General features: G+C 62.0%; 48 protein-coding genes and 1 tRNA gene (1 of these 49 only partly in view). 25 read left to right on the forward strand and 24 right to left on the reverse strand.

Translation table 11 applies throughout. From position 1 onward, the window contains the following. The 4 genes from DRB19_RS14685 to hslV all read right to left on the reverse strand — a co-directional run. A protein-coding gene (locus DRB19_RS14685; RefSeq protein WP_114186776.1) for an endonuclease III domain-containing protein crosses the window boundary here: on the reverse strand, positions 1 to 653 show its 5' portion. Its footprint begins 82 nt before the window's first position; 653 of the gene's 735 nt are visible here — the first part of the coding sequence; it begins with the start codon at positions 651 to 653; the stop codon falls past the left edge of the window. 181 nt (positions 654 to 834) lie between these two features. Next, the gene (gene hslU, locus DRB19_RS14690; protein ID WP_114186777.1) at positions 835 to 2,145 is read right to left on the reverse strand and encodes an ATP-dependent protease ATPase subunit HslU; all 1,311 of its coding nucleotides are present in this window, start codon (positions 2,143 to 2,145) and stop codon (positions 835 to 837) included. Between the two features lie 6 nt (positions 2,146 to 2,151). After that, positions 2,152 to 3,219: a hypothetical protein gene (locus DRB19_RS14695; protein ID WP_114186778.1), complete on the reverse strand. Its 1,068-nt coding sequence runs from the start codon at positions 3,217 to 3,219 to the stop codon at positions 2,152 to 2,154. Then, positions 3,219 to 3,743 carry an ATP-dependent protease subunit HslV gene (gene hslV / locus DRB19_RS14700; protein ID WP_114186779.1) on the reverse strand — a complete coding sequence of 175 codons (525 nt, stop codon included), beginning with the start codon at positions 3,741 to 3,743 and terminating at the stop codon, positions 3,219 to 3,221. The genes DRB19_RS14695 and hslV overlap by 1 nt, the downstream gene beginning before the upstream one ends. Before the next feature lie 205 nt (positions 3,744 to 3,948). On the opposite strand from hslV, the gene hisB reads away from it, so the two are divergent. The 8 genes from hisB to DRB19_RS14740 are packed head-to-tail and all read left to right on the forward strand — an operon-like array spanning position 3,949 to position 9,187. Next, positions 3,949 to 4,536 carry an imidazoleglycerol-phosphate dehydratase HisB gene (gene hisB, locus DRB19_RS14705; RefSeq protein ID WP_114186832.1) on the forward strand — a complete coding sequence of 196 codons (588 nt, stop codon included), beginning with the start codon at positions 3,949 to 3,951 and terminating at the stop codon, positions 4,534 to 4,536. Positions 4,537 to 4,549: 13 nt separating this feature from the next. Continuing rightward, positions 4,550 to 5,053: a DUF2628 domain-containing protein gene (locus DRB19_RS14710; RefSeq protein ID WP_114186780.1), complete on the forward strand. Its 504-nt coding sequence runs from the start codon at positions 4,550 to 4,552 to the stop codon at positions 5,051 to 5,053. Continuing rightward, a complete protein-coding gene (gene hisH, locus DRB19_RS14715) occupies positions 5,050 to 5,700 on the forward strand; it encodes an imidazole glycerol phosphate synthase subunit HisH (RefSeq protein WP_114186781.1) in 651 nt (216 codons plus the stop codon). The genes DRB19_RS14710 and hisH overlap by 4 nt, the downstream gene beginning before the upstream one ends. Then, entirely contained in the window at positions 5,688 to 6,440 is a 753-nt protein-coding gene (gene hisA, locus DRB19_RS14720) for a 1-(5-phosphoribosyl)-5-[(5-phosphoribosylamino)methylideneamino]imidazole-4-carboxamide isomerase (RefSeq protein ID WP_170148924.1), read from the forward strand. Before hisH ends, hisA begins: the two co-directional genes overlap by 13 nt. Then, positions 6,440 to 7,261, forward strand: coding sequence for an imidazole glycerol phosphate synthase subunit HisF (gene hisF, locus DRB19_RS14725; protein WP_114186783.1), 822 nt, complete (start codon positions 6,440 to 6,442; stop codon positions 7,259 to 7,261). Before hisA ends, hisF begins: the two co-directional genes overlap by 1 nt. Positions 7,262 to 7,288: 27 nt before the next feature. Continuing rightward, positions 7,289 to 7,609: a phosphoribosyl-ATP diphosphatase gene (locus tag DRB19_RS14730; protein ID WP_114186784.1), complete on the forward strand. Its 321-nt coding sequence runs from the start codon at positions 7,289 to 7,291 to the stop codon at positions 7,607 to 7,609. A gap of 20 nt (positions 7,610 to 7,629) precedes the next feature. Next, entirely contained in the window at positions 7,630 to 8,613 is a 984-nt protein-coding gene (gene coaA / locus DRB19_RS14735; RefSeq protein WP_114186785.1) for a type I pantothenate kinase, read from the forward strand. Between the two features lie 52 nt (positions 8,614 to 8,665). After that, a complete protein-coding gene (locus DRB19_RS14740; RefSeq protein ID WP_114186786.1) occupies positions 8,666 to 9,187 on the forward strand; it encodes a YidH family protein in 522 nt (173 codons plus the stop codon). Between the two features lie 107 nt (positions 9,188 to 9,294). On the opposite strand, the gene DRB19_RS14745 is transcribed toward DRB19_RS14740, so the two are convergent. The 6 genes from DRB19_RS14745 to DRB19_RS14770 form a co-directional block, all read right to left on the reverse strand. Then, the gene (locus DRB19_RS14745) at positions 9,295 to 10,296 is read right to left on the reverse strand and encodes an adenosine kinase (protein WP_114186787.1); all 1,002 of its coding nucleotides are present in this window, start codon (positions 10,294 to 10,296) and stop codon (positions 9,295 to 9,297) included. A 190-nt stretch (positions 10,297 to 10,486) separates the two neighbouring features. Continuing rightward, complete coding sequence (locus tag DRB19_RS14750) at positions 10,487 to 11,047, reverse strand: NifU family protein (protein WP_114186788.1); 561 nt, start codon at positions 11,045 to 11,047, stop codon at positions 10,487 to 10,489. 187 nt (positions 11,048 to 11,234) lie between these two features. Continuing rightward, positions 11,235 to 11,732, reverse strand: coding sequence for a universal stress protein (locus tag DRB19_RS14755; protein ID WP_174799934.1), 498 nt, complete (start codon positions 11,730 to 11,732; stop codon positions 11,235 to 11,237). 102 nt (positions 11,733 to 11,834) lie between these two features. After that, positions 11,835 to 12,875: a tryptophan--tRNA ligase gene (gene trpS, locus DRB19_RS14760; protein ID WP_114186790.1), complete on the reverse strand. Its 1,041-nt coding sequence runs from the start codon at positions 12,873 to 12,875 to the stop codon at positions 11,835 to 11,837. Between the two features lie 69 nt (positions 12,876 to 12,944). Then, positions 12,945 to 14,468 carry a murein biosynthesis integral membrane protein MurJ gene (gene murJ, locus DRB19_RS14765; protein ID WP_114186791.1) on the reverse strand — a complete coding sequence of 508 codons (1,524 nt, stop codon included), beginning with the start codon at positions 14,466 to 14,468 and terminating at the stop codon, positions 12,945 to 12,947. A gap of 128 nt (positions 14,469 to 14,596) precedes the next feature. Next, the gene (locus DRB19_RS14770) at positions 14,597 to 15,223 is read right to left on the reverse strand and encodes a DsbA family protein (RefSeq protein ID WP_162815697.1); all 627 of its coding nucleotides are present in this window, start codon (positions 15,221 to 15,223) and stop codon (positions 14,597 to 14,599) included. A gap of 196 nt (positions 15,224 to 15,419) precedes the next feature. On the opposite strand from DRB19_RS14770, the gene DRB19_RS14775 reads away from it, so the two are divergent. Both DRB19_RS14775 and DRB19_RS14780 read left to right on the forward strand, forming a co-directional pair. Then, positions 15,420 to 16,262 (forward strand): TIGR02587 family membrane protein, encoded by an 843-nt coding sequence (locus DRB19_RS14775; RefSeq protein WP_114186793.1) that lies wholly within the window; start codon positions 15,420 to 15,422, stop codon positions 16,260 to 16,262. A 7-nt stretch (positions 16,263 to 16,269) separates the two neighbouring features. Continuing rightward, positions 16,270 to 16,692, forward strand: a complete 423-nt coding sequence (locus DRB19_RS14780; protein WP_114186794.1) for a hypothetical protein — start codon at positions 16,270 to 16,272, stop codon at positions 16,690 to 16,692. Positions 16,693 to 16,830: 138 nt separating this feature from the next. Here DRB19_RS14780 and fabI read toward each other — a convergent pair whose 3' ends face one another. The 3 genes from fabI to fabA form a co-directional block, all read right to left on the reverse strand. Next, complete coding sequence (gene fabI / locus DRB19_RS14785; protein ID WP_114186833.1) at positions 16,831 to 17,661, reverse strand: enoyl-ACP reductase FabI; 831 nt, start codon at positions 17,659 to 17,661, stop codon at positions 16,831 to 16,833. 159 nt (positions 17,662 to 17,820) lie between these two features. Beyond that, positions 17,821 to 19,044: a beta-ketoacyl-ACP synthase I gene (fabB, locus tag DRB19_RS14790; RefSeq protein ID WP_114186795.1), complete on the reverse strand. Its 1,224-nt coding sequence runs from the start codon at positions 19,042 to 19,044 to the stop codon at positions 17,821 to 17,823. 89 nt (positions 19,045 to 19,133) lie between these two features. Further along, positions 19,134 to 19,658, reverse strand: coding sequence for a 3-hydroxyacyl-[acyl-carrier-protein] dehydratase FabA (gene fabA, locus DRB19_RS14795; RefSeq protein WP_114186796.1), 525 nt, complete (start codon positions 19,656 to 19,658; stop codon positions 19,134 to 19,136). Positions 19,659 to 19,937: 279 nt separating this feature from the next. Between fabA and irr the strand changes: the two genes are divergently transcribed. Continuing rightward, positions 19,938 to 20,408: a Fur family transcriptional regulator Irr gene (gene irr, locus DRB19_RS14800; RefSeq protein ID WP_114186797.1), complete on the forward strand. Its 471-nt coding sequence runs from the start codon at positions 19,938 to 19,940 to the stop codon at positions 20,406 to 20,408. 52 nt (positions 20,409 to 20,460) lie between these two features. After that, positions 20,461 to 21,336, forward strand: coding sequence for an EamA family transporter (locus DRB19_RS14805; RefSeq protein ID WP_114186798.1), 876 nt, complete (start codon positions 20,461 to 20,463; stop codon positions 21,334 to 21,336). 8 nt (positions 21,337 to 21,344) lie between these two features. Here the strand turns inward: DRB19_RS14805 and DRB19_RS14810 are convergent, their stop codons facing one another. Together DRB19_RS14810 and DRB19_RS14815 are read right to left on the reverse strand one after the other, a co-directional pair. Further along, the gene (locus DRB19_RS14810) at positions 21,345 to 21,494 is read right to left on the reverse strand and encodes a DUF3096 domain-containing protein (protein ID WP_114186799.1); all 150 of its coding nucleotides are present in this window, start codon (positions 21,492 to 21,494) and stop codon (positions 21,345 to 21,347) included. A gap of 87 nt (positions 21,495 to 21,581) precedes the next feature. Further along, complete coding sequence (locus DRB19_RS14815; RefSeq protein ID WP_114186800.1) at positions 21,582 to 22,115, reverse strand: SH3 domain-containing protein; 534 nt, start codon at positions 22,113 to 22,115, stop codon at positions 21,582 to 21,584. Between the two features lie 170 nt (positions 22,116 to 22,285). Here DRB19_RS14815 and DRB19_RS14820 point away from each other — a divergent pair, with 170 nt between their 5' ends. Both DRB19_RS14820 and DRB19_RS14825 read left to right on the forward strand, forming a co-directional pair. Further along, entirely contained in the window at positions 22,286 to 23,278 is a 993-nt protein-coding gene (locus tag DRB19_RS14820) for a 2-hydroxyacid dehydrogenase (RefSeq protein ID WP_114186834.1), read from the forward strand. Between the two features lie 123 nt (positions 23,279 to 23,401). Then, a complete protein-coding gene (locus DRB19_RS14825; RefSeq protein WP_114186801.1) occupies positions 23,402 to 23,962 on the forward strand; it encodes a hypothetical protein in 561 nt (186 codons plus the stop codon). A 216-nt stretch (positions 23,963 to 24,178) separates the two neighbouring features. On the opposite strand, the gene DRB19_RS14830 is transcribed toward DRB19_RS14825, so the two are convergent. Continuing rightward, positions 24,179 to 24,415: a DUF1127 domain-containing protein gene (locus DRB19_RS14830; protein ID WP_114186802.1), complete on the reverse strand. Its 237-nt coding sequence runs from the start codon at positions 24,413 to 24,415 to the stop codon at positions 24,179 to 24,181. 107 nt (positions 24,416 to 24,522) lie between these two features. Between DRB19_RS14830 and gcvA the strand changes: the two genes are divergently transcribed. Continuing rightward, the gene (gene gcvA / locus DRB19_RS14835; RefSeq protein WP_114186803.1) at positions 24,523 to 25,467 is read left to right on the forward strand and encodes a transcriptional regulator GcvA; all 945 of its coding nucleotides are present in this window, start codon (positions 24,523 to 24,525) and stop codon (positions 25,465 to 25,467) included. Here the strand turns inward: gcvA and DRB19_RS14840 are convergent. Next, on the reverse strand, positions 25,464 to 26,750 hold the full coding sequence (locus DRB19_RS14840; protein WP_245439516.1) for a flavin monoamine oxidase family protein: 1,287 nt from the start codon (positions 26,748 to 26,750) through the stop codon (positions 25,464 to 25,466). The genes gcvA and DRB19_RS14840 overlap by 4 nt on opposite strands. A 77-nt stretch (positions 26,751 to 26,827) precedes the next feature. Between DRB19_RS14840 and DRB19_RS14845 the strand changes: the two genes are divergently transcribed. Continuing rightward, the gene (locus DRB19_RS14845; protein WP_114186805.1) at positions 26,828 to 27,556 is read left to right on the forward strand and encodes a sulfate transporter family protein; all 729 of its coding nucleotides are present in this window, start codon (positions 26,828 to 26,830) and stop codon (positions 27,554 to 27,556) included. Between the two features lie 45 nt (positions 27,557 to 27,601). Here the strand turns inward: DRB19_RS14845 and DRB19_RS14850 are convergent, their stop codons facing one another. After that, positions 27,602 to 28,705, reverse strand: coding sequence for a complex I NDUFA9 subunit family protein (locus DRB19_RS14850; RefSeq protein ID WP_114186806.1), 1,104 nt, complete (start codon positions 28,703 to 28,705; stop codon positions 27,602 to 27,604). Positions 28,706 to 29,012: 307 nt separating this feature from the next. Between DRB19_RS14850 and DRB19_RS14855 the strand changes: the two genes are divergently transcribed. After that, positions 29,013 to 29,097: transfer RNA gene (locus tag DRB19_RS14855), tRNA-Leu, on the forward strand. A gap of 254 nt (positions 29,098 to 29,351) precedes the next feature. On the opposite strand, the gene DRB19_RS14860 is transcribed toward DRB19_RS14855, so the two are convergent. Together DRB19_RS14860 and DRB19_RS14865 are read right to left on the reverse strand one after the other, a co-directional pair. Further along, positions 29,352 to 30,710 carry a tyrosine-type recombinase/integrase gene (locus tag DRB19_RS14860; protein ID WP_114186807.1) on the reverse strand — a complete coding sequence of 453 codons (1,359 nt, stop codon included), beginning with the start codon at positions 30,708 to 30,710 and terminating at the stop codon, positions 29,352 to 29,354. Then, a complete protein-coding gene (locus DRB19_RS14865) occupies positions 30,707 to 30,961 on the reverse strand; it encodes an NUDIX hydrolase (RefSeq protein WP_147021728.1) in 255 nt (84 codons plus the stop codon). The genes DRB19_RS14860 and DRB19_RS14865 overlap by 4 nt, the downstream gene beginning before the upstream one ends. A 565-nt stretch (positions 30,962 to 31,526) precedes the next feature. On the opposite strand from DRB19_RS14865, the gene DRB19_RS14870 reads away from it, so the two are divergent. The 6 genes from DRB19_RS14870 (at position 31,527) to DRB19_RS14895 (ending at position 36,761) form a co-directional block, all read left to right on the forward strand. Next, a complete protein-coding gene (locus tag DRB19_RS14870; RefSeq protein WP_114186809.1) occupies positions 31,527 to 32,249 on the forward strand; it encodes a J domain-containing protein in 723 nt (240 codons plus the stop codon). A 3-nt stretch (positions 32,250 to 32,252) separates the two neighbouring features. Then, entirely contained in the window at positions 32,253 to 32,984 is a 732-nt protein-coding gene (locus DRB19_RS14875) for a VapE domain-containing protein (RefSeq protein ID WP_276330611.1), read from the forward strand. Between the two features lie 653 nt (positions 32,985 to 33,637). Further along, positions 33,638 to 34,279, forward strand: a complete 642-nt coding sequence (locus tag DRB19_RS14880; protein ID WP_114186811.1) for a hypothetical protein — start codon at positions 33,638 to 33,640, stop codon at positions 34,277 to 34,279. Continuing rightward, positions 34,276 to 34,665, forward strand: coding sequence for a hypothetical protein (locus DRB19_RS14885; protein ID WP_114186812.1), 390 nt, complete (start codon positions 34,276 to 34,278; stop codon positions 34,663 to 34,665). Before DRB19_RS14880 ends, DRB19_RS14885 begins: the two co-directional genes overlap by 4 nt. A 539-nt stretch (positions 34,666 to 35,204) precedes the next feature. Beyond that, complete coding sequence (locus DRB19_RS14890; protein WP_114186813.1) at positions 35,205 to 35,861, forward strand: recombinase family protein; 657 nt, start codon at positions 35,205 to 35,207, stop codon at positions 35,859 to 35,861. 264 nt (positions 35,862 to 36,125) lie between these two features. Continuing rightward, positions 36,126 to 36,761 (forward strand): hypothetical protein, encoded by a 636-nt coding sequence (locus DRB19_RS14895; protein ID WP_147021727.1) that lies wholly within the window; start codon positions 36,126 to 36,128, stop codon positions 36,759 to 36,761. Positions 36,762 to 37,098: 337 nt separating this feature from the next. On the opposite strand, the gene DRB19_RS14900 is transcribed toward DRB19_RS14895, so the two are convergent. The 4 genes from DRB19_RS14900 to DRB19_RS14915 form a co-directional block, all read right to left on the reverse strand. Further along, a complete protein-coding gene (locus DRB19_RS14900) occupies positions 37,099 to 37,374 on the reverse strand; it encodes a hypothetical protein (RefSeq protein WP_114186815.1) in 276 nt (91 codons plus the stop codon). Between the two features lie 103 nt (positions 37,375 to 37,477). After that, a complete protein-coding gene (locus DRB19_RS14905) occupies positions 37,478 to 38,356 on the reverse strand; it encodes a hypothetical protein (protein WP_114186816.1) in 879 nt (292 codons plus the stop codon). Between the two features lie 92 nt (positions 38,357 to 38,448). After that, a complete protein-coding gene (locus DRB19_RS14910) occupies positions 38,449 to 38,670 on the reverse strand; it encodes a hypothetical protein (RefSeq protein WP_162815698.1) in 222 nt (73 codons plus the stop codon). 1,135 nt (positions 38,671 to 39,805) lie between these two features. Beyond that, on the reverse strand, positions 39,806 to 40,210 hold the full coding sequence (locus DRB19_RS14915) for a DoxX family protein (protein ID WP_162815699.1): 405 nt from the start codon (positions 40,208 to 40,210) through the stop codon (positions 39,806 to 39,808). 260 nt (positions 40,211 to 40,470) lie between these two features. On the opposite strand from DRB19_RS14915, the gene DRB19_RS14920 reads away from it, so the two are divergent. Further along, positions 40,471 to 43,029, forward strand: a complete 2,559-nt coding sequence (locus tag DRB19_RS14920; protein ID WP_162815700.1) for a sensor domain-containing phosphodiesterase — start codon at positions 40,471 to 40,473, stop codon at positions 43,027 to 43,029. Positions 43,030 to 44,063: 1,034 nt separating this feature from the next. After that, positions 44,064 to 44,252 (forward strand): hypothetical protein (locus DRB19_RS30780; RefSeq protein ID WP_210207480.1); only part of this gene is annotated, 189 nt, incomplete at its 3' end.

Consider the following 44,252-nt stretch of genomic DNA (forward strand, 5'->3'; position numbering starts at 1 on the left):
CAGCGTCCGCAGGCCGGGCTCTTGAAGAAGCAGCAGCGCTGGCCGTGCAGCATCATGACCTCGTGATTGTCGTAGACCTGCTGCGCATCCCAATTGGGCGGAAGAAGCGCCGCGAGAGCCTGATGCGACGGTCCCACATCCATGGAGGCGGGAATCAATGCGGTGCGCTGCGCCACGCGATGATGATGGGAATCCACCGGCAAGGCGGCCTTCCTCAAGGTCGAGAACGACAGCACCGCCGCACTGGTCTTCGGCCCTATCCCCGGAATGCTTTGCAGCCAAGCGCGCGCTTCCGCAATCGGCATCTCGCTGAGGAAGTCGAGGGACAGCGCCCCATGACGTTCCTCGACGGCTCGCAGCACCGCTTGAATGCGCGGAGCCTTCTGTTCCGGCCAGGTGACGCCCTGGATCGTCTGTTCCACCTCGTGCGGATCGGCGTTCATGAGGGCGCGCCAGTCCGGATAACGCGCCCTGAGGGCCTTGAAGGCGCGGCCCGATTCCGCGTTCCGCGTGCGGTGGGACAGGAGCGATGAAATCAGCTCGCTCAAGGGATCAAGGGAATGAAAATAGGGGATCGGACAGCCATAGACCGCGCAGAGCTTCTCGTGAATCACGAGAGCCTTCGCTTTCAGATCCTGCGGGTCCGGAGCCATAGGGCGGGAATCCACGAATCGGTGCTGCGGTTCCAAGCCTGGAACCGGCATCCTTTAACGCAGAAAGGATGCCGCCATCTTCGCGAACCGCGGTTGTCCTGCTGGTCCCGTGACGGCGGCATCCCTCACGTGCCCCGAAAGGTCTATGCGCGGGAGCCGGAAAGGGTTCCTATCGCCGAGCTTACAGAATGAAGCGGCTGAGGTCCGTGTTCCTGGCCAGGCTTTCCACCTCGCCGCGTACGTAGACCGCGTCGATGGTCACCGCTTGGCCGGAGCGGTCGGGCGCCGTGAACGAGATGTCGTCGAGCACGCGCTCGAGCACTGTTTGCAGACGGCGCGCGCCGATGTTCTCGACGGAGTTGTTCACGTCGACGGCCACTTGCGCAAGCGCATCGATGGCGTCGTCCGTGAAGGTGAGCTCCACGCCCTCCGTGCGCATCAGCGCAACGGTCTGCTTGATCAGGCTTGCCTCGGTTTCCGTGAGGATGCGCTTGAAATCCTCTACTGTGAGCGGCGCAAGCTCCACACGGATCGGCAGACGTCCTTGCAGCTCCGGCAGAAGATCGGACGGCTTCGACACATGAAACGCGCCGGACGCGATGAACAGGATGTGATCCGTCTTCACCGATCCATATTTGGTCGAGACCGTGGTGCCTTCGATCAACGGCAGGAGGTCGCGCTGCACGCCCTCGCGCGAGACGTCGCCGCCCTGGCGGCCGTCACGCACGCAGATCTTGTCGATCTCGTCGAGGAACACGATGCCGTTATCCTCCACCTGCCGGATCGCCTCCTGAACGATGGCGTCTTGGTCGATGAGCTTGTCGGCTTCCTCCGTGACGAGGGGATCATAGGCCTCGCGCACGGTGGTGCGCCGCGTCTTGCGCTGGCCTCCGAACGCTTTGCCGAACATATCCGACAGATTGATCGCGCCCACCGACGCCCCTGGCATGCCGGGGATTTCGAACATAGGCATGCCGCCCTGGCCGCCGGATTGCAGCTCGACCTCGATCTCCTTGTCGTCGAGTTCGTTGGCGCGCAGCTTGCGCCGGAAGGAATCGCGCGTCACGGCGCTCGCGGTCGAGCCCACAAGCGCATCGAGCACGCGTTCCTCGGCTGCAATGTGAGCCTTGGCCTGCACCTGCTTGCGGCGGTCTTCCTTCACCAGGCCGATGCCGACTTCGAGCAGGTCGCGCACGATCTGCTCCACGTCGCGGCCTACATAGCCCACTTCGGTGAATTTCGTCGCCTCGACCTTGAGGAACGGCGCATTGGCGAGCCGCGCGAGGCGGCGGGAGATCTCAGTCTTGCCGCAGCCCGTGGGGCCGATCATCAGGATGTTCTTCGGCGCGACTTCCTCGCGCAGGGAACCTTCCAGCTGCTGGCGGCGCCAGCGGTTGCGCAGCGCGATGGCGACCGCGCGCTTGGCGTCGTTCTGGCCAACGATGTAGCGGTCGAGTTCGGAGACGATTTCACGGGGGGAAAATGTAGTCATGATGCTTCAAAGAATGGGGTGTGGCAGCCGTCGTGCAAGGTGAGAGGGTATCAGTTTAAGAAGCATTGCCCTTGCGGGCCGCCATCCGGCGCTGAGGAGCAGGATGAAAGCGCCCAGCGTGAGCAAGGTCGCCGGCATGACTGTCTGGTCACCCAAGCCAACCTGCTGGATGAGCGCCGCAGACGCATATCCCACATAGATCAGGCTGGAGACCAGCATGGCGCGGCGGTCGATGATGACGGCCACAAGGCTCAGCACGGCGAAAATGGCCAGGATCGCTCCAGCCGTTCCAAGCGTGAGAGTGGCGTCTCCGAGAGAGCTTTCCTGCGTGATGAGCGGCGCGATGACCGGATGCACGATCAACGGCGCCGCCAGCATGTGGAGCCAGAATGCGATATCCGTCCGGCGCGTCACCCGTTCCGGGTCGGACAAATCGAAGCGCATGGCCAATGCGAAAAACGAGAGGCCCACGATCATCACGATGATGTGGACATTCTGCTCCGAGAAGCGTGGCGAAATGCCGAACAAAGCCGCCACGAGACAGGCCGCTATTGCGGCTGCGCCGACCGCAACCGTGATCGGAACGCGAAAGCGATAATAATGAATTCCCGTCAGGATGGCCGTGATGATCGCCGATATGGTTACGACGATCATCTGTTGCTCGTTGGATGGATCCAGGTTCGGCCCAGAGAGCCAATCTCCGAGGTAGAATGCTCCCGCCAAAAATACCGCTCCCGAAAACACGCAAAGGAGAACGATGCTCGGAAGCGCCATGCGTCGGCGTCGCGTAAAGAGTTCGGCAAGAAGCCAGGAAATCGCCGCAAGCGCGATGACGCTAACGCCAAGGCCAGCGAAACTTTGGACAAGATAGTACACGGCCGATGCGAAAAGCCCGATGCCGATGGTCACGAAGATATCGCTGAAGCCTGCAATGAAGCGAAGCTTCTCGTCATCCTGCGGCTCGGAAGCCGCGGGGGCAGAAATCTCCCGCGCAAGCATCCGCAATTCGCTCGCCTGCTGGTCAGTCACAATTCCCCGAACAACACCCTGTTCGAGGACGGTATCGCTGATCATCAATCGAGGCTTTCTATAACAATATTGCTATTGGTATAGACACATATCTCGGCCGCGATGGAAAGCGAGCGGCGCACGATGGCTTCCGGGTCCGTCTCGTAATCGGACAGCGCCCGGGCCGCGGCCAGGGCGAAGTTGCCCCCGGACCCGATGGCCATGATGCCGCCTTCCGGCTCCAGCACGTCGCCCGACCCGGAGAGCAGCAACCCGACCTCCTTGTCGGCCACCAGCATCATGGCCTCCAGGCGGCGAAGATAGCGGTCGGTGCGCCAGTCCTTGGTGAGCTCGACGCAGGCGCGGGTGAGCTGACCCGGATACTGTTCCAGCTTGGCTTCCAGGCGCTCGAACAGCGTGAAGGCATCGGCGGTCGATCCGGCGAAGCCGCCGATCACGCCTCCCTTGGCGAGGCGGCGGACCTTTTTGGCGTTGCCCTTCACGACGGTCTGGCCGAGGCTGACCTGGCCATCGCCGCCGATGACGACGCGGCCCTCTTTCCGGACCATGAGGATCGTCGTGGCGTGCATGCGGGGAGGGGCGTCTTCTGACACGAGGGGAGAACTCCGGCGGGTGGAACGAGGTGGCTGGCCCGCCGCGGGGCAGGGGCCGGCCAAGCTCTGACTTCTGGATGGACCTGACTTAAGCATTCATGGTGCAAAAGCAACGCGGGTGGCGTTTCTTGACGCGGCTTGATAGAAGGCGGCGTCTCTTATTCCGCAAAGGATCCCCATGATGCGCTCCGCGAGCGTCAGCCGTCGCACCGCCGAGACCGATGTGTCCGTGTCGATCGCCCTCGATGGCACCGGCAAGGCCGAAATCTCCACCGGAGTCGGCTTCCTCGACCATATGCTCGAACTCTTCGCCCGCCACGGTCTCTTCGACCTGACCGTGAAGGTGACGGGCGACCTGCACGTGGACCAGCATCATACGACCGAGGATACGGGCATCGCCCTCGGGCAGGCGATCCTTGAGGCACTTGGCGACAAGAAGGGCATCACCCGCTATGCGGATATCCATATGCCCATGGACGAGACCCTGACCCGCATCGCCCTGGACATTTCCGGCCGCCCATTCCTGGTGTTCAACACCACGTTCCCGACCGAGAAGATCGGCGTGTTCGACACGGAGCTGGTGCGCGAGTTCTTCCAGGCGTTTGCCGTCAATGCGGGCCTGACCCTGCATGTGGAGACCCTCTACGGGGTGAACAGTCACCACATCGCCGAGAGCTGCTTCAAGGGCTTGGCACGGACCTTGCGTCGTGCGGTTGCCGTGGACCCAAGAGAAGAGGGGCGCGTTCCCTCCACCAAGGGCACTTTATAAGAACGGAAACGCCATGACGACCTTTACCCTGCACCTTCCGCGCGACGCGCGGCCGGGTGACCCGGAGGCATTGGACAAGGCGGAACTCGTGAGAGACGCTTTCTCCTGGGGAGCCTTCTTCTTCACGTTCCTCTGGTTCTTCGTGCACAGGCTCTGGATCGCCGGACTGGCCGTCCTCGTCGTGCTCATCGCCTTTAATCTCGGCCTCAACCTCCTGGGCGTGCATCCTGCGGCCGCGTTCGCGGCTCAGGTCCTGCTGTCGGGCCTGATCGGCCTCGAGGCGAACAGCCTCAGGCGCTGGACCCTGGCGCGCCACGGGCGCCCAACCGTGGACGTGGTATCGGCGGCCGACCGCGACGAGGCGGAAACCAGAGCCTTCGCGCGCTGGCTCGAGCGCACCGCGCCGGCGATCGTACCGGCCAGGAGCCCGGCCGCTCCGGCGGTTTCACCCACCTTTGCGGCCCGCCGGTCTGAGCCGGTGATCGGCCTTTTCCCTGATGCGGAGCGGACCCGGTGAGCGTCGTCATCGTCGACTACGGATCGGGCAATCTGCACTCCGCCGCGAAGGCTTTCGAGCGCGCGGCCCGGGAGGCAGGCCTCGACACCGCCATTTCCGTCACGTCGGACCCGGACCTGGTGCGCGATGCGGAGCGCATCGTGCTGCCGGGCGTGGGCGCCTTCGCGGATTGCCGGCGCGGGCTCGACGCGGTGCCGGGCCTCGTGGAGGCTTTAAATGAGAGCGTGCACGAGAAGGGGCATCCCTTCTTGGGCATCTGCGTCGGCATGCAGCTCATGGCGACCCGCGGGCTCGAGCACACCACGAGCCTGGGACTCGACTGGATCCAGGGCGACGTGAAGGCCATCGAGACCAAGGATCCAAGCTTGAAGATCCCGCATATGGGCTGGAACACCCTTGAGCGCACCAAGGATCATCCGCTCCTCGACGGCATCCCCACGGGGCCGGACGGCCTGCACGCCTATTTCGTGCATTCGTACGCGCTCCAGCCGAACGATCCCGCCGACGTGGCCGCGACCTCCGATTACGGCGGGCCGGTCACCGCCGTGGTCGGCCGCGACAACATCGCCGGCACCCAATTTCACCCCGAAAAAAGCCAGGCCCTCGGCCTCAAGCTCATTGCCAACTTCCTGAGGTGGCGTCCGTGATCCTTTTCCCCGCCATCGATCTCAAAGAAGGCCGCTGCGTTCGCCTCATCCAGGGCGACATGGACCAGGCGACCGTGTTCAACGACGATCCGGCCGCCCAAGCCGCCGCTTTCGAAGCGCAAGGTTTCGAGTGGCTGCACGTGGTCGATCTCGACGGCGCATTCGCCGGCAAGCCCATGAACGCGGCAGCTGTCGACGCCATCCTGAAGCGCATCGCGATTCCGGTGCAGCTCGGCGGCGGCATTCGTGACATGAAGACCGTGGAAGGCTGGCTCGCCAAGGGCGTGTCCCGCGTGATCATCGGCACGGCGGCTGTGCGCGACCCCGATTTCGTGCGCGAGGCCGCGCGGCTCCATCCCGGCAAGGTGGCGGTCGGCATCGACGCCAAGGACGGGCGTGTGGCCGTGGAAGGCTGGGCCCAGACCTCGACCCTCACGGCTGAAGAGCTTGGCCGCCGCTTCGAGGATGCGGGCGTGGCCGCCATCATCTACACGGACATCGCCCGCGACGGCATCCTGAAAGGCCTCAACATCCCCATGACGCTGGCGCTCGCCCGCGCCGTGTCGATCCCGGTCATCGCCTCGGGCGGCCTGGCGTCCATGGCGGATATCGAGCGGTTGACCCACCCCGATTGCGCCATTCTCGGCGGCGCCATCTCGGGGAGGGCGCTCTATGACGGGCGCATCGACCCGGATCAGGCGCTGGCGCTGCTGCGCACCATGCGGCGGGAGACGGCCTGATGCTGAAAGTGCGTCTCATCCCCTGCCTCGACGTGAAGGACGGGCGCGTCGTCAAAGGCGTGCAGTTCGTCGATCTGGTCGATGCGGGCGATCCGGTCGAGGCCGCCAAGGCCTATGACGCCGCCGGCGCGGACGAACTCTGCTTCCTCGACATCACCGCGAGCCACGAGGCCAGGGGCATCCTGTTCGACGTGGTGCAGCGCACGGCGGAAGCCTGCTTCATGCCGCTCACGGTCGGCGGCGGCGTCCGCACCGTCGAGGACATCCGCAAGCTGCTGCTGGCCGGCGCCGACAAGGTGTCGATCAACACTGCGGCCGTGAAGAACCCGGATTTCGTACGCGAGGCCGCCGAAAAGTTCGGCGCGCAGTGCATCGTCGTGGCCATCGACGCCAAGAAGGTGTCGGGCGAGGGCGAGGAGCCGCGTTGGGAAATCTTCACCCATGGGGGCCGCAACCCCACGGGCATCGATGCCATCGCTTTCGCGCGTCAGGTGGCCGGGCTCGGAGCAGGGGAGTTGCTCGTCACCTCCATGGACCGGGACGGCACCAAGGGCGGCTACGATCTGGCGCTCGTACGCGCCATCGCGGATGCCGTCTCCGTGCCGGTCATCGCCTCGGGCGGCGTGGGCAACCTCGATCATCTGGTCGACGGCGTCCGCGACGGCCACGCCAGCGCCGTGCTCGCCGCGTCCATCTTCCACTTCGGCACCCATACGATTTCCGAGGCGAAGGGCTACATGGCCGAGAAGGGCCTGAAGATGCGGCTGGACAAACCTGCGGCGGATGCGGCAAGCCAAACGAAAAGTGCGGCTCTAGCCTAGTGGCTTCGTCGCCCGAGAGGACGAACCATGACCTCCTTCACCCTCGATGACCTCGCCCGGATCGTGGCCGAGCGCGCCGCGGCACCGGCCAGCGAATCCTATACGGCGAAGCTTCTCTCCGACGGGCCCGCCAAGGCGGCCAAAAAATTGGGCGAGGAGGCCGTGGAGGCGGCGATCGCGGCCGTGCAGGGGGACCGCAACAACCTTACGGCCGAGGCGGCGGACGTGCTTTATCACCTTTTAGTCGTGTTGCAGGGCGCTAATATCCCCTTAAATGACGTATTGGCCGAATTGGAGCGCCGCACAGCGCAATCGGGGCTCGCCGAGAAGGCCGCGCGCAAGCAGTGAACCCTGAAAAGGTGGTTCTCATGGACCAACTTAACGTGGTGCCGACCACCGAGGCCGAAGACGACGACGGTCTCTTGCCCTATCGGGTGTTCCAGCGGGACGAGTGGGCGCGCCTGCGCGCCGACGCGCCGATGACGCTTACGGCCGACGAGGTCCTGCAGCTGCAATCCCTCAACGATCCGATCTCCCTGGACGAGGTCGCGGCGATCTATCTGCCCCTGTCCCGCCTGCTCTCCCTCTACGTTGCGGCGACGCAAGGGCTCTTCAAGGCGACGCAGCGCTTCCTCCTGGCCGAGAAGGAACAGAAGGTTCCCTATATCATCGGGGTGGCGGGCTCGGTGGCGGTGGGCAAGTCCACTACGGCCCGCGTGCTCAAGGCGCTTCTGGCCCGCTGGCCCAACACTCCAAAGGTGGACCTCGTCACCACGGACGGCTTTCTCCTGCCCAATGCCGAGCTGACCCGGCTCGGGCTCATGGAGCGCAAAGGCTTTCCGGAGAGCTACGACACCGGAAAACTCCTGCACTTCCTGGCCGACATCAAGGCCGGCAAGCGCAACGTGAAGGCGCCGCTCTATTCGCACCTCGTCTATGACGTGGTGCCCGGCGAGGAAACGGTGATCGACCGGCCGGACATCCTCATCGTGGAAGGCCTCAACGTGCTCCAGCCGGCGCGCATGCCCAAGGACGGCGAGGCCATTCCGTTCGTGTCGGATTTCTTCGATTTCTCGGTCTATATCGACGCCGAGGAAGAGGACCTGCACCGCTGGTACGTGAACCGCTTCCTGCGTCTGCGCCACACGGCGTTCCGGGATCCTCTGTCCTATTTCCGGCGCTATGCAGAATTGGCCGAGGACGAGGCCATGACCATCGCGGACAGCCTGTGGAACCGCATCAATCTGACGAATCTGCGCGAGAACATCGTGCCAACCCGGCAGCGGGCCAGCCTGATTCTCAAGAAGGGCGCCAGCCACCGAATCGAAACCGTGGCGCTGCGGCGGCTCTAGGCCCAACCTTTCCCTGACCTGCTGCGTTGTTCCTCCGGTGAACGGAGGTAGCATGGTCACGCAGCCGGTCGACGAAAAGCTCAAGCGCAGCGCCGAGCACGCGAAGGAAGCGGTCGAACAGACCCAGGAAGCCGCGGAGCAGACGCAGGAGGCGGCGGAGCACACGCAAGTCGCGGCCAAGACGACCGCCACAGCCAGCATACAGATGAAGGACAGCGCCGACCGGCGCACGGAGCTTGCCGCCAACCGCACGGTCTTTGCCGCCGAGCGCACCTATGCGGCCTGGGTGCGCACGGGCTTGGCGTCGCTCGCCTCGGGCATCGGCGCGCAGAAGCTGCTCGCAGGCGTGGTGCCGGATTGGATGATCCTTTCTACCGGCTCGGTGCTGATTCTGTTCAGCGCCTTCTGCTTCGCCTCCGCTGTATGGCGTCAGCTCTTCACAGGCTCCCAGCCGCCGCACCCGGACGTGCAGCGCATTCCGCCCTTCCTGCTCGTCGCCTTCAACGGTTTTTTGGCCCTCGTCTCGCTCGCGGCCCTGTTCGGGCTGTGGTTCGGGCAGACGGGTGGGGGGTGAGCACAACCTCATCACCGGCCTTGTGCCGGTGAGCCGGATTGAAGAGGTGTCGCACTCTTCACATTGGGATGGCCGGGACAAGCCCGGCCATGACGAGGAGGTGGAGCCTACCCGACCAAACCCTGCTGCTGCGCCAGCTCCTTGAGGCTGACCTGCGGACGCGCGCCGAGATGGCTGATGATCTCGGCTGCCGCGAGGCCGCCGAGGCGTGCGCAATCGGTGAGGTCGAGGTCCTGGGTCAGCCCTGCCATGAAGCCCGCCGCGAAGAGATCGCCCGCGCCGGTGGTGTCTATCACGCGCTCCACGGGGAAGGCCGGCACGGCCTTGGTCTCGCCGCGGCTGACCACGAGCGCTCCCTCCGACGAGCGGGTGATGGCCCCGAGCACGTTCTCCTCGCGCAGGGCCGCGAGCGCCGTGTCCGCGTCGGATGTGCCATAGAGGCTTTGCAGCTCGTGGATGTTGGCGAACAGGATGTCTAGGCTGCCGTCGCGCATGAGGCCCAGGAATTCATCGCGGTAGCGGTCCACGCAGAAGGCGTCGGACAGGGTGAGCGCCACCTTGTTGCCGGCCTCGTGGGCGATCTTCACGGCCTTGCGGAAGGCTTCCTTGGCGGCCGGCGGATCCCATAGGTAGCCTTCGAGATACACAATGGACGAGGCGCGCACCGTCTCGGGATTCACGTCGTCGGGGGTGAGGTTCTGGCAGGCGCCCAGATAGGTGTTCATGGTGCGCTCCCCGTCAGGCGTCACCAGGATGAAGCTGCGGGCGGTGGCCGGACCGTCGTTGGCAGGCGCCACGTCGTAATGCACGTCGATGGACTTCAGGTCGTGGGCGAAGAGGCGGCCGGTCTCGTCGTCCTTCACCTTGCCGATGAAGCCGGCCTTAACGCCGAGCGACGCGATGCCCGCCGCCGTGTTGGCGGCCGAGCCGCCGGACACGATGATAGCCGGTCCCATCTCGCCGTAGAGCTCCTCGGCTCTCGTCTCGTCGATGAGCTGCATGGCGCCCTTGTGAACGTTCTTCTTCACCAGGAAGGCTTCATCCGTATGGGCGAGCACGTCAACGATGGCGTTGCCGAGCGTAAGCACGTCGATGCGAGTTTGGGACATGAGCAACCAAGGCTGTGAGGAAAGGGCCGCTTTCGCATCCGGCGCGGCGGCGGTCAAGGTGCGCTGGGCAAACAGGCCCGGGCGAGCCGATGGAGGAGGGGCCCTCCATCGAGAAGATTGCGCCTATAAAAGAAAAGCGCGGCCCTGGGGCCGCGCTGTGGTTCGAATGCCCTTTGCGTCGGGCCAGCCGTCAGACCGCCTGCACTTCGCGCACATCCGGCAGAAAGTGGCGCAGGAGGTTCTGGATGCCGTGCCTCAGGGTCGCGGTCGAGGAGGGGCAGCCGGAGCAGGCGCCCTTCATGACCAGGTACACGATGCCGTCCTTGAAGCCCCGGAACGTGATGTCGCCGCCGTCGCCCGCAACCGCGGGACGGATGCGGGTCTCAAGCAACTCCTTGATGGTGGCGACCGTCGGGGCGTCCTGTTCGTCGAAGAACTCTTCGCCGTCCTCGTCCGCCTGGACGTGGCCGCCGACGAAAAGCGGCGCGCCGGTCATGAAATGCTCCATGATGGCGCCAAGGATCGCGGGCTTGAGGTGCTGCCACTCGCTGTCCGCCTTGGTGACGGTGATGAAGTCGTAGCCGAAGAACACGCCGGTGACATCGGGCACGCTGAAAAGCCGCTCGGCGAGGGGCGAGAACTGGGCGCTCTCGGGGCTCTTGGCCTCGAAGGTGCCCTCCGGCATGACGACGCGGCCTGGCAGGAATTTCAAGGTAGCGGGATTAGGGGTGGCTTCAGTCTGAATAAACATCGCTTTTTCGTCCTCTGCGCCGGTTCAAGGCCGGCCGAGTGGGGGTCTTAGAATCGTTCTAACAGGTTCTGCTGTGAATGTGGATCGAGGAAGGGAGGTTTCCAAGAGGGATCGTTCGACGAGAACGCACTCTAGTCTGCCGACGATCCCGGATCGCCTTCAGCGTCCGGGACGACGAGCCGGAAAGTCACCCCGCCAGGGCGTCGATCTCCTCGTCCGAGAGGCCTCCAGGCACGATCACGATCGGCACCGGGAAGGTGGAAGCCGCCCGGCCGGCGAGGGTGGACACCAGGGGGCCGGGACCCTCCTTGCTGGCGCCTGCGGCCAGCACCAGGAACGAGATGTCCTCGTCCTCCTGGATCAGTTTGAAGATCTCATCGGCCCGGCTGCCGACGCGGATCACCTGCTCGGGCTCCACGCCGGCCGCGTTACGGGCCTCGCGTGCGGCTTCGTCGAGCTGCTTTTCGGCGGCCTCCCGGGCCTCCTCCACCATGGCCTCGCCGACACCCAGCCACTCGAAGTTGTCGGGGGGATCCACCACGCTCAGCATGATCATGCTCGCACCCGTGCGCGCCGCGCGGCGGGACGCGAAGTGGATGGCGCGGGCGCATTCCGGGGTCTTGTCGACCACCACCATGAATTTTGGTCTGTGGCCGCTCTCGTACGATCGGCGTTTGCCGCTCAAGGCAGGATCTCCCTGGATGAAAGCCGGATGCTGCCCTGCTCTTCAGTCAGGAGCAAGGCAGGGCGCCGCATGGGTAGGCTAGCCTGTCCGCAAGGGTTCCGGTCAGCGGGCCCGCACGAAACCGACGATATCCTTCACGGCGTCCATGGTCTCGGACGCGATTGCCCTGGCCCGGTCGGAGCCGTCCGCCAGAACCGCATCGATGTGGCCGGGATCGGCCATGAGGCGGCGCATCTCGTCGGCGATGGGCGCGAGCTTGGCCACGGCCACGTCCACGAGGGAGGCTTTGAAGCCGGAGAACTGGGAGCCGCCATGCTGGCGCAGCACGTCCTCGGGGGTGGAGTCGGTCAGGGCCGCATAGATCGCCACGAGATTGTCGGCCTCCGGGCGCTCCTTGAGACCGTCTGGCTCGCCGGGCAAGGGCTCGGGGTCGGTCTTGGCCTTGCGGATCTTCTGGGCAATCGTGTCCGCGTCGTCCGTCAGGTTGATGCGGGAATAGTCGGACGGGTCGGATTTCGACATCTTCTTCGAGCCGTCGCGCAACGACATGACCCGGGTGGCGGGCCCTGCGATCAGCGGCTCCGTGAGGGGGAAGAAGACGTCGCCGAAGCCGTTCTCGGCGATGGATTCTGCAAAGTCATTGTTGAATTTCTGAGCTATGTCGCGGGTTAGCTCCAGGTGCTGTTTCTGGTCCTCGCCCACGGGCACGTGGGTGGCGCGGTAGACCAGGATGTCGGACGCCATGAGCATGGGATAGGCGAAGAGGCCGACCGACGCGTTCTCCCGGTCCTTGCCGGCCTTTTCCTTGAACTGGGTCATGCGGTTGGCCCAGCCCATGCGGGCGATGCAGTTGAACACCCAGGCAAGCTCCGCATGCTGCGCGACCTGGCTCTGGTTGAACACGATATGCTTCTTCGGGTCGATGCCGGCGGCCAGGAAGGCGGCGGTCACCTCGCGAATCTGGCGCGTGAGCTCCTTGGGGTCCTGCCAAACGGTGATCGCGTGCATGTCGACCACGCAGTAGATGCAATCATGCGTCTCCTGCATAGTGACGAAGCGCTTGATGGCGCCCAGGTAATTTCCGAGATGGAGGTTGCCGGTCGGCTGAACGCCCGAAAACACCCGCTCCTTGAACTGCGCCATCGTCTTCCCAACTCCCACGCTTGTCGCGGCGGGCGTTTATGACAGGGCGCGGCCACGATGCAAGGTGTCTTAAGGTTTTTTCGTCAGCGACGCCACATCGTCGCGCGTGAGCGCGCCAGTCATCCAGGCGGTGGCCGCGTAGAGCGCAAGGCCGCCGAAGCACAGGACCGCGAGGGCAGCCGCGCCGGGCTCCGCAAGGGTCGGCAGGCCGGCTGCGAGACCCAGGGCCATGATCGTGGCGGCTATCCCGGTTCGAATCAGGCGGCCAGCCAGCCGAGCGCCGGGCAACCACAGGCCGACGGCGGCGAGAGATCGCACAATCGCCGCCGCGTGGGCGAGGCAGCCCAGGCTGATGCCGAACGCAATGCCGGGCATTCCGAAAAACTGTCCGAGCAGAACAGCCGACGAAGCCGTCACGGCGATGCCGAGGAGGGTCGCCAGCAGCGTCTCGCGCAAGGACCCGCGGGCAAACAGGGTCTGGCTGAGCACCTTGCCGGCTGTCGCGACAGGCAGTCCGAGGCTCAAGGCCATCAGGACATAGGCCGTTCCTTGCGCGTCCGAACTCGTGAACGCGCCGCGCTCGAACAGGACGGACGCGATGGGCCCGGCGAGAACCATGAGGGCCGCGGCGGCCGGAAGGGTCATGAGAAGCGCGAGTTCGAGCGCCCGGTTCTGCGCTGCCACGACTGCTCCGGCCTCCCCGCTGCGGTGCCTGAGCGCAAGATCCGGCAACAAGACGCTCGAGGCCACCGCCGCCATCAGGCTCAAGGGAAGCTGCACGAGCCGGTCGGCATAATAGAGCCAGGACACGCCGGACGGCCAGAACGACGCGATCTGCGTGCCGACCAAGCCAAAGAGCTGCACGGCTCCGCTCGCCAGAAGCGCCGGAAAACCGGCCAGAAGCACGGACTTCACGACCGGCGACAGGCGGGGACGGCGAAAAGCGACGGCGCGCACGGCACCGCCCCGCAGGGCGAATGCCACGATGGCGAGTTGGGCAAGGCCCGCCGCACTGGACGCCGCCGCAAGCCAGGCGGCTTTCTGCCATTGGGGCAGGGCGAACAGGGTCTCCAGCGCGATGAGAACCGCGATCATGCCGCCATTGACAGCCAGCGGCGCGATGGCGGTCGCGCCGAAGCGGCCGTTGAGATTGAGCAGCGCCGACGCGACGGAGGCGAGGGTCACGCAGATCACTGCCGGAAAGGCGAGGCGGGTGTACAAGGCCACGAGCGCCAGCGTGCCTCCATCGTCCTGAAAGCCTGGCGCGAGGATGATCGCAATCAGCCCGGCGCCGACCTCCACAAGGCCGGTCAGGACCAGGAGCGCGAGCGCGAAGGCGGTGATCACGTCGCCGGCCGTGGCGGCTGCTTCGTCCGGCCGCAGATGGCTCAGGCCGGGGACGAGGGCTGCATTGAGGCCGCCTTCGCCCATCATGCGCCGGACGAGGTTCGGCAGGCGGAACGCCGCCAGGAAGGCATCGGCCACAGGTCCGGTGCCGAGCGCCTGCGCGAACAGCACGTCCCGGACAAAGCCCAGGATGCGCGACGCAATCGTGCCGAGGCCGACAAGGAGGGATGAGCGGATGAGCGACATGCGCTGTGGCGCTTAACCGGTCCTGAGCGGATTGTCTAAGACGATCGCCGCTGAGCCATCGTTCCATGGATCGGGAGGGTTCGGGACAGGCCTTCCGTGACTCCCGCAAAAGCGATGGCGGGGCTGCTTCAGCCTCTGGCCTGTGCGATGGCCTCTCGCTTCTGGGCAAGGGTCATGCCGCCCACGTAGGATTCCGCCGCGACCAGGAACGACGGTGTGGCGACGAGGCCCAGCGAGTTGCCCAGCGTGAAGGCCTCTTTCATCCACTCGGTCGTGCGCGGCGCATCGGCGGCGGCCACAAGGCGCGCCCGGTCGGCTCCAAGGCGCTCGGCTTCCGCAACCGCCCGCTCGCCCGTGACAGCCCCGTGCAGGCCAAACAGGGCGAGATGGAGCGCGAGGTACCGGTCGGGTCCTTGAACCTGGAGATACCCCAATGCCGCGCGGGTCGCCTGGACCGAGGCCTCGCCCAGAACCGCGAAATTGACCAGCACATACGAGAGGTCCGGCTCCGCCTTGAGCAGGGCCGGCAGATCCTTCGCGGAGCGTTTGCACCAGGGGCAGTTGTAGTCGAAATACTCGACCATGATCACGTCCCCATGGGCGTGGCCGAGCCGCACGGCGGAGGGCAGAGCCAGGGTATCCTCGACGAGTTCGATGGGAACCCGCTGCGCCTCCGGCGAGGCCTGGGCGATGGCCCGGATGGGAGCCCCCGACAGGGCGAGACCGGCCAGGAGGGTGCGACGGGACAGGATCATGAATAGGCTCTCGTTGGGAACAGCGCTCCTGTTGCCGGTGCAAGGCCGCCCTGGCAAGAGCCGCCGCATCGCGCTCACGCTCTCGTGACGGCGGGCAGGGGAGGCGGGCGGTCTCCCGTCCACGCCGGAACCCTCGCGTTCGCGCGGCGTTCTCCATGCACGGCCAAGCTTGGGACGAATCGCGGGTAGGCGGACGATGACGGAAGACAACCAGCCCGTCGAGACGAACGAGCTCTACGCGGTGGGCCTGGCGCGCGCCTTTGGCGGAGCAGTCATCTTCGGGATTCCGCTGATGATGACCATGGAGATGTGGTCCCTGGGGTTTTCCATCGACAGGCTGCGGCTTCTGCTGTTCATTGGGGTGAACCTCCTCGTCCTGATCGGCCTCTCGTACTTCGCGGGCTTCGAGAAGACGTTCAGCTGGCGCGAGGACGTCATGGACGCACTGGCGGCTTTTGGCGTCGGGGTGATCACATCCGCCGCGATCCTGGCGCTGTTTGCGGTGATTGCCCTGGACATGACCTGGACCGAGATCATCGGCAAGGTCGCCCTGCAGAGCGTGCCGGCGAGCATCGGCGCGATGCTCGGACGAAAGCAGCTCGGCGCGGAGCAGGACACCGGGGCCGAGGACGAACGAAAGCGCGAGGCGGGCTATGCGGGCGAATTGTTCCCCATGCTGGCCGGCGCGCTGTTTCTCGCGTTCAACATGGCGCCCACCGAGGAGATGATCCTGATCGCTTTTCAGATGACGCCCTGGCATGGAATCGCACTGGGCGTCGTGTCGATCGCCCTGCTTCACATCTTCGTCTACGTCCTCGGGTTCTCGGGCCAGGAGACCCCGCCCGAGGGAGGAACGTTCATGCGGACCTTTCTCCACTTCACCTTGGCCGGCTACGGCATCGCGCTCCTGGTCAGCCTCTATGTCCTGTGGACCTTCGGGCGCACCGAGGACACCGCCCTCGCCCAAGTGGCGATGATGACCGTGGTGCTAGCCTTCCCGGCGGCGCTCGGCGCCGCCACTGCGCGTCTCGTGATCTGAGGAAGCCATGGTTCAGCAGCGGACGGCCGATCGCGACGGAACCCAGCAAAAAGCCAACCACACTCCCTGGCTCGAATGGGTCGCCTCCGGCATAGGCCTGCTGCTTACGCTCGGTATTTTCGGCTCCATCGGCTGGCAGGCCTTCGATGATGCCGGCGCGCCGCCCGCCATCGCGGTCGACGTCACGCGAGTGGTGCCGGTCGAGGGCGGATATCGGGTCGAGTTCCGGGCTCGCAACAGCACGGGCTCCACGGCCTCGCAGGTGGAGATCGAGGGAAAGCTCGCCGGCGACGGCGCGGAAGCCGAGATCGGGCATGTGGTCTTCGACTACATTCCTGGCCATTCCGAACGGAAGGGCGGGATGTTCTTCACGCGCGAGCCCCGACAGGAAAGTCTCGCACTGCGCGCCTTGGGTTTCGCGGATCCTTGAGCGGGTTCGGGGCTCGGTCCATAGGACCTCTGTCGTCTCAGGCTGCGTGAGCGGAGCCCGGGATCGTCAGACAAGAGTTGCGCTTCTTTCTAATTCGCGATCCCGGCTCGCCTGCGGCGTCCGGAACGACGCGTTTCCTTAGTCTTCCTCGCCCGTCACGCCGGCCGCATCCTGAGCCTTGAGCACGTCCGGGCGGGGCATGGAGATGATGTTGTAGCCGGAATCCACATAGTGGATCTCGCCGGTCACGCCGTTGGACAGACCGGACAGGAGATAGAGCGCCGAGCCGCCGATATCCTCGATGGAGACCGTGCGGCGCAAGGGGGCGTGGGCCTTCTGGTAAGTGAACATGAGACGGGCATCGGAGATGCCCGCTCCCGCGAGCGTCCGGACCGGCCCGGCCGAAAGCGCGTTGCAGCGGATGCCCTGAGGTCCGAGGTCGGACGCGATGTAGCGCACGCTGGCTTCCAGCGCCGCTTTGGCCACGCCCATCACGTTGTAGTTCGGCATCACCCGGGTGGAGCCGCCATAGGTGAGAGTGAGGAGCGATCCGCCGTTCTTCATGCGCTTGGCGGCGCGCTGGGCGATCTCTGTGAAGGAGAAGCAGGAGATCACCATGGTGCGGGAGAAGTTTTCCCGGGTGGTGACGTCCACGTAGGAGCCCTTGAGCTGCGACTTGTCCGAGAACCCGATGGCGTGAACCACGAAGTCGAGGCCGTCCCAGCGCTTGTCGAGAGCGTCGAAGGCGGCGTCGACCGACGCGATGTCCTCCACGTCGCAAGGCACGACGAGGTCTGAACCCAGGGACTTCGCCAGCGGCGCGACGCGCTTGCCCAGCGCCTCGCCCTGATACGTGAAGGCGAGTTCCGCCCCGTGCTCCGCCAGCGCCTTGGCGATGCCCCAGGCGATGGAGTGGTCGTTCGCGACGCCCATGATCAGGCCGCGTTTTCCTTGCATCAGACCCGTCACGGTGGTCCCCCTTGTCGAAGGCCCGATTGTCTGCCGCGTATTGTTATCAAAGCGTGCATCCCGGGCCGTTATATCGGTAGTGATGAGCGTATCCATGCGAGATCCCCCTTAAGAGACATGGGGATTCGCACGGTTGCGTCTCAGCGGTGTGACGCTCTTTTAAGCGTTGTAACGGCTGAACACGAGTGTGGCATTCGTGCCGCCGAAGCCGAAGGAGTTCGACAGGACCGTATCGAGCCGGGCGTTGTCGATGCGCTTGCGCACGATGTTCATGTCGGCGACTGCCGGATCGATCTCCTCAATATGGGCGCTCTCGCAGATGAAGCCGTTGTTCATCATCAAGAGCGAATAGATCGCCTCCTGCACGCCCGTCGCGCCCAGCGAGTGGCCGGTGAGCGACTTGGTGGCCGAGATCGGCGGGCACTTTTCGCCCGAGCCGAACACCTCGCGGATGGCCTCGATCTCCTTCTGGTCGCCCACGGGGGTCGAGGTCGCGTGCGGATTGATGTAGTCGACCGGGGCCTTCACGTCCTTCAGGGCCATGCGCATGCAGCGCACCGCGCCCTCGCCGGACGGGGCCACCATGTCGTAGCCATCGGACGTCATGCCGTAGCCGACGATTTCCCCGTAGATGCGGGCGCCGCGCGCCCTGGCGTGCTCGAGCTCCTCCAGAACCAGGACGCCCGCGCCGCCGGCGATCACGAAGCCGTCGCGGTTGGCGTCATAGGCCCGCGATGCGGTGGTGGGCCGGTCGTTGTACTTGGTGGACATGGCCCCCATGGCGTCGAAGAGCGACGAGAGCGACCAGTCGAGATCCTCGCAGCCGCCCGCGAACATCACGTCCTGCTTGCCGTACTGGATCATCTCGTAGGCGTTGCCGATGCAGTGGTTCGAGGTCGCGCAGGCGGACGAGATCGAATAGTTCACGCCCTTGATCTTGAACCAGGTGGCCAGCGTCGCGGAGGCCGTGGACGACATGGCCTTGGGCACCGCGAAGGGGCCGATGCGCTTGGGGCCCTTGTCGCGGGTGATGTCGGCCGCTTCCACGATGACCCGGGTGGAAGGACCGCCCGAGCCCATGATGATGCCGGTACGCTCGTTGGAGATTTCGCTCTCCTCGAGACCTGCGTCGCGGATGGCCTGATCCATGGCCACATGGTTCCAGGCGGTGCCCTTGCCGTGGAAGCGCATGGCGCGGCGGTCGACCATCTCCTCCGGGTTCAGGGTCGGCGCGCCGTGGACCTGGCACCGGAAGTTGAACTTCTCGTAGTCCTCAGCCTTGCTGATGCCGGACTTTGCCTCGCGCAAAGAGGCCAGCACCTCCTGCGTGGTGTTGCCGATGGACGAAACGATGCCCATTCCGGTGACGACGACGCGCCTCATAGCTAACCTCTTCATAGAACTTCATGATCGACCCAACGCCTGACAGACGTAAGGTCGATCATGGTCAATCTCAACCGTGAGCGTGTTGTTTAACCGCCCGCTGCGGCGTCGGCGGCTTGAAAGAGGCCGACCCGAAGATCCTTTGCCTCGTAAATTCGCTTGCCGTCGGCTTCAAGCCACCCATCCGCGATCCCGAGCACGAGCTTGGAGCGGAAGACGCGCTTGAAGTCGATGCCGTAGACCACCTTTTTGTGGGTCGGCAGCACCTGATCCGAGAATTTCACCTCGCCGACGCCCAGCGCCCGTCCCCGGCCGGGCGATCCGCCCCAGCCCAGATAGAAGCCGACCAATTGCCAGAGGGCGTCGACGCCGAGGCATCCGGGCATCACCGGGTCGCCCTTGAAGTGGCAGGGGAAGAACCAGAGATCCGGTCGGATATCGAGCTCGGCGCGCACGTGGCCTTTGCCATGCTCTCCGCCATTCTCGCCGATCGACGTGATGCGGTCGAACATCAGCATCGGCGGAAGGGGCAACTGGGCATTGCCGGGACCGAACAATTCTCCGCGCCCGCAGGCGAGAAGCTCTTCGTAGTTAAAGCTCGACTGGCGCGCCATGCCGGATGCCGATCCTTTCAATCTGTCGCAAAGGCGGCCCGGGAGAACCCTCCGAGGCCGGAAACGGGGCTCTGGTAGCACAGGCTTGGCCATCCATCAAAGGGCCTGAGTCACCGGGCCAGGACCAAAGACGGGACATGGAGCCGAAATTCACCGAATAGCTGGGCCTCGAACGCGCTTCGGGATTAGCGTTGCGGCAATCCTGCGGCCTTGCGGCAATCCTCTCGCTTTCCTATCATGTCGATGATAGAAGCTCTTATTCTTACATTCAGTTCCCCGATGACCGATCCGTTATCCGCCTATATCGAATCGACGACTGCTCCCGCCCATCGCCGGGGATGCCCCCTGTCCGAGCTGCGGGACAAGCTGCGTCGCGTGGGCCTGCGCCCGACCCGGCAGCGGGTGTCGCTGGGCTGGCTGCTCTTCGGCAAGGGCGACCGGCACATCACGGCGGAAGTTCTGTTCGAGGAAGCCACCCGGGCCCGCGTGCCCGTCTCGCTGGCAACCGTCTACAACACCCTGCACCAGTTCACGGAAGCCGGCCTTCTGCGCCAGCTCGCGGTGGACGGCTCCAAGTCCTATTTCGACACCAACCCGACCGAGCATCACCACTTCTTCCTGGAAGACGAGGGCGAGCTGGTCGATATGCCCCTGACCGGCGTGAGCGTGGGCGACCTGCCCGAGCCGCCTGCGGGCATGGAGGTTGCCGGCGTCGAAGTCATCGTTCGCCTGCGGCGCAAGACCGCCTGATCCCGGCAGCTCCGAGCTTTCACCAGCGAAGAGCGGCCACGGTGCTTTCCCTATGCCGCTCAGCCACACCTTCCTCGCGGTTCTGGTCACGATCATCTGGGGCCTCAGCTTCGTGGTCATCAAGGTCGGGGTCGGAACCACGCCGCCCCTCCTGCTCGCCGCTCTCCGGTTTTTCTTCGCGGCCCTTCCGGCGGTCTTCTTCATCCCGCGCCCTAAGACGAGCTGGCGCATTCTCGCCGGCTACGGGTTCTTCCTGGGCGTCGCACAGTTCGGGCTGCTTTTCGTCGCCATCGGCCTGGGCATGCCGGCAAGCCTCGCCTCCGTGGTCATGCAGGCGCAGGTTTTCTTCACCATCCTGTTCGCGGTCTTTCTCATGGGCGAGAGGCCGACCTTTCATCAGCTCGTCGGCGGAACCGTGGCCTGTCTCGGCCTCGTGCTCATCGCCTGGCCGCGCCTTACCGGAGGCGGGGCGGGCCCATTCCTCATGACAGTGGTGGCCGCGGCCGCCTGGGGCGTGGCGAACATCATTTCCAAGCGGGCGGGCCGGGTCGACATGCTGGGCTTCATCGTCTGGTCCAGCCTCGTGGCCCCGCTTCCTCTCCTCGGATTGTCGCTCTGGCTCGACGGACCAAGCCACGTGATGGCAGCCCTCACGAACCTCGACTGGGCTCTTGTGGGAACGGTGGCGTATCTGGCCTATCCGACCACGATCTTCGCGTTCGGGATTTGGGCTTACCTGCTCTCCCGGCATCCGGCCGCGACGGTGACGCCCTTCGCGCTTCTCGTGCCGGTCGCCGGAATCCTCGGCGCGGGGCTTATCCTGGGCGAAGCCATGCGGCCGCTCGAGGCCATCGGCGGGGCGGTGATCGTCCTCGGACTTGCGATCAACATTCTCGGGCCGCATCTCGGCCGGAGCCGGCCCATCTAGGCTGGGGCTTAGCGGACGAGCCCGAGCCCGAACAACCCGAACAGCACCAGGAAGATCCCCACGATCACATTGAGAAAGCGCGGCGCCACGAAGGCCGCGATACCCAGAATCAGGGCGATCAGGGGCAGGAGGTTCTTGATGCCGAGGGAAAGCGTCATGCGGCGGTGCCTTTGTGGTGATGCATTGTTACGGTCTTAGGGCAGCAATGCTTTACAAAACGCAAAAGCAACCGACATCCCCGACGCCTATTCCACCTTCTCGTCCGGGTAGACGCCCCAGAGCTTTTCCTGGCGGACATAGCCTTCCACGTCCCCACCCCGCTCCGCCACGACGGTTACGTCGCACCAGGAGCCGCTGCATCCTTTGACATTGGCGATGACGCCCGGCTGGAGCTGTGCGACGACGCTGCCTTTGTCGTCGGCTCGATTCAGCAGCGGGATCGGCGGAGTGTTTTCCTTGGCCCAGGGCATGACGAGCGCCGTGCGCCGTCCCGATAGGAGCGAGTGGAGCACCCAGCCGTCCGTGCCTTCCGCGTCGCGGATGCGCCGCCAGGTCTCGTATTCGGCGATGATCTCCACGGGCAGTCCGGCGCGCTGGAACACCCAGGCGGTGCGATGATCCTTGGACGGCCCCTCGCGCAGGTTCACCCGGTCGGTCTTGAGGCTCACGTAGCGGGGAACGGGCAACCCGGTGCCCAGGCGGCCGCCCGGCGTCTCCTGCGCCAGGACCGGAGCCGTGATCGAAGCCAGCAAGGCAAGGCTGAGGACGATCTTGCGCATGGTTCTCCCTCACGTTGGGTTTGTCTGGGGCGTAGCCTCTGGTAGAGAAGCTTGACGGGCTTCGCCGATGCGGCGGTCCGCCCCTCTTTAGTCGCCGAAACTGAGTTAAGAGAGCGTGAAACTCTTGAGGCCCAGGCGGCTTTTTTCGAGTGTTGGGACATCGCGAGCCGATGAAAAAGAGACCTGTCGTCGTCGTCACCCGCCGCCTGCCCGATTTGATCGAGACGCGCATGCGCGAACTCTTCGACACGCGCCTCAATCTCGAGGACAAGCCCCTCTCGACCGAGGAACTGATGGAGGCTGTCAGAACCGCCGATGTGCTGGTGCCGACGGTCACGGACGAGATCGACGCCGCCATGCTGGCGGAGGCCGGCCCCAACCTCAAGCTCATCGCCAATTTCGGCAACGGGGTCGACAACATCGACGTGCCGGCCGCGGTGGCACAGGGCATCACGGTGACCAACACCCCCGGCGTTCTCACCGAGGACACGGCCGACATGACCATGGCGCTGATCCTCGCCGTGGCGCGCCGGATCCCGGAAGGGGCCCACATCATTCCGGACGGAGAATGGGCCGGCTGGTCGCCCACCTGGATGCTCGGCCGTCGGATTACCGGAAAACGCCTCGGCATCGTCGGCATGGGCCGCATCGGACAGGCGCTGGCGCGCCGCGCCAAGGCTTTCGGCCTGTCGATCCATTATCACAACCGCCGTCACGTGCCGCCGAAGATCGAGGCGGAGCTGGAAGCCACTTACTGGGAATCCCTCGACCAGATGCTGGCCCGCATGGACATCGTATCGGTCAATTGCCCGCACACGCCGGCCACCTATCACCTGCTCTCGGCGCGCCGCCTCAAGCTCATGAAGCCCGACGCCATCGTGGTGAACACGGCCCGGGGCGAGATCATCGACGAGCCGGCGCTGACCAAGCTCATTGAAGCAGGCGCCATCGCGGGCGCGGGGCTCGACGTGTTCGAGGAGGAGCCGGCGGTCAACCCGCGCCTGGTGCGACTTGCCAAACAAGGCAAGGTCGTGCTCCTTCCGCATATGGGGTCGGCCACCCATGAGGGCCGCATCGCCATGGGCGAGAAGGTGATCGTCAACATCCGGGCCTTCACGGACGGTCACAAGCCGCCGGACCGGGTGCTGCCGAGCATGTTGTAGGACGGCCTGTCGTATGCCGGTCCCGCGCGCTCATCGCCGCGAGGACAAAATTCCCTCTTTACCCAGCGTTAAGCCTACCCGTTCATGATCCGCGACAAATCGCCATCAGCGGGCAGGCCAAGCATGAGCATTCGATTCGGGAAATTCGCGAAACCAGGCGCAAAGACTGCGTCCGTCACCCGGCCGGAGGAACTCATCCGCGCACGGGAGGCTGCCGGCGACCGCATCGTCTTTGCGATCGGGCTGGGGCTTGCGGTCTCGTCGGCGTCGTTTTTCGTCTACGCGCTCCAGACCAGCACCGCACAGCCCAACCTGCCGAAGGTTCTGCCCGCCCTTGCGGATAATCTTCCAGTCAACCGGAGCCTTGCGGCCGCCCGCCGATACGACGACCTCGACCCAACCACCACGGGATCGGTCCCGAAAGGCCAGGAGACCAATGACCGGACCAAGACGTCGAAAGTCGCGACGGTTGCGAGCCGGCAAGACCTCACAATCCCACCCCGCACCTACGTGGTCTGGCGGGTAAACGACGGCATAGCCCTCGTGGAAGGGCCGGACGGCCTGAGCGAAGTTGCGCCGGGCGCTGTCCTGCCGGGCGCCGGCGAGGTTCTGGCGATCCAGCGATCCGACACGGGATGGGTCGTGGTGACGTCTGAGACGATCATCGGCATCCCACCGATCTAGCGCGGGTTCGGTTTCTCGGACGCTTGTCTGGCCGTAAGGCTTCACCTCAGGGTGATGGCGGAGCGCATGTCTCCTTCACCCGTCATCCCCGGACTTGGTCCGGGGATTTACGCCTTTTCAGCGTCGCAGCTCCAAGACGTCAATGGCCGCAACAGGTGCGGCCATGATGTGGAGGATGTCGTTCGGGTCACGCTTGGATGCACGCCTGAGAGCCCCTCAACGCCCTTCCATTGGGTCGGACAGGATGAACGGGGCGTCTTTCAACCCCTTCACATCTGCGCGCGAGAGGCCGATATCGGCTAATCCCCGATCGTCCATGCGATACAAGGCGCGCTGGCTTGCCCGGCGGTCGAGCCATGCCTCAACCTTCAGAAGGAGCGGCAGAAGCAGGCTGCGCTTCTCGGTCTTGCCGGCAAACGAGCCAAGATTTACTGTGGCAAATGCGGTAGCCATGACGGGCCTCTTCCGATAGGGTTCTGCTATAGAAGAAGGTGCTCCCGAGGGCCTGTGAAAGCAAACGAGAACTCCTTGACATCAGCCCAAGCTGATCTTGGCCAGCCATGACCCGTCGCCGTCTTCCGCCGCTCAATTCCCTGCGCGCCTTCGAGGCGGCTGCCCGCCATCTCAACTTCGAAAAGGCCGGCGACGAGATCGCCGTCACGGCAAGCGCCGTAGGCCAACAGGTGAAGGCGCTGGAGGCCTGGCTGGGCAGTCCCCTGTTCGTGCGCCTGCCCAGCAAGGGCGTCGCCTTGACGGGTTTGGGCGAGCGTTACGCCGCCGCCATCACCGATGCCCTCGACCGGCTCAACGAGGCCACAGCCCGAGCCCTGAAGCCCGAGGCGTCCCGGGTGCTGAACGTCAGCACCCTGCCGAGCTTCGCCGCCGGCTGGCTCATTCCCAGGCTCGGCGCGTTGAGGCTGCGCCACCCGGATTTGGAAATCCGAGTCTCGGTCACCACCGATCGCACCGACTTTTCACGCGAGGACATGGATGTGGCGATCCGGTTCGGTCGTGGCGTCTATCCTGGCCTGCGGTCGGACCTGCTCATGGAGGAGTATTTCTTTCCGGTCTGCAGCACCGCGCTTCTTAGCGACCGGGAGCGGCCTCTGAAGGAGCCGGCGGATCTTCGCCATCACACCCTGCTGCACGAGATCGTCGCCGATGGCGTGCCCGATTACATGTCCTGGGACAGGTGGCTTGCCGAAATAGGGGTCGAGGGCATCGACGCCTCCCATGGGCCGCGCTTCTCCCATACGTTCCTGATCCTGCAGGCGGCGGCTTCGGGGCAGGGCGTGGCCTTGGCCACGAACGTGCTGATCGGCGACTACCTCGATGCCGGCCGCCTCGCCCGGCCATTTCCGCAGCAGGTGAAGGGCGCCTACCAGTATTACGTGGTCTGTCCAGAGACGACCGCCGAACGGCCCGCCATCGCGGCGTTCCGCAATTGGCTTCTGGAGGAGGCGAGCCTTCAGGCAAGCGGCGAGACGGCGTCCCGCGCGCCCTAAGCGCCGGCCGCGAGCTTTCGGACGATCTCGTTCGCGGCGCGCTCTCCTTCTTCCCAGGCCCCGCCCGCGGTGCCCCACTGTGCGCGCGACAGCGCCTCGCCGGCAAACCAGATCCGGTCCGCGACCGGTTCCTTCAGCGTGTCGCGCACCGCAGAGAGGCCAGGGGGCACCACTGCCCAGGAGGCCCGCGACCAGGGATCGTTTCGCCACCGGGTGGCGTGCCGGATCCGCAAGGCCCCAATGGCCCGGTGGCCGAACTGCTCAGCCAGCAGGGCGCGGACGAGCCGGGCGGGTGCATGGGCGTCGCGCCTGTCGAGGCTGGCCGCAAGGGGCTGGTCGAGCTCGAAGAAGTGGAAGGGCGTTCCGTCGATGGAGGTGAGCATGCCGGGCGGCTCCCGGCGCGCGCCGAGCAGGCTCGCCAAGCGGTCGGCCCCCTCGAAGGGAGAACCCGGCCAGTGCAGCACCACGTGTTCGTACACCCCTTGGACGAACCCATGGATCGCCGCCTGCACCTCGACCGGCAGCGAGGGCGCAAAGCGGATGACGTCCTGCTGCAGCACCGCCATAGGGGCAGTGACGATCGTGGCCTTGGCCTGAAGCGTGCCGGCGGAGCTTTCGATTCGGACCCCTTGTCCCGACCAGTCGACGCCGTGGACGACCGTTCCAAGCCGGACCGGCAGATTGCGGCCCAATCGCCCCACATAGGCTCCGAGACCGCCCGCGATGAAAAGATTGTTGGAATATTCCATGCTGGGGAAATCGTGCAGGCTCACCTCATCGAGGGGACGGCCCGATACGAGGCCATGGATGGCCTCGACCCGGCGGCCGAAGGGTCCCATGGGCGGGAGCACCTTGGCGGCCGGCTGATCCTCGACCCGGCGGGCAGCCCGGGTCATGGCCCGGTCGGCGATGTCGAATGCCCGGTCGAGGGCCGCGCGCTCCGCCCGGCGGCCCCGTCGCCGTCCGATGAAGAGATGTCCCTCGGTCGGCGCGCGCCGCAGGGGCTCGCCCCGCTCCCGTCCAAGGCGCACCAGCGGGTTGATCGGTCCGGCATGGAGCCAGTGCGCTCCGAGATCGACCGGGTGCGCGCCCATCGGCACCGTCACGGCGCGGCCGCCGAGGCGATTCCGGGCCTCCAGCACCGTCACGGTGAGGCCCGCCGCGAGGAGCCTTCGCGCGGCGGCGATGCCGGCCGAGCCCGCGCCGACGATCACGACGTCCGGCTCCCGTCCGGGTTCCTGGCTGGGCTCCGCTGGCCCGGATGAGAGATTGGCTGGCTGCACAGGTTCCTCCACCCCTCGCCTTGCGGCGGGTCCGTTCATAAGTAAAGTCCGCCCCTCAACCCAGGAGACTTCGCCCCATGCTGATCCAGGCGGTTTTTGCCGCGGCCCGAGACGTCTTCTCGCCGGCGCTCCGGCGCATCCTGTGGAAGTCGCTCGCGCTGACGATGGCGCTGCTCGCGCTGGTCTGGCTCGGCCTCACGCGTCTGTTCGACTGGTTCCTCGACGGCACCACGGTCGCGGCGGAGTACCCGATCCTGGAGGGGTTCGCGTTCTTCCTCGCAGGCTTCGGCATCTTCGTGGCTCTCGTATATCTTCTGCCGGCCGTCACGGCGATCGTGGCCGGCTATTTCCTCGACGACGTGGCCGAGGTGATCGAGCGCGGGGACTATCCGGCCGACCCGCCCGGCACGGCCCTGCCCATGGGAAGCGCGATCCTCTACGGACTCCGCTTCGCCGGCCTGTCCATCCTGGTCAATCTCGCGGCCCTGCTGCTTTTCTTCATCCCGGGCATCAATATCGGGGTGTTCTTCGTGGCCAACGCTTACCTGCTTGGCCGGGAATATTTCGAGCTCGCGGCCGGCCGTTTCTGGCCCCAGGCCGAGGTGACCGGCATGCGCATGGAGCATCGGGGAACGGTGCTCGCCGCAGGCGCAGTTCTGGCAGGTCTCGTTCTCGTGCCGGTCCTGAACCTCGTCACGCCGATCTTCGGCGCGGCGCTGATGGTTCACCTGCACAAGCGGCTGGCGCATCGCGCGGACAAGTGGCCCCGGATTCCCGCGTCGAGCGATGCGCCGCATCTCAAGTGAGCATCGGACGAAGCCCAAGAGCGGACTTCGCTCTTGGGCGCGGTGCTAGTGGCTCGAAGACTGGCCGACGGCGGGCCCGGACGCCCGATCCGGCTTGAAGTCGGACTCGGCGCCCCCTGACGTGGGGGCGAGCAGATCCGGCGTGGTGCGGGTTGCGTTCCGCTTGAGGTCGAACTGGCCGGTCTTGCGGAACCGCACCAGATAGGACGGCACGATGGCCTCGATGGTGGTGGGCGAGATGCCCATGCCCTCCAGCGTGCGGCCCTCGCGAATGGCCGCCTCGGACACCACGTTGTCCTTCTCCAGCAGGAGCGCCTGATCGCGGGTCATGACGAGTTCGTTGGGCACGAGCCCGAGGGTGAGCTTGTCGAGGAGCCCCAGGACGCTGCCCTGAGCCCGTCCGACCGCGTTCGGCAGGGGCAGGATGATGCGCTTGCGGTCGGTTGCAGCCAGCACGTATTCCACAAGCTGGCGAAGGGTGCGGATCTCCGGACCCCCGAGCTCGTAGACTTGCCCCCCGGGCACGGCGCGCTCGACGGCCTTGACGATCGCGGCCGCCACGTCGCCGGCGAAGACCGGCTGGAAGCGGGTGTCGGCGCCAGCGAGCGGCAGGACCGGGAGCATTCGGGCGAGGCTCGCGAAGCGGTTGAAGAACTGGTCGTTCGGCCCGAACATGAGCGAAGGCCGCAGGATGACCGCATCAGGCCGCGCCGCCAGAACAGCCGCCTCGCCCTCCGCCTTGGTGCGGGCATAGAGTGATTCTGACTGCGGATCGGCCCCGATGGCGGACACGTGGATGATGTTGGCGCCAGGCCTAGCTGCCTCGGCGATGATCCGCGGCCCCTGGGCGTGAACGGAATCGAAGGTCTGGCGGCCGCCTTCCTTCAGGACCCCCACGAGATTGATGACGTGGTCGGCCTTGGCCACCGCATGAGCGACCGAATCCGGATGGCGCAGGTTGGCCCGGATCGGGTGGATCTGTCCGACCATGCCCTGCGGCAGGTAGTCCGCCCGGTTGGGCTGGCGGGTGACCACCAGGATCCGGTAGCCGCGCTTGGCCAGCGCGCTGACCACGTAATGGCCGAGAAAACCCGATCCGCCGAAGACCGTGACCAGTTGCTGCTCTGGTGTGCGAATGGCGCCGATCATGAAAAGTCTCCTGTCCGCCTGGCCACGGGCGTGTCTCGGGAAGTGATTTCGAAACGTCTCTAGAGCATCGGACCCAAAAGTGGAATTCACTTTTGGGTCCGTCCGACATGCACTCTTGGCGGCGACAGTCGTTCGATCCGCAAGGCACGGCCTACTTTCGCGCCCTGTGCTGATCAAAGGCCCAGTCTCATGAAGAGACCCGTGGCCTGGAAATCGGCAAGAACGCGCGAAGAAAACGACGAGGGACCGTTTTCAGCGATTGACGTCAGCCGCCCATGGCCTTAAACGATCCTCGCCGACAAGGCATGCCCAGGTGGCGGAATTGGTAGACGCACTGCTTTCAGGTAGCAGCGGGTAACACCGTGGAGGTTCGAGTCCTCTCCTGGGCACCATCCGCATTGGATGTTGTAGCTTTCTCAAGCGCTTAGCTTTCTAAGAAAGCCGGTTTCAAAAACCTGGGGTGAAAACCTGGGGGACTTTGAGCCACATCTGTTCTTCCGGTAGATGTAAAAGGGCCGCCCGAAGGCGACCCTCATTGAGGCACTGATACCTATCCACGGAAGTTATGACTTCAAAGGCAGGCTGGTGACGAGGCACGCCGCCGATTTTACGATCAGAACTTCGTTACTTGGGTATGAGAGCAATCTTACGCGACTTCTGCTCCCGATTCGGCAAACTCGATGTCTGCCTCAATCACTGCCTCATTCTGAGCCCGCCACGTCAGATATCGCTGATAGCCCTGTTCGGATGCGACACTCCGCATATAGTCACGACCATACCGGTCGATTTCCCATGGGGTTCGATGTCCCGTGATGGCCATAATCTGATGGGCAGAAAGACCCATCATGATCAGACGGCAGACCCCAGCCTTTCGGAGACCATGAAGCGAAAACGACTTCTTGATCCCGGTCTTCGCTGTCAGCTTCTTAATTGCATCCTGCATCATATTGCCAAGGCTGCCCTCGGCGTAAGGTCGGTCTGGTTGGGTCGGACTGATCTTGTCGTGCACAAGGTAAAGCGTCTCCCCGAGGATGCCTGCCTCCTTCGCAGCTTCCAGTGACTGGCGAAGCTCCGGAAACAGCGGCACGTAGGCTCTTACCGGCTTCTTATTGCGAAGCTTGTGCTGCACGAACGAGAGCCGATCATTACCGTTTCGATCCTTTTCAAGCACAAGGCGTCCCAGCCGAGGTAGGTCAGCGCGTCGTTGCGTCGTATAGTAGGCGAGGTCGAACAGAAGCCGCTCCTTGCTGCCCAGTTTAAACTGTTCCTGAAACGATGCGATCTCTTCTAAGCTCGGGGTGCGGTGGCCTTCCTCATTCTCGGGTTTGAAAGGTTTGATGTCGCGAGCCCAGTTCCGACCACCAACAACTCGTGTATGGTTCTGAACCAGATAAGACAGGACCGCGCTGATGAATTTGTGCCGGGTATTCGCTGCCGAAAAGTTGGTTTGAACCTCGCGCTCTTCCCCAGTGATCTCGTCGAACACTGTCTTCCACTTCAGCTTCCGTTTCATGAGAATCAGCACAGACTCGCCGTTGAAGTCGGCAAGGGGACAGTCGCCATACCGCAGGTGCGGGTATCTAGCGTGAGGCTCGTCCCAGGTACTCTCCAGGACGTTTTTACGGTTGCGCTTATCGCGCTTCGACATTTCACGATAGGTTGGATCGTTAGCAAAGTAGTCCTGGCACCCCCACCGCCATGTATCGGGCGCAGCAGCCTTTCGAGGTTCGGGGCTACATGCTTTGGCTGGACGGACCTGAAGAGGCCGTCCCTGCTTGGCTGCGAGAAGTTCAGCATCGAACTCAACGGACGGGAAAGGAGCCCGAATCCTGACCTTTCTCTGGCCAGGAGGCTCGTAGTAGACCACGACCTTGCTCCATTCAGTCGCATACGCATTCGTGTAGGCATGCGACCCGAGCTTCTTATTGAGCTTCTCGGCCTCCCGTTTCGCTTTTTGGTGGCGAGCCTTCTTGATCTCAGGATCGAGTTTCGGTCGCGCCATCATGCAGCCCTCTGATCGGCCCACGGGCTGTGGGGTTTGTCCGTCCGCACGGCTTTGACGGACTGCGGCTCCATCGCCGCAGCAAATTCAGCACGATTCGGGAAGTTCTCGATAGCATCGAGGATGTCCGAGGCCCGCCAACGCGCAACACCTCCTTCCTTGATCCAGGGTTGAGGCATCCAGCCCTGCGCCATCCACTCATGAAATTTGGTTTGGCCAATGCGGAGGTCGTATTCGATGTCTTCCATAGCCATCAAACTCGGCCTCGAGTTACGGTCACGCTTACTCATCTGGAAATTCAGTCTTTCAAAAAAGCGACGCCCTTAAATCTGACGGGCCGTCGCTGGGTACACTCCGAACGTAGCGAAGGCGGATTCTCGACCGCAATATTTTTCTGGTGCCGACCAACCAAAGAGAATTCCAGACCATCACGCAGCAATGGACCTCAGGCTCAGGCATGTTGTGGTTCGCGTAGGTCCAGCCTCTGCGGGCGTTCAGCCATCTGAATCCCAGTCTGACCCGCTTGAAGCGGAGGGTCCGATTCCGAGACGCAACACTGCTTGCGGATTTTGCAAATTGCCTAAAATTGATTCATGAAAAACCAGAATCTGGTTCATTTCGTTTGTTGCATCACCCGGTCTGTCCCACTAAGACCGGCCTCGACGCGCTCGATCAACACGGCGTGGCCAGCGCATGCGTTTGTCATGCGATGCTACTGATTTGTTTAAGGAATTCATCCCATGTCTATCCACCACGGCTGCGAGTGCGCGGCTGAAAAAACACGTCTGAACCTTCCGCAGTCTGACGGGGGGCGCTCTGATGGCCTATGATCCCTATGAGGTTCTCGGCGTCCCACATGGGTCCACCCAAGACGACATCGGACGTGCGTACCAAGAGCGCGCGAAGAGGTGTCACCCTGATATCCATGGTGACGGTTCAGCGGCGCAATTCATCAAGGTCCAGAACGCTTACGAGAAGCTCCGGGATCGCGTAGGCGTTCGTGTCCATGAGGACGCTGCTGACGACGCAGAACTTGATGACGGCTCCCATGCAGACATCGATCCGGTCGCCTTCGTTCGCGGCTTTATGGAGCGGACAGGTGTTGAGATTTTGTTCAATGGGACGATGCACGTCCGTGGTGCGCCACGGATGGCCTTCACTCGTGCCGACATTGATACCTATCTCGAACGCCGAGAGGCCGATGAGGAGTGGCTGCTCGACGAGATCATGCTCACCATCAAGCGTCAGGGTGTAAAGAAGCTTGTCAAGGGAGACATCGAGCGCGCGCTCCGCATGATCATGCGGGAGGACAAGAAACACCGTTTGAATCACATCCTGAGGCCGTTCTTGAAGGCCGAACTCTCGGAAGAGCAGAAGACGCGAGCGGACCATGAGTGGCACCGGCTGGTCGGAGGCGTATTCGAGATGGACACGGCACTGGGTGTCGCCGTCCTCCAGCAGTTCATCAATCAGGTGAAGAGAAAGGCGCTGGGCCTGCCGATCAAGCGTCACCTGATGCCGGTCATCCTTAGCATCATCTAGGGCATCGGAAAAACCAGCTTTGTGCTCCGGTTCCTTGCACCCATCAAGGAGCTTGCGACCGATCCGGCGCTTCTGTCCGACTTCACCGACAAGCGCAGTGGTGATCTGTATTCCTACCCTGTCGTGTTCGTTGATGACCTGGAGAAGATCGAGCCTCAGCAGATTCCCACCCTCAACAGCCTTGTGACCGGGGACGGGCTCACACGGCGGACAATGCGCACGTCGCAGGTTAGTCATCGCAAGCAGCAAGCCACACTCATAGGCACTGCCAACAAGGAGATCGCCGACCTGATCGCAGACGAGACCGGCAATAGGAGGTTTGTGACGATGCGTCTGCGCAATGGTGAGGTGAGAAAGGGCGGTGATCCAACCGTCTGGGATGTGATTAACGCAACCGACTACGATCTGCTGTGGCGCAGTGTCGATGCCTTTGCCCCCGATCCTATCGAGCCGTTCTTGGAGCAGCTTTTTGCGCTCCAGGAGTCCACTCGCAAGCTGTCGGACCTTGAAGCGTGGCTCTTGGAACTCGACCTCACGTCTGAGGCCGTGAAAGCCATCACAACGCCGAAAGGGGTGAAGGCTGATAAGCTGCGGGGTCTCTTCAATGCCCAGACTGGAAGCAGCATGACGATGTCGCGGTTCGGCACGGACATGCTCAGCTACTTTACGAAATCGAACATGCCCTTCAAGAGCAGAATAACTGACCCGGTTGGCACGCTCTACGTGGTTCGATAGCCATAGTCTCCAGGGTGTCCAGGGTGTCCATGGACACCCTGGACACCGTGGACACCCTGGAGACTTGGGACACCTTGGCCACCCTGGATGCCTCGGTCCACTCTTTGACCATGTCAGCCATCGCAACTTGGAAATTTCTAGACAGCCAACGATGAACCGCAGGGCCTCCGATTCGGCTCGAACCGAACGTTGAAGGACCCATCGCTCGCATCATCCCGAGTGCACACCGCCGCCACGACAGGCTTCTAGCTCCTACGAACAGGACTCGGACAAAGGGAAGCTCTCGTCCGCAGGTTCCTCCATTGCATGGAATACATGGCGGGCCTCCTCGTGGCACCGTTCACCCCGCCACTCACCCTGGCCGGGCGGTCACACCCGTATTGTGGAAAATTACAAAGGCCCGCAGCATGGGCAGGTTAAATCCTGTCATCATGTCAATATTTTTAAGGCGATAGAATATAAAAGAAAAATATCGCCATCCTAAAACATTTTTTGTAAGTATTAAGACGTGGGGTGCGGCACTGTCCATTAGACAAGCTGTTTGGCAGTCACACCTAATGCTGGACTAAACATCAATCGCTGCCCGTCGCTATTTTGGTGACTGGGAATTCTATCAAATTCTGAGTACGATTTATTTTAGGAATACGATTTTTATGGACATTTTCTCGAAGCTCCAAGAGCAGCTTCAAACCCCACAACCTCAAGCCGACTTGTCGGTCGAACCCATCGATCCCACGTGGCTCACCGGCATTCCCCCGCTCGGCGTGATCACGGTCATGACCTTGAACTATTTCGACAACGGCTCGGATCACCGGGTGAAGTGGTCGAGTGCACGCTTCGCCATGAACTTGCAGATGTTCACGCAGACGGAGCCCTTCACGCCGTCTGTGTCACTCGCCGCGTGGAAGGGGACAATCCAACTCCACGACCCGGATTTCTGGATACGATACGTCGAGCATAAGAAGGACAAGATGGACGAGGCCACCTTCGCACGCCTCAAGGCCGTCTACGTGGAGACGTTCAAGACTTTTCCAGACGGCACTCTCCTCGGAACCTTTATGAACAAGACCTCGGGCACGAATTACTCCTGGTCCTATGCCATGCGGTTCTGGTTCGACCAGTTCGATGAGCCGAATCTCGAAATCTTCCTCGACGAGGATATGCCCACCATTGATGTCTGGGAGACGGTCGTTCCGGTTCCCGGTCAGAATCTCCCGGTTCTGCGCGCACGCCATGATCCTAATAAGCTCTGGCGTTCACGCCGTCCAACCGGCAAGGGGAGGAAGCACCAATGAGCCCGAACCTCACTGATCTGACCAAAGCGGTCCTCGTGCTCAACGGGCGTGTTGAAAACCTCGAAGCCGAGAACAAAGCCCTCAAGGATAAGTTCGATGGGTTCGATACCATGATCCAGGAGTTCGTCGCATTCATGTCCGAATACGTGGATCAGCAGTACGCAAAGGAGGACACATTATCGACCATCGTGGACGCAGACGGCGTCGTGACGGCTGCCGCCGAAGGGTTGGTCCAGAAGGTAGATGCCTTGAAGTCCGACATGACGGAATCGATGGAATCCTTGAGACGGATGTTTCACCAGCATTTCGCCGATCACGAGATCAACGGTGCTCGTCCTGCGATGTTGCAAGGAGTCGAGTTGCGCAATGCGATGAAGGACATCTGAGCTTCTGCTTCGCATAGTCTCAATCGATAATGTGCAATATCTAATATGTAATAAAGTAATTATAATGAGATTGCGAAAAACTTCGGTTTTTCGCGACCTCACTCCGTCGCTTCGCGTCGTCTAATCACCCGGTCTCGCGACCTCATCGCGCTTCGCTCGATGTAATAACACCTCGTGACCTCGGTCGATGAGATGTCTCGCGTTGCTCGACATCTCTATAATTCCGCCCCGCACATGCTTCGGCTCCACCCCGACAGGCCAATGTGGTTTCGGTTCTCTCGTGGAAAGGACAAAGGAAGCGAGCGGATAGCAGAGGCCGAGGCATTTCGGTCACTGACGTGAGAGCACTCAGTACCGGTGCCGATATCAGCGGGTAGGTCAGCACAATCGTCGCTGTGCAGTGCCTCATTTGAGTAACCTCTGGCAAGACGTTGTTCCGAGACGCTCCCGATCCATCGAATACGTCTTGTATGGATTAGTTGCGGGATTTGAGACTCAGTCCATCCTGATGAGACCCAAACAAGACACTTGAGGTCAGCATGGCGCTCTACGGATACGCACGTGTTTCACACGTCTCTCAAAGTCTGGATGTTCAGATTGAAGCGTTACGTGCGGCGGGCTGCACGGTCATACGCTCGGAGAAGAAAAGTGGCACCACCACGGAAGGCCGTGTCGAGTTACAGACCCTGCTCGATTTTGTCCGAGATGGGGACACGATTTGCGTAACCCGAGTTGACAGAATTGCCCGTTCCATCGCCGACCTCCAGGACATCCTACGTGTACTCAAGGCGAAGGGTGCTTCGCTGAAGGCAACCGAACAGCCTATCGACACATCCACTCCCCTTGGCAAATGCATGCTCGACCTACTGGGCGTGTTTGCTGAACTGGAAACGAACCTGCGACGCGAAAGGCAGACGGAGTCTATCCGCCGAATCAAAGAGATCGACAGCACGAAACCTAAGAGCGAACGGACTTATCGAGGTCGCCCACCAACGATCAAGCTCGATGAAGTGCACCGTCTCAGAGAGGAAGGGCTAGGAGCTACGGCGATTGCCGAAAGGCTCGGGATCGGGCGAGCGTCCGTATATCGTGTGCTCAAAGGATTGTCCGAACGCGAAGCGCGCAAACTGGTGCTTCCCGAACAACCAATAATAGGGCCATGTATGGATTCGCCCCGCCGTCCCTGCAATCCATAGATCAAACAGCGATACTCTTATTGGCCACAGATAGTGTCGTCATCCGCATGACGGGGGCACGCCTACCAGTGCGCCAACTACATAAAGATCGGCGGTGGCAACACATTCACTTGCGATCAACATGGACGCACGCAACTAGAATCGTTTTTTGCTCCAGTTTAATTTTGCTTCTTGAAGCGCAGATACTGTACAGTAAGTCCAGTGCTGATGCGTATCGTTCATCGGCCTACATTCAAAATTCATATTTTATTTTAAGGTTAATTCATGTTCAAACATCGCCTGACAATCGGACTACTTCCACAATATTCAAAAAATCGCGCATCATTCGAGAATTTTATTTTATCTGACGTTTCTAAAATTATGGGCGGTAAACATGGTAGATGGAAGATACAATCTCACAACTGCGAAACAACCATCAGCTTCTCTCGAATTCGCGATCTCCGCGATTATGAGGAGCACATCAATAGTCTTGAAGTCATACGGCATCGGAAGGGGAAGGACGACGTAAACTTACCCCTACGTGATATCTGCTTCGTTGAAACAACGATATTGAGAAAACCGTATTACGGAGTTTGGGGCATCGATTGGCTCTCTGCGGTGGAGAGCAGAAAGGCTACACTCATCGCAAATGGTCATGATCCTGATGACAGTTCCATCAATAATGTTGCTGCGCAGGAGTTTTGGGATGAGTTGCAGCGTCACACTGTCGGCCTGAAGCTGAAGTGTCTCGGACGCCTGCCAACCTGGAGCCACATCCAACTCGATTACCCAGCTTCATGGTCTGTTCAATTCTTCACAATGAAGGATGCAATAACTTTCAAGAAAGCTGCTGGCGCAAAAACCGTCCTCAAGTTCACACCGGCACGGGATGGTGGTGTGCTCCTAGCAGAGCTTCCATAAAAGCGGTACCGAAAGGTAGACGTAACCCACCTGGAGACGATCTTCGTCTCCAGGTGTTTTAACCCAGACTTATAATTTCAGTTCCTGTCCATGCCTCATTGGTCGAGATGGCGTCTCTCGCGAGAACTGATCAAATTCTTACCCTGTCGCTCACGATTCTGCCCATGATTTCACGGGGATGGTGAACATCTCGTCAGGCAAGAGTGATTCAAGTGACTGAGCACTCGCGATTTTCCGAGCACAGCACTGGACACGAGATCAAGATTTCTCGGAGTCTCATGGTCTCTTACGGGAAGGACTGGCATGGAGATCGCAATCGTGAGCCATCATCCGAACGCTACTTCAGGGTTGGACGAAAAGGGCTCGTCTCGCAGTAGGTGAGCCAAGCATCCCACAGCGCAGCGGCAGCATCTGGGTTTGGGCACAGCACCTCAATGGTGAAAGCATCAATCACCGGAAACTTTTCAACGCTTACGATGTATTCCGAGCCATGCGCTGCTTGAATTAGCTCCATGTCAGCCAACTCGGCCTTGAAGACATTCAGACGTACGATGTCTCGCGGTCTCTCGCGCTTTGCTGGGTGCTCGGGAATAGGAAGTTCATAATAATGCATTGGAAGCCTCGATTTAAAGTGTCGATGTATTTATCCTACAGTCGGTGAGCTTCCCCAACCGAAAGCCGGTGGTGCTCCGCTCATGGTTCATGAGCGATTGAGACTAATCTGTCGTGTGGACGCCATTAACCCGGCAGAGTGTCGCCACGGGCTTGTAAGTGACTTCGGTCACCCGGCCATCGAACCTCATGGTCTCGCCGGGCTTCAGGTTCAGCTTGTTATAGTGCTTGGCATGGCTGTCCGTGAAACCAGCATCGTTCGTCACGTCACAGAGGACGTTCACGGTTCCGATGGTTACCTTCGAGTTGTTGGTCAGGTGCCCCTGGACTTCAACGAAATGTCTGTTGCCCCAATTCTTGCGAGGCGTGATGACGTGGTTGAGAATGACATCCACCTGCGAATCGAGCCGCCACTTTTTCATGTCGCCCTGGAAAAGATCGGACACCTCGTAATCAAACCTAGGCTCGCAGCGAAGACCCTTCAGGTTTTCTGATTTGGCCCGCCAGAGGTAGCTGTCAGGCTGGAGCGGCAATCGAACCCGCTTTGTCTCTCCCGGCTTCACGTGCTCGGCATAGGCATGTTCCGTATACACACGGGCGGACTTGTACTCTTCGTCCTCCAACTCTTCCGGCTCGTACATGCAGGTGGCGCTCACCCGATAGACACGGGCATTGGCGTTGTTGTTGATGTCGAACTCGATGAAGCGAATCCCGCCTGTCGTCATGACCGGACGGATACCCGACAGAATGACGCGATCCGGCTGGAACGTCTCGTAGATCGCATCCCGCTCGGCCTCATTGTTCCACCAATACGAAATCTTATTGGCCACATAGAAGTAGGCGACCAGCGGAATTGTGATGTACCAGTATGCGAAGAAGATGCCTAGGATACTGAGGAGCATCCGGAACAGGAGATGCATACCGACGCCGAAGAGGCCGCCAATAATGCCACCCTTGATCGTCCACTCGACTTGCTTAGACATCGGAGACACCGTTGGAGAGGTTTGGAGGCGGGGTTATTGAGCCGAAGCGTAAGGTTACGAATCACGACACGGGAAACCGTGGACGAGGAACGTCAGCCCGCATCCTCAAGCTGGGCGAGGTCGAATTCCTCAGCACCGAGGTCATTGCCACCGAAATCGTACACACCGAGAAGGTCAGCAGTCTGATTGATGTACTTGGCATCTGCAAACTGGGCCGGAACGAGGACGCCGCCAGCGTCAAATTTGGCCCGTATGGCTCGTAAGGTCTCTGGATCGACCTTGCTGTTTCTTACGCCATAAATGCCGCTGATCATCCAGTTCCTGCGGCTGAGGCTTTGAAGCTCGATAATTGCTTCGGGGTTATGCCAGTTGGCGTACAAGTTCCTGTGGAGGAAGCAGTGTAAGACTCTCGTGCCAAGGCAGTTGGACATGCGACGCCCTGTATCCCGCAGCGCTTTGGGAGAGGTCAGGAATGTAACGTCGGCATCATCGTCGAACGGGCACGCTATAGGGAGGCTTGGAACCTTATCAATCAGACGACGAAGCCATGTACGAAGGGAGGTCGAAGGTGACAGGGAAGCGAGAGACTGCCAAACCTCACCATGTGCCGCCTCTGGTATAAGACTTAGGATCATATTGAGTGCAACACGTAACTGCTCGATCTGCTCAACAGAATGAAGCCGAGTAATAACCTCCTGTCGCAGGAGCGGCGTGGGAAGTCGGAGCGCCGCTTCAATGCTCACCTTCGAGATGGGACAGCTTTGCCTCAGAAGGCGCGCTCTGTCTCGGAGTTCAGGACGCGACATCAGATCAATGAGCCTTAGGTAAGCTGCCTGAGGTAAAGGACCGTTACCGATCCGGTGCAAAAGACGTACAGACACCGCAGCCTCTCTGCCGAATAAAGCCTTACACTCGCAGATGTCCTGCGCCCGTGCCGTGATGAGGACGTGTCCTATCTCGCCGAGAGGATTGCGGCTGGCGTAATCTTTGGTCAGACCCTCTGCCGTGAAGTGCCCAGCAAGGTGGTCGGCACCTTTCTCCTCTAAGACACTCAGGGCCAGGAAGTTAGCTTGCCGTTTGAGCGTCGAACAGGTCGAAAGGTACGTAAGATAATTTTGGTGGGCACGATCAAGCGCGATAGCGCCTCGGAGAGGTCAGCCAGTAACTGGGTTGGGTTCGAGCGTAATGTTATCGAGATCGGGTATCAACGGTCACTCCGGTGATCAGTCACCTACGACCGTCTCATGGCCCCGAAATCCGTCAAATAGTTTGTATCGAGATTGCCCTCAGAGGTGGCAGCCGAAAGGTGAGTTCAGATCGGGAACGCGATGAGTGTCCTGACGATCTTTGACCTTTGCACCCCCGAGCCGACGTTCTTGCCGGGTAGCAGCGTACATGAGCCGTCTGCTCAACCCGTACACCCCAAGATGACGGACATCCGCTTTACAATCACCTCAAGCTGGTTCGACTCCATCCTCCCGGTCCAGAGGAGAAGTAAAACAGCAGTCCGCCGATGATCGCGAGGCGCTCGAAAAGCTCGATGCTCTGCTGGGGACGAAGGAGCATGTTCAAACCAGATTGGCCATAGGTCATCCAGAGACTGAGCCCCGTGAAGCCAATGAGCGCTAAAGCTGTCCAACGCGGCCAAAGTCCGATGAGCAAGGCTAAAGGTCCGAGGAACTCGGCGGCTACCATGACGCCTGCGATCACTGCCGGGTAAGGCATCCCCTTCGCCGCGAGGGACGATGTGAAGGTCGAGAACGCCATGAGCTTGTTGAAGCCAGACGGCAGGAAGAGAGCCGCCACGAACAGACGCCCCAGAAACAATGCAAAATCTTCGCTGCGGCTCAACACGAGCTTCCTCCTATGGTCCTGTAGAGCACGACGGATTGAACGGCTTTGCCCCACTCAGTCGCAACAGCCAGATGATCCCTGGTCGGTTAGAATTCGGTTACGGATACGAACCGGACCAACATGATGTTATTATGGTACGTTTATAACCGGTGTGCCGCCCCATAGGATGTCCCTCCTCGGTTTACTTCATACCGGCAGGCCCATATTCTCGGTGGCGTTTTTCGGGATATATTTTAGGCCGTCTATTGATGTCAGTACCCATGCCCCAGAGCGGTTCCCCGTCATGGACGGAGGCTGACCGTCTCGCTGCTCTCAGGAGCTTCCGCGTTCTCGATACCGAACCGGAAGCGGCCTTTGAGGAGATTACCACCTCAGCCGCCCACATCTGCAACGCCCCGATGGCCCTCGTGTCGCTGGTGGATGATGTCAGGCATTGGTTCAAGTGCGAGATCGGGGTTGGAGAGCGGGAAATCCCACGCGGCATCGGCATCTGTGGTCACACTATTCTGCAATCCGGTGTCTTCGTCGTGCCCGATACAACCCAGGACCCGCGTTTTGCCGACAACCCGCTCGTCACAGGCAGACCATACTTGCGCTTCTACGCGGGTGCGCCACTAGTCACAGATGATGGACTGCCGCTCGGAACCCTCTGCGTCCTTGACGACAAGCCCCGCCCAGAGGGCCTGACGCCCGAGCAATCAACGGCCCTGCTTGATCTGGCTCGCGCGGTGATGACCCAACTCAAGCTCAGGAAAGCCGAAAAAGCTCATGAGGAGAACGAGGCGCGGCTCAAGCGCATCATCGATGCTATGCCTCATGCTGTGTGGTCGGCGCTGCCCGATGGCTATAACGACTTTCACAATCAGCGCTGGTACGAGTTCTCGGGTCTGCCATTGGGGTCAGCTATAGGAGACCAGTGGAGCGAAGTTCTTCACTCTGAAGATCAAGATCGGACGTGGGCCAGATGGCGGCACTCCCTCGCGACCGGCGAACCGTACGAGGTTGAGTGCCGTCTGCGCCACCATTCGGGCGAGTACCGCTGGACCTTGGTCCGAGCAGTGCCACTGCGCAATGAACAGGGCGGTGTCGAGCGCTGGCTCGGCACTACCACCGACATCCACGAAGCCAAGGAGACGGAAGTCGCACTGGCCGAGAGCGAGGAGCGCTACCGGGCTTTGATACAAGCGAGCACGGCTATGGTCTGGCGAGCGACACCCGATGGTTCAATCCTCGAAGGCTGGGGCTGGGAGGAGTTCGCTGCGCAAGCGCCAAAGGGGTATGAAGGTCACGGCTGGCTGAATGCCCTTCATCCTGATGACCGGGAGCAGGCCGTTGCAGTCTGGCAGGAACTGCGAGAGCAAGGCCGACCCGGCGAGGTTGAATACCGTGTCCTGACCAAGAATGGCGAGTATCGCTGGGTTCTGGCGCGTGGTGTGCCGTTGAAGGCCGATAACGGCTCTGTTCGGGAATGGGTTGGCACGATCACCGACATTCATGAAGAAAAACAGGCCGAGGAGCGTCTCTGGCATCTGGCAAACCATGATCCACTTACCGAGTTGCCGAACCGCACCCTGTTCCACGCTCGCCTGGACAAGGCTCTTGCCGAGGCGAAGCAAAACCGAACGACGGTTTGTCTTCTGCTGATCGACCTGGATGACTTCAAGGAAGTGAACGACTCGTTCGGCCACGATGCTGGCAATGCCCTGCTGAAGGAAACAGCAAAACGGCTGTCCTCGATGGTCACAGGCTGTGACACGGCGGCGAGGCTCGGGGGTGACGAATTCGCGGTTCTGTTCACGGACCCATCCGTTCTCCAGCGAGGGGTGACGTTTGCCGAAAACATGATCAAGAGCCTTAATCAACCGTTGTTCTCCTATGCGGGTCAAAGCATCGCCACCAGGGCAAGCATTGGCATGGCAGTGTATCCAGACCATGCCGCTGAGGCTGCCGAATTGCTGAAGGATGCTGACATCGCTCTCTACCGCTCCAAGGCAGAAGGACGTAATCGTGTGACGATGTATACCCCGGAGATGCGAGCCGCCACGGTGCAGCGGATCACACTCAGGCGCGAGATGCGGGAGGCACTCTCGCAGGATCAGATCGTCCCCTACTATCAGCCGCAGGTATGCCTCGCTACGGGTGCCATTATTGGCTTTGAGGCGCTCGCTCGCTGGAACCACCCGAGGCAAGGTCTTCTGACACCCAGCACCTTCGGGGCGGCTTTTGACGATGTTGAGCTTGCAACCTTAGTGGGCCAGCGTCTGATCAGCACAATCGCGGCAGATATGCGCAACTGGCTCAGCAGCGGCCTGAGCTTTGGGCGCGTCGCTGTCAATCTATCCCATGCGGAGTTTACCCAACCCGATTTCGCGGATGACTTCCTGCGCGCTCTCGATGCGTCCCAGGTTCCGGCTCAGTATCTTGAGGTGGAAATCACCGAGAAGGTGCTGCTGGATGGACGCCTCGATGCGGTCTCATCGGTTCTGAAGACCTTCGGCGATCAAGGGATCAAGATCGCACTTGATGATTTTGGAACAGGCTATGCGTCCCTCACGCACCTCAAGCGGTTCCCAGTTGATCACATCAAGATTGACCGGAGTTTTGTGCAAGACCTTGAGCAGGACCCTGATGACAACGCCATCGTCGCGGCGGTGATCGGCCTCGGCAGGAACCTGAAGCTCCAGATCACCGCCGAAGGAGTCGAGACGACTGGGCAGGTTCAACGGTTGCGAGAGATGGGTTGCGAGTATGCGCAGGGCTACTACTTTGCGCACCCAGTGGCTGGCTCCGATGTGCCAAACCTGATTTCGAAGTGGTAGAAGCCAAGGCTGCTTGGCACGGCATCCACATGGGTTCAACACGGCCTCGGGGCGAAGATCACATGTCAGTTCCGGAAGCCCGCAGCCATTTTCACAAGATTCTTCGCGTCAAAGGAGCGCAATGCGAGGTTGGACCTCCTCCGCGTCGTCTTCTCTGCTAGCCTGATGAGAAGATCAGGGGGAGGCTGCGGGGAAATGCGAAACTTAGGGGTGTGTACTGCCCTTGGTTTGAGTTGGATCATCGCATCCTGCGCTGAAAGTATGGTGAATCCGGCTGGTATACCCGAGCCTGTCCCTGCACTGGAAGCTGCACCCAAGGCACGGCCCAACAATGTGGAGGTGAGGCGTCAGGCCAAGAAGATTGCCGAGGATGCCGAAATGCGTTCGGCTATCCTCTCTCGTCAGGTCAGTCCAAACGTTAGCCCGAAGGAAGAGCTACCGCCCCAACCTGAAGCTCAGCCGCCGCAAGCACCCCAACAGCCACCGGAACCCCGAATTTCGCCCGAGCCGCCTACGGTTGTGGTGCTTCCGCCGCCCCCGCAGCCTACCGAGCCCAACTTCCCGGTTGCAGCGCTGATGCCCGAACCGCCAGAACCCGCAGAGCCGACGTTCTCCTCGACCCCGCCAACCGTTGAGCTACCGCTTCCACTAGAGCCTGCCGTGCCAAAGGTGCCGATAGAAGCGGCCATGCCACCCCCGCCCGAGGCTGCTGAGCCGAGCTTCCCCGTTGCTGCACTGCCGCCCCTGGAACCGGCTGAACCATCCCTGCCTCAAGTAGAGATCGCGGCTGAAAGCCTGACCTCACTGTCATATCCAGACCTTCCATCGTATCTTTCGATGCGCCCGCGCCTTGTTTGGGAGGATGTCACAGGCTCTTTTGAAGTCCCACGCAGGCCGCTGTCTGAGGCTCCTGAACTCAACCCAGAGCGACAAATCCCAAGCTTAATCCGCAATCCTTGGCCACTCCTGATAGATGGCTCGTAAAAAGCCTATCAGGTGCCATGTGAGGCGAGTGAGTTCTTCGAGTGACAGCCATGTATCAAGGTAACAACGGGCTGACGGTCGCGCTGCTATCGGTGTTCCTATGCTTCTCGATCTCCGAGGCGAAGGCGCAGGCTGTGCCCAACGTCGGCATCTGCCCATCTGGCTATCACACGAGCGGTGATGCTTGTGTTCCAAGCTCGCGGGAGAAAACCGCCCGTCCATCACTGCCCAAAATCGGA

Origin of the sequence: Microvirga aerophila (genome assembly GCF_003332305.1) — a bacterium.
Lineage (GTDB): Bacteria > Pseudomonadota > Alphaproteobacteria > Rhizobiales > Beijerinckiaceae > Microvirga > Microvirga aerophila.

Excerpts from the sequence above, each read along its gene's own strand:
- hslU (WP_114186777.1), bottom strand. The coding sequence starts at position 2,145 with ATGACTACATTTTCCCCCCGTGAAATCGTCTCCGAACTCGACCGCTAC.
- DRB19_RS14695 (WP_114186778.1), bottom strand. The coding sequence starts at position 3,219 with ATGATCAGCGATACCGTCCTCGAACAGGGTGTTGTTCGGGGAATTGTG.
- hslV (WP_114186779.1), bottom strand. The coding sequence starts at position 3,743 with ATGCACGCCACGACGATCCTCATGGTCCGGAAAGAGGGCCGCGTCGTC.
- hisB (WP_114186832.1), top strand. The coding sequence starts at position 3,949 with ATGCGCTCCGCGAGCGTCAGCCGTCGCACCGCCGAGACCGATGTGTCC.
- DRB19_RS14710 (WP_114186780.1), top strand. The coding sequence starts at position 4,550 with ATGACGACCTTTACCCTGCACCTTCCGCGCGACGCGCGGCCGGGTGAC.
- hisF (WP_114186783.1), top strand. The coding sequence starts at position 6,440 with ATGCTGAAAGTGCGTCTCATCCCCTGCCTCGACGTGAAGGACGGGCGC.
- DRB19_RS14730 (WP_114186784.1), top strand. The coding sequence starts at position 7,289 with ATGACCTCCTTCACCCTCGATGACCTCGCCCGGATCGTGGCCGAGCGC.
- coaA (WP_114186785.1), top strand. The coding sequence starts at position 7,630 with ATGGACCAACTTAACGTGGTGCCGACCACCGAGGCCGAAGACGACGAC.
- DRB19_RS14740 (WP_114186786.1), top strand. The coding sequence starts at position 8,666 with ATGGTCACGCAGCCGGTCGACGAAAAGCTCAAGCGCAGCGCCGAGCAC.
- DRB19_RS14745 (WP_114186787.1), bottom strand. The coding sequence starts at position 10,296 with ATGTCCCAAACTCGCATCGACGTGCTTACGCTCGGCAACGCCATCGTT.
- DRB19_RS14750 (WP_114186788.1), bottom strand. The coding sequence starts at position 11,047 with ATGTTTATTCAGACTGAAGCCACCCCTAATCCCGCTACCTTGAAATTC.
- trpS (WP_114186790.1), bottom strand. The coding sequence starts at position 12,875 with ATGGCGCAGTTCAAGGAGCGGGTGTTTTCGGGCGTTCAGCCGACCGGC.
- murJ (WP_114186791.1), bottom strand. The coding sequence starts at position 14,468 with ATGTCGCTCATCCGCTCATCCCTCCTTGTCGGCCTCGGCACGATTGCG.
- DRB19_RS14770 (WP_162815697.1), bottom strand. The coding sequence starts at position 15,223 with ATGATCCTGTCCCGTCGCACCCTCCTGGCCGGTCTCGCCCTGTCGGGG.
- DRB19_RS14775 (WP_114186793.1), top strand. The coding sequence starts at position 15,420 with ATGACGGAAGACAACCAGCCCGTCGAGACGAACGAGCTCTACGCGGTG.
- DRB19_RS14780 (WP_114186794.1), top strand. The coding sequence starts at position 16,270 with ATGGTTCAGCAGCGGACGGCCGATCGCGACGGAACCCAGCAAAAAGCC.
- fabB (WP_114186795.1), bottom strand. The coding sequence starts at position 19,044 with ATGAGGCGCGTCGTCGTCACCGGAATGGGCATCGTTTCGTCCATCGGC.
- fabA (WP_114186796.1), bottom strand. The coding sequence starts at position 19,658 with ATGGCGCGCCAGTCGAGCTTTAACTACGAAGAGCTTCTCGCCTGCGGG.
- irr (WP_114186797.1), top strand. The coding sequence starts at position 19,938 with ATGACCGATCCGTTATCCGCCTATATCGAATCGACGACTGCTCCCGCC.
- DRB19_RS14805 (WP_114186798.1), top strand. The coding sequence starts at position 20,461 with ATGCCGCTCAGCCACACCTTCCTCGCGGTTCTGGTCACGATCATCTGG.
- DRB19_RS14810 (WP_114186799.1), bottom strand. The coding sequence starts at position 21,494 with ATGACGCTTTCCCTCGGCATCAAGAACCTCCTGCCCCTGATCGCCCTG.
- DRB19_RS14815 (WP_114186800.1), bottom strand. The coding sequence starts at position 22,115 with ATGCGCAAGATCGTCCTCAGCCTTGCCTTGCTGGCTTCGATCACGGCT.
- DRB19_RS14820 (WP_114186834.1), top strand. The coding sequence starts at position 22,286 with ATGAAAAAGAGACCTGTCGTCGTCGTCACCCGCCGCCTGCCCGATTTG.
- DRB19_RS14825 (WP_114186801.1), top strand. The coding sequence starts at position 23,402 with ATGAGCATTCGATTCGGGAAATTCGCGAAACCAGGCGCAAAGACTGCG.
- DRB19_RS14830 (WP_114186802.1), bottom strand. The coding sequence starts at position 24,415 with ATGGCTACCGCATTTGCCACAGTAAATCTTGGCTCGTTTGCCGGCAAG.
- gcvA (WP_114186803.1), top strand. The coding sequence starts at position 24,523 with ATGACCCGTCGCCGTCTTCCGCCGCTCAATTCCCTGCGCGCCTTCGAG.
- DRB19_RS14845 (WP_114186805.1), top strand. The coding sequence starts at position 26,828 with ATGCTGATCCAGGCGGTTTTTGCCGCGGCCCGAGACGTCTTCTCGCCG.
- DRB19_RS14850 (WP_114186806.1), bottom strand. The coding sequence starts at position 28,705 with ATGATCGGCGCCATTCGCACACCAGAGCAGCAACTGGTCACGGTCTTC.
- DRB19_RS14860 (WP_114186807.1), bottom strand. The coding sequence starts at position 30,710 with ATGATGGCGCGACCGAAACTCGATCCTGAGATCAAGAAGGCTCGCCAC.
- DRB19_RS14865 (WP_147021728.1), bottom strand. The coding sequence starts at position 30,961 with ATGGCTATGGAAGACATCGAATACGACCTCCGCATTGGCCAAACCAAA.
- DRB19_RS14870 (WP_114186809.1), top strand. The coding sequence starts at position 31,527 with ATGGCCTATGATCCCTATGAGGTTCTCGGCGTCCCACATGGGTCCACC.
- DRB19_RS14880 (WP_114186811.1), top strand. The coding sequence starts at position 33,638 with ATGGACATTTTCTCGAAGCTCCAAGAGCAGCTTCAAACCCCACAACCT.
- DRB19_RS14885 (WP_114186812.1), top strand. The coding sequence starts at position 34,276 with ATGAGCCCGAACCTCACTGATCTGACCAAAGCGGTCCTCGTGCTCAAC.
- DRB19_RS14890 (WP_114186813.1), top strand. The coding sequence starts at position 35,205 with ATGGCGCTCTACGGATACGCACGTGTTTCACACGTCTCTCAAAGTCTG.
- DRB19_RS14895 (WP_147021727.1), top strand. The coding sequence starts at position 36,126 with ATGTTCAAACATCGCCTGACAATCGGACTACTTCCACAATATTCAAAA.
- DRB19_RS14900 (WP_114186815.1), bottom strand. The coding sequence starts at position 37,374 with ATGCATTATTATGAACTTCCTATTCCCGAGCACCCAGCAAAGCGCGAG.
- DRB19_RS14905 (WP_114186816.1), bottom strand. The coding sequence starts at position 38,356 with ATGTCTAAGCAAGTCGAGTGGACGATCAAGGGTGGCATTATTGGCGGC.
- DRB19_RS14910 (WP_162815698.1), bottom strand. The coding sequence starts at position 38,670 with ATGATCAGCGGCATTTATGGCGTAAGAAACAGCAAGGTCGATCCAGAG.
- DRB19_RS14920 (WP_162815700.1), top strand. The coding sequence starts at position 40,471 with ATGCCCCAGAGCGGTTCCCCGTCATGGACGGAGGCTGACCGTCTCGCT.